At 63.9% G+C, this 57,671-nt stretch carries 50 protein-coding genes (2 of these 50 cut by a window edge); 28 read left to right on the top strand and 22 right to left on the bottom strand.

Going from position 1 to position 57,671, the window contains the following annotated elements; all coding sequences use genetic code 11:
• Both ligA and recN read right to left on the bottom strand, forming a co-directional pair.
• Positions 1-806: the 5' end (the start) of an NAD-dependent DNA ligase LigA gene (gene ligA, locus D618_RS0114700; RefSeq protein WP_017672296.1), read on the bottom strand. The gene continues 1,318 nt to the left of window position 1, outside the view; 806 of the gene's 2,124 nt are visible here — the first part of the coding sequence; its start codon is at positions 804-806; the stop codon falls past the left edge of the window.
• On the bottom strand, positions 806-2,467 hold the full coding sequence (gene recN / locus D618_RS0114695) for a DNA repair protein RecN (protein ID WP_017672295.1): 1,662 nt from the start codon (positions 2,465-2,467) through the stop codon (positions 806-808). Before recN ends, ligA begins: the two co-directional genes overlap by 1 nt.
• A 216-nt stretch (positions 2,468-2,683) precedes the next feature.
• Between recN and D618_RS0114690 the strand changes: the two genes are divergently transcribed.
• Positions 2,684-3,697, top strand: a complete 1,014-nt coding sequence (locus D618_RS0114690; protein ID WP_017672294.1) for a VacJ family lipoprotein — start codon at positions 2,684-2,686, stop codon at positions 3,695-3,697.
• Between the two features lie 254 nt (positions 3,698-3,951).
• Here the strand turns inward: D618_RS0114690 and D618_RS0114685 are convergent, their stop codons facing one another.
• Positions 3,952-5,475: a fumarate hydratase gene (locus D618_RS0114685; RefSeq protein ID WP_017672293.1), complete on the bottom strand. Its 1,524-nt coding sequence runs from the start codon at positions 5,473-5,475 to the stop codon at positions 3,952-3,954.
• A gap of 710 nt (positions 5,476-6,185) precedes the next feature.
• Here D618_RS0114685 and D618_RS0114680 point away from each other — a divergent pair.
• The 3 genes from D618_RS0114680 to fdhD all read left to right on the top strand — a co-directional run bounded on the left by D618_RS0114680 (position 6,186) and on the right by fdhD (position 10,221).
• Positions 6,186-8,045 (top strand): ribonucleoside-diphosphate reductase subunit alpha, encoded by a 1,860-nt coding sequence (locus D618_RS0114680; RefSeq protein WP_238550696.1) that lies wholly within the window; start codon positions 6,186-6,188, stop codon positions 8,043-8,045.
• Between the two features lie 155 nt (positions 8,046-8,200).
• A complete protein-coding gene (locus D618_RS0114675) occupies positions 8,201-9,253 on the top strand; it encodes a ribonucleotide-diphosphate reductase subunit beta (protein WP_017672291.1) in 1,053 nt (350 codons plus the stop codon).
• A 179-nt stretch (positions 9,254-9,432) separates the two neighbouring features.
• Positions 9,433-10,221 carry a formate dehydrogenase accessory sulfurtransferase FdhD gene (gene fdhD / locus D618_RS0114670; protein ID WP_017672290.1) on the top strand — a complete coding sequence of 263 codons (789 nt, stop codon included), beginning with the start codon at positions 9,433-9,435 and terminating at the stop codon, positions 10,219-10,221.
• A gap of 11 nt (positions 10,222-10,232) precedes the next feature.
• Here the strand turns inward: fdhD and D618_RS0114665 are convergent, their stop codons facing one another.
• The gene (locus D618_RS0114665; protein ID WP_017672289.1) at positions 10,233-10,745 is read right to left on the bottom strand and encodes an Lrp/AsnC family transcriptional regulator; all 513 of its coding nucleotides are present in this window, start codon (positions 10,743-10,745) and stop codon (positions 10,233-10,235) included.
• 331 nt (positions 10,746-11,076) lie between these two features.
• Between D618_RS0114665 and D618_RS0114660 the strand changes: the two genes are divergently transcribed.
• Both D618_RS0114660 and D618_RS0114655 read left to right on the top strand, forming a co-directional pair.
• Positions 11,077-13,926, top strand: coding sequence for a TonB-dependent receptor (locus D618_RS0114660; protein WP_017672288.1), 2,850 nt, complete (start codon positions 11,077-11,079; stop codon positions 13,924-13,926).
• Between the two features lie 104 nt (positions 13,927-14,030).
• On the top strand, positions 14,031-15,611 hold the full coding sequence (locus tag D618_RS0114655) for an amidohydrolase (RefSeq protein ID WP_026091714.1): 1,581 nt from the start codon (positions 14,031-14,033) through the stop codon (positions 15,609-15,611).
• Positions 15,612-15,770: 159 nt separating this feature from the next.
• Here D618_RS0114655 and D618_RS0114650 read toward each other — a convergent pair whose 3' ends face one another.
• Together D618_RS0114650 and D618_RS0114645 are read right to left on the bottom strand one after the other, a co-directional pair.
• On the bottom strand, positions 15,771-16,172 hold the full coding sequence (locus tag D618_RS0114650) for a metalloregulator ArsR/SmtB family transcription factor (RefSeq protein ID WP_017672286.1): 402 nt from the start codon (positions 16,170-16,172) through the stop codon (positions 15,771-15,773).
• Positions 16,169-16,807 (bottom strand): peroxiredoxin, encoded by a 639-nt coding sequence (locus tag D618_RS0114645; protein WP_017672285.1) that lies wholly within the window; start codon positions 16,805-16,807, stop codon positions 16,169-16,171. Before D618_RS0114645 ends, D618_RS0114650 begins: the two co-directional genes overlap by 4 nt.
• Before the next feature lie 104 nt (positions 16,808-16,911).
• Between D618_RS0114645 and D618_RS0114640 the strand changes: the two genes are divergently transcribed.
• Genes D618_RS0114640 through sulP form a run of 5 tightly spaced genes read left to right on the top strand, consistent with a single transcriptional unit; the run spans position 16,912 to position 21,749 of the window.
• Entirely contained in the window at positions 16,912-17,829 is a 918-nt protein-coding gene (locus tag D618_RS0114640) for an MBL fold metallo-hydrolase (RefSeq protein ID WP_017672284.1), read from the top strand.
• Between the two features lie 11 nt (positions 17,830-17,840).
• Positions 17,841-18,284, top strand: a complete 444-nt coding sequence (locus D618_RS0114635; RefSeq protein ID WP_017672283.1) for a YeeE/YedE thiosulfate transporter family protein — start codon at positions 17,841-17,843, stop codon at positions 18,282-18,284.
• Positions 18,281-18,691, top strand: a complete 411-nt coding sequence (locus tag D618_RS0114630; protein WP_026091712.1) for a DUF6691 family protein — start codon at positions 18,281-18,283, stop codon at positions 18,689-18,691. The genes D618_RS0114635 and D618_RS0114630 overlap by 4 nt, the downstream gene beginning before the upstream one ends.
• A 34-nt stretch (positions 18,692-18,725) precedes the next feature.
• Complete coding sequence (locus D618_RS0114625) at positions 18,726-19,976, top strand: FAD/NAD(P)-binding oxidoreductase (protein WP_017672281.1); 1,251 nt, start codon at positions 18,726-18,728, stop codon at positions 19,974-19,976.
• A gap of 3 nt (positions 19,977-19,979) precedes the next feature.
• Positions 19,980-21,749, top strand: coding sequence for a sulfate permease (gene sulP, locus D618_RS0114620; RefSeq protein ID WP_017672280.1), 1,770 nt, complete (start codon positions 19,980-19,982; stop codon positions 21,747-21,749).
• Between the two features lie 46 nt (positions 21,750-21,795).
• On the opposite strand, the gene D618_RS0114615 is transcribed toward sulP, so the two are convergent.
• The 4 genes from D618_RS0114615 to paoA form a co-directional block, all read right to left on the bottom strand.
• A complete protein-coding gene (locus D618_RS0114615; RefSeq protein ID WP_017672279.1) occupies positions 21,796-22,566 on the bottom strand; it encodes a sulfite exporter TauE/SafE family protein in 771 nt (256 codons plus the stop codon).
• A 335-nt stretch (positions 22,567-22,901) separates the two neighbouring features.
• Entirely contained in the window at positions 22,902-25,100 is a 2,199-nt protein-coding gene (paoC, locus tag D618_RS0114610; RefSeq protein ID WP_017672278.1) for an aldehyde oxidoreductase molybdenum-binding subunit PaoC, read from the bottom strand.
• A gap of 5 nt (positions 25,101-25,105) precedes the next feature.
• Positions 25,106-26,056: a xanthine dehydrogenase family protein subunit M gene (locus tag D618_RS0114605; RefSeq protein ID WP_017672277.1), complete on the bottom strand. Its 951-nt coding sequence runs from the start codon at positions 26,054-26,056 to the stop codon at positions 25,106-25,108.
• Entirely contained in the window at positions 26,053-26,685 is a 633-nt protein-coding gene (gene paoA / locus D618_RS0114600) for an aldehyde dehydrogenase iron-sulfur subunit PaoA (protein WP_017672276.1), read from the bottom strand. The genes D618_RS0114605 and paoA overlap by 4 nt, the downstream gene beginning before the upstream one ends.
• 311 nt (positions 26,686-26,996) lie before the next feature.
• Here paoA and D618_RS0114595 point away from each other — a divergent pair, with 311 nt between their 5' ends.
• The gene (locus tag D618_RS0114595) at positions 26,997-29,438 is read left to right on the top strand and encodes a glycoside hydrolase family 3 protein (protein ID WP_017672275.1); all 2,442 of its coding nucleotides are present in this window, start codon (positions 26,997-26,999) and stop codon (positions 29,436-29,438) included.
• Positions 29,439-29,480: 42 nt separating this feature from the next.
• Positions 29,481-30,758, top strand: coding sequence for a sugar MFS transporter (locus D618_RS0114590; RefSeq protein ID WP_017672274.1), 1,278 nt, complete (start codon positions 29,481-29,483; stop codon positions 30,756-30,758).
• Here the strand turns inward: D618_RS0114590 and D618_RS0114585 are convergent.
• The 4 genes from D618_RS0114585 to D618_RS0114570 form a co-directional block, all read right to left on the bottom strand.
• Positions 30,737-31,984, bottom strand: a complete 1,248-nt coding sequence (locus D618_RS0114585; protein WP_017672273.1) for an MFS transporter — start codon at positions 31,982-31,984, stop codon at positions 30,737-30,739. The two genes, D618_RS0114590 and D618_RS0114585, sit on opposite strands and share 22 nt — an antisense overlap.
• The gene (locus D618_RS0114580) at positions 31,971-33,032 is read right to left on the bottom strand and encodes a LacI family DNA-binding transcriptional regulator (protein WP_026091710.1); all 1,062 of its coding nucleotides are present in this window, start codon (positions 33,030-33,032) and stop codon (positions 31,971-31,973) included. Before D618_RS0114580 ends, D618_RS0114585 begins: the two co-directional genes overlap by 14 nt.
• A 6-nt stretch (positions 33,033-33,038) precedes the next feature.
• Positions 33,039-34,010 carry a glycoside hydrolase family 16 protein gene (locus tag D618_RS0114575; RefSeq protein WP_017672271.1) on the bottom strand — a complete coding sequence of 324 codons (972 nt, stop codon included), beginning with the start codon at positions 34,008-34,010 and terminating at the stop codon, positions 33,039-33,041.
• A gap of 129 nt (positions 34,011-34,139) precedes the next feature.
• Positions 34,140-37,262 (bottom strand): TonB-dependent receptor, encoded by a 3,123-nt coding sequence (locus D618_RS0114570; RefSeq protein ID WP_017672270.1) that lies wholly within the window; start codon positions 37,260-37,262, stop codon positions 34,140-34,142.
• Between the two features lie 231 nt (positions 37,263-37,493).
• Between D618_RS0114570 and D618_RS0114565 the strand changes: the two genes are divergently transcribed.
• Positions 37,494-38,999, top strand: coding sequence for a tryptophan halogenase family protein (locus D618_RS0114565; RefSeq protein WP_026091708.1), 1,506 nt, complete (start codon positions 37,494-37,496; stop codon positions 38,997-38,999).
• On the opposite strand, the gene D618_RS0114560 is transcribed toward D618_RS0114565, so the two are convergent.
• Together D618_RS0114560 and D618_RS20085 are read right to left on the bottom strand one after the other, a co-directional pair.
• On the bottom strand, positions 38,996-41,356 hold the full coding sequence (locus D618_RS0114560; protein ID WP_017672268.1) for a transketolase: 2,361 nt from the start codon (positions 41,354-41,356) through the stop codon (positions 38,996-38,998). The genes D618_RS0114565 and D618_RS0114560 overlap by 4 nt on opposite strands.
• A gap of 38 nt (positions 41,357-41,394) precedes the next feature.
• Entirely contained in the window at positions 41,395-41,589 is a 195-nt protein-coding gene (locus tag D618_RS20085) for a hypothetical protein (protein ID WP_017672267.1), read from the bottom strand.
• On the opposite strand from D618_RS20085, the gene purB reads away from it, so the two are divergent.
• The 9 genes from purB (at position 41,588) to D618_RS0114510 (ending at position 49,273) form a co-directional block, all read left to right on the top strand.
• On the top strand, positions 41,588-42,898 hold the full coding sequence (purB, locus tag D618_RS0114550) for an adenylosuccinate lyase (protein WP_026091707.1): 1,311 nt from the start codon (positions 41,588-41,590) through the stop codon (positions 42,896-42,898). The two genes, D618_RS20085 and purB, sit on opposite strands and share 2 nt — an antisense overlap.
• Before the next feature lie 103 nt (positions 42,899-43,001).
• Complete coding sequence (locus D618_RS19140; protein WP_017672265.1) at positions 43,002-43,334, top strand: LapA family protein; 333 nt, start codon at positions 43,002-43,004, stop codon at positions 43,332-43,334.
• Between the two features lie 29 nt (positions 43,335-43,363).
• Positions 43,364-44,038: an orotidine-5'-phosphate decarboxylase gene (gene pyrF, locus D618_RS0114540; RefSeq protein WP_017672264.1), complete on the top strand. Its 675-nt coding sequence runs from the start codon at positions 43,364-43,366 to the stop codon at positions 44,036-44,038.
• Between the two features lie 13 nt (positions 44,039-44,051).
• The gene (locus D618_RS0114535) at positions 44,052-44,705 is read left to right on the top strand and encodes a phosphoribosylanthranilate isomerase (protein WP_017672263.1); all 654 of its coding nucleotides are present in this window, start codon (positions 44,052-44,054) and stop codon (positions 44,703-44,705) included.
• On the top strand, positions 44,680-45,921 hold the full coding sequence (gene trpB / locus D618_RS0114530; protein WP_017672262.1) for a tryptophan synthase subunit beta: 1,242 nt from the start codon (positions 44,680-44,682) through the stop codon (positions 45,919-45,921). The genes D618_RS0114535 and trpB overlap by 26 nt, the downstream gene beginning before the upstream one ends.
• Positions 45,918-46,145, top strand: coding sequence for a hypothetical protein (locus D618_RS0114525; protein ID WP_017672261.1), 228 nt, complete (start codon positions 45,918-45,920; stop codon positions 46,143-46,145). The genes trpB and D618_RS0114525 overlap by 4 nt, the downstream gene beginning before the upstream one ends.
• Positions 46,142-46,945: a tryptophan synthase subunit alpha gene (trpA, locus tag D618_RS0114520; RefSeq protein ID WP_017672260.1), complete on the top strand. Its 804-nt coding sequence runs from the start codon at positions 46,142-46,144 to the stop codon at positions 46,943-46,945. Before D618_RS0114525 ends, trpA begins: the two co-directional genes overlap by 4 nt.
• Positions 46,946-46,958: 13 nt before the next feature.
• On the top strand, positions 46,959-47,816 hold the full coding sequence (accD, locus tag D618_RS0114515) for an acetyl-CoA carboxylase, carboxyltransferase subunit beta (RefSeq protein ID WP_017672259.1): 858 nt from the start codon (positions 46,959-46,961) through the stop codon (positions 47,814-47,816).
• Between the two features lie 128 nt (positions 47,817-47,944).
• Entirely contained in the window at positions 47,945-49,273 is a 1,329-nt protein-coding gene (locus tag D618_RS0114510; protein WP_017672258.1) for a folylpolyglutamate synthase/dihydrofolate synthase family protein, read from the top strand.
• A gap of 141 nt (positions 49,274-49,414) precedes the next feature.
• Here the strand turns inward: D618_RS0114510 and D618_RS0114505 are convergent, their stop codons facing one another.
• The 3 genes from D618_RS0114505 to D618_RS0114495 form a co-directional block, all read right to left on the bottom strand.
• Positions 49,415-50,755 carry an MFS transporter gene (locus D618_RS0114505; RefSeq protein ID WP_017672257.1) on the bottom strand — a complete coding sequence of 447 codons (1,341 nt, stop codon included), beginning with the start codon at positions 50,753-50,755 and terminating at the stop codon, positions 49,415-49,417.
• A gap of 98 nt (positions 50,756-50,853) precedes the next feature.
• Positions 50,854-51,504 carry a DUF1223 domain-containing protein gene (locus tag D618_RS18580; RefSeq protein ID WP_255342567.1) on the bottom strand — a complete coding sequence of 217 codons (651 nt, stop codon included), beginning with the start codon at positions 51,502-51,504 and terminating at the stop codon, positions 50,854-50,856.
• A 217-nt stretch (positions 51,505-51,721) separates the two neighbouring features.
• Positions 51,722-52,150 carry a response regulator gene (locus tag D618_RS0114495; protein ID WP_017672255.1) on the bottom strand — a complete coding sequence of 143 codons (429 nt, stop codon included), beginning with the start codon at positions 52,148-52,150 and terminating at the stop codon, positions 51,722-51,724.
• Between the two features lie 99 nt (positions 52,151-52,249).
• On the opposite strand from D618_RS0114495, the gene D618_RS0114490 reads away from it, so the two are divergent.
• The 4 genes from D618_RS0114490 to D618_RS0114475 are packed head-to-tail and all read left to right on the top strand — an operon-like array spanning position 52,250 to position 54,090.
• Entirely contained in the window at positions 52,250-53,065 is an 816-nt protein-coding gene (locus D618_RS0114490) for a pseudouridine synthase (protein WP_017672254.1), read from the top strand.
• Positions 53,066-53,083: 18 nt separating this feature from the next.
• Complete coding sequence (gene rsmD / locus D618_RS0114485; protein ID WP_026091706.1) at positions 53,084-53,641, top strand: 16S rRNA (guanine(966)-N(2))-methyltransferase RsmD; 558 nt, start codon at positions 53,084-53,086, stop codon at positions 53,639-53,641.
• A gap of 4 nt (positions 53,642-53,645) precedes the next feature.
• Positions 53,646-53,837, top strand: a complete 192-nt coding sequence (locus D618_RS0114480; protein WP_017672252.1) for a hypothetical protein — start codon at positions 53,646-53,648, stop codon at positions 53,835-53,837.
• Positions 53,809-54,090, top strand: coding sequence for a type II toxin-antitoxin system mRNA interferase toxin, RelE/StbE family (locus tag D618_RS0114475; RefSeq protein WP_040370831.1), 282 nt, complete (start codon positions 53,809-53,811; stop codon positions 54,088-54,090). Before D618_RS0114480 ends, D618_RS0114475 begins: the two co-directional genes overlap by 29 nt.
• Position 54,091: 1 nt before the next feature.
• Here the strand turns inward: D618_RS0114475 and D618_RS0114470 are convergent, their stop codons facing one another.
• From D618_RS0114470 to D618_RS0114460, 3 genes are all read right to left on the bottom strand, one after another.
• Positions 54,092-55,354, bottom strand: coding sequence for an MFS transporter (locus D618_RS0114470; RefSeq protein WP_017672250.1), 1,263 nt, complete (start codon positions 55,352-55,354; stop codon positions 54,092-54,094).
• 173 nt (positions 55,355-55,527) lie between these two features.
• Positions 55,528-56,229, bottom strand: coding sequence for a response regulator transcription factor (locus D618_RS0114465; RefSeq protein ID WP_017672249.1), 702 nt, complete (start codon positions 56,227-56,229; stop codon positions 55,528-55,530).
• Positions 56,230-56,505: 276 nt separating this feature from the next.
• Positions 56,506-57,402 (bottom strand): LysR family transcriptional regulator, encoded by an 897-nt coding sequence (locus D618_RS0114460; RefSeq protein ID WP_017672248.1) that lies wholly within the window; start codon positions 57,400-57,402, stop codon positions 56,506-56,508.
• 111 nt (positions 57,403-57,513) lie between these two features.
• Here D618_RS0114460 and D618_RS0114455 point away from each other — a divergent pair, with 111 nt between their 5' ends.
• Positions 57,514-57,671, top strand: the 5' portion of a protein-coding gene (locus D618_RS0114455) for a pirin family protein (protein ID WP_017672247.1). Its footprint extends 553 nt past the window's final position; 158 of the gene's 711 nt are visible here — the first part of the coding sequence; it begins with the start codon at positions 57,514-57,516; the stop codon falls past the right edge of the window.

Below are 57,671 nucleotides of genomic sequence, written 5' to 3'. Positions count from 1 at the left end.
TGTTGCGTTTCGCCCGGAACCTCGCTCGCGACGCCCCAGCCGTGCGCGAGGAAGCGCAAGGGCCGCGCGGCGGTGACCTTGGCATCCTTCTGGCGCAGCGACCCGGCGGCGGCATTGCGCGGATTGGCGAACAGCTTTTCGCCACGCTCGGCCTGCGCAGCGTTGAGTGCGGTAAAGTCGGCCTTCGACATGTAGACCTCGCCGCGGATTTCGAAGACCTTCGGCATGCCGATCCCCTGCGACGGCAGGGGTCCATCTCCTGCGGTTGGAGATGGGCCCCTGCCGTCGCAGGGGACCAAGGCCTCCGGTATATCCGCAATCATCCGCACATTGGCGGTGACATCCTCGCCCACCTCGCCATCGCCGCGCGTCGCCGCGCGCACCAGCACACCCTCTTCATAGCGCAGCGAAAGCGACAGCCCGTCGATCTTGTCCTCGGCGGTCAGCGCGAGCACCTCGCCCTCGGGCAGCGCCAGATACCGCCGCACCCTCCCGACGAATTCCGCAATGTCCTCGTCCGAAAAACCGTTGTCGAGGCTCATCATCCGTTGCTCGTGCCGGACCTTCGTCAGCGGCGAGGCCTCGACGCCAGCCCCCACCATCCGGCTGGGGCTGTCGGCGCGGATCAGGTGCGGGAAGGCCGCCTCGAGCTCATTGTTCCGCCGCACCAAGGCATCATAATCCGCATCGGAAATCTCCGGCGAATCCTCGGCATGATAGCGCCGGTTATGATGCGCGATCTTCTTCGCGAGCCGCTGCAGCTCGATCGCGGCTTCGGCTTCGGTGAGCATCGTGACGTCTTTCATTATACCCGCTCCAGCAACCGATCGGCCTGTGCGCGGGCCTCGGGCGTGATTTCCGCGCCCGAGAGCATGCGGGCGATTTCTTCCTTGCGGTCGGCGTCATCGAGCAGGCGGACGCCGGTGCGCGCGACGGTGCCGTCGCTGGTCTTGGCGATCAGCAGATGGTGCGCGCCGCGTGCTGCCACCTGGGGGGAGTGGGTGACGACCAGCAATTGCGTGGTGCGCGCCAGCCGCGCCAGCCGCTCGCCGATGGCAGAGGCGACCGCACCGCCGACGCCCCGGTCGATCTCGTCGAAGATCATCGTCTCCGCACCGCCCTGTTCAGCCAGCGCGACCTTCAAGGCGAGGATGAAGCGCGAGAGTTCGCCACCCGAGGCGATCTTCATCAACGGCGCGAAATCGCTGCCGGGATTGGTCGAGATGAGGAATTCGACATGGTCCATGCCCGATGCGCCCCAGCGCGACTCATCGAGCGGGTCGACCAAAGTGCGGAAGCGCGCGGCATCGAGCTTGAGCGGGATCAGTTCGCTCTGCACTGCGCTATCCAGCGCCTTGCCTGCCGTCGCGCGCGCCGCGCTCAGTGCCTCAGCAGCGGAAACGTACGCGGCTTTTGCAGCGTGGCGGGCCTTGTCGAGCGCGGTCAGGTTCGCCCCGCCCGATTCAAGCGCGGCCCAGTCCGCCTGCATTTGCGCGAGCAGATCGGGCAGCGCGTCGCCCGCCACGTTATGCTTGCGGGCGAGCGCGCGCAGATCGAACAGGCGGCGTTCCATCTCGTCGAGCCGCACCGAATCATAGGTCAGCGCCTCGGCCGCCGCGCGGAGCTTGGCCTCGGCATCGTCGGCCTCGATCACCGAGCGGTCGAGCGCCTCCAGCGCCTCGTTGAGCAAAGGATGCTCCTCGGCGATCCGGTCGAGCTTGCGCGCCGCGCCGCGTAGCTGGGCGAGCGCGCTCTTCGATCCTTCGAAGGTCGCGAACAGATCGGCAAGGTCGCCCGACAGCCGCTCGCCTTTCTGCATCGCGGCGCGTTCACCCGCGAGTTCGGCCTCTTCGCCCGGCTGCGGCATGAAGGCGGCAAGTTCGGCGAGATTGTGCTCGAGCAGATCCCGGTCGCGCAACGCGGTGTCGATCGCGGCATTGGCATCGGCAAAAGCGCGCTCAGCCGCCTGCCAGCTGCGCCATGCCGCCGCCACGCCTGCGACATCGCAACGGGCAAAGGCATCGAGCAGATCGCGGTGGCCCTTGGGGTTGATCAGCCCGCGATCGTCGTGCTGGCCGTGGATTTCCACCAGCTGCACGCCCAGATCGCGCAGCAGCCCGGCCGATACCGGCTGGTCGTTGACGAACGCGCGGCTGCCGCCATCGGCGCGCACCTGCCGCCGGATCAGCAGCGGTTCGCCCGGCTCCTGCGCAATGTCGTTATCGCTGAGGATTGCGGCGACGCGCTCATGGCCGGTGATATCGAACCCGGCGATCACCAGCGCGCGTTCCGCCCCCTGGCGCACCAATCCGCTATCAGCACGCGCGCCCATCGCCAGGCCCAGCGCATCGAGCAGGATCGACTTGCCCGCGCCCGTCTCGCCAGTCAGCACGCCCAGCCCGGCATGGAAATCCAGGTCGAGCGCCTCGATCAGCACGAGATCACGAATGGCGAGCGACAGCAGCATGGGCACCGCTTTAGAACATACAGGGGACATGTGGGAACAGGCTTTTTGGCCTTTGCGCCACCTTGTTCGCGAAGCGCCGCCATACGATTTCACGCGCTTGTCATTGACTTGTCATGAAGGTGCAAATAGCGCCATGGTGGTGGGGCCAGACATGCGTAAGGATAACGACGCACCGATGATCGGTTTCCCCTCCTCATTCCCATCAAAGGCGGCATCATGAGCCTGACAGCGCTGCCGCTGGCGCTCTTTCTGTCTGCGATGCAGGTCGGCGCAGACACTGCACCGATCGGGCAGCCCGCGACCGAGCAGTCGGCTCCGACCAGCGCGGTCGAAGCGCCTGCAGCGTCTCCGTTGCCGCCATGCCCTGCCGGCGAGCCGTTGCCATCGATCCCCCTGGGCACTGCGCCCGTCGCTTCCTCGGACGTCGCCACGCCTTTGGCGCAGGATGGCGCCATTGTGGTCACCGCGCGCCCCGATTCCGAGCCGGGTGATCCGATGCTGCAGCTTAACGCAGAATCGTTCGAGATGGTGCAGGATGTCGACGAGGCGCTCGTCGGGCCGGTGGCGATGGCGTACAAGGATGCTGTTCCCAAGCCGATCCGCCATGGTCTGCGCAATTTCCTGCGCAACCTGACCGAACCGATTGTCGCGCTGAACTTCCTGCTGCAATTGAAGCCCGGCAAGGCGGCTGAAACGGTGGGGCGCTTTGCGATCAACACCACCATCGGCATCGGCGGGTTGTTCGATATCGCCCGGCGGGATCCGTTCAAGCTGCCCTACAGGCGCAACGGCTTTGCCAACACGCTTGGCTATTACGGCGTGAAGCCGGGCGCTTACCTGTTCCTGCCGCTGGTCGGCCCGACCACGGTACGCGATCTGGTGGGCGGCACGGTCGATGGGCTGCTGCTGCCGACAGTGGCGGGCGCACCGTTCAACGATCCGTATTTCACGCTGCCTGCTGCGACATTGAGCGCGCTGCAGGGCCGCATCCAGATCGACGAGCAGTTGAACGCACTGCGGACCTACAGCAACGACCCCTATGTCGACGCGCGCGACTTCTATCTGAAGCGGCGTCAGGCGGAAATCGATGCCCTGCGCGGCCGCGCGCCCTATCTCGATAGCGAACTGCCGTTCGTCATTCCGGGTAGCGGTGGTGCAGTCGTTGTGCCGGTGACGCCGATCGTGCCGCTGACGCCGGGCGTGAATTGCGCGCCGCTGGCCGGGTTCTGAAGGCCGGGCTGCGGCGGGCATTCACAACGCCCGCTCAGCCTGAGCCTGGCGAAGGCCCCGCACCAAAACCATATCCGTCACCCTGAACGTGTTTCAGGGCCCATTTCTCCCCACGCAGCTTCGGCTCATCGGGCACAATGGGTCCTGAAACGAGTTCAGGATGACGATGGAGTTTATGGCCAACGTCTTCGCGAGGCCTTCGACAGGCTCAGGCTGAGCGGGGGTGGGCGCAAATCGGCTTACCCCCTCTGCGTTCACGCCCCCTGCAACAGCCCTTCCTTGGCAATCCGTTCCTTCCAAACCAAAGGTGCGAGCTGGTGGACGTTGTTGCCTTCGCTGTCGACCGCGACGGTCACCGGGAAGTCGCTGACCTCGAACTCGTAGATCGCTTCCATCCCCAGATCGTGGAAGCCCACGACCTCCGAGCCCTTGATTGCGCGGGCGACCAGATACGCCGCACCGCCGACCGCCATCAGGTACGCGCTCTTGTGGTCGCGGATCGCTTCGACCGCTGCAGGTCCGCGTTCGGCCTTGCCGACCATTGCGAGCAGGCCTTGCTCCAGCATCATCCGGGTGAACTTGTCCATCCGCGTTGCGGTGGTGGGGCCGGCGGGGCCGACGATTTCCTCGCCCACCGGATCGACCGGGCCGACATAATAGATCACGCGGCCACGGAACTCGACCGGGAGCTGCTCGCCCTTGGCCAGCATGTCCTGGATGCGCTTGTGCGCAGCATCACGCCCGGTCAGCATCTTGCCATTCAAGAGCAGCCGGTCGCCCTGCTTCCAGCTCTGCACCACCTCTGGCGTGAGATTATCGAGATCGACGCGGATCGCGGCCTTGTCGGGCGTCCAGTTGACGTCGGGCCATTCGGCAAGCTTGGGCGCTTCGAGATAGGCCGGGCCCGAGCCATCGAGGCTGAAATGCGCGTGGCGCGTGGCGGCGCAATTGGGGATCATCGCCACCGGCTTGCCCGCAGCATGGCAGGGCGCATCCATGATCTTGACGTCGAGGATGGTCGACAGGCCGCCCAGCCCCTGCGCGCCGATGCCCAAGGCGTTGACCTTGTCGAAGATCTCGATCCGCATCGCCTCGAGGTCGCTCCTGGCCCCGCGCGCCTTCAGCGGGCCCATGTCGATCGGGTCCATCAGCGCCTTCTTGGCGAGCAGCACCGCATGTTCCGCCGTGCCGCCGATGCCGATGCCGAGCATGCCCGGCGGGCACCAGCCTGCACCCATCTGGGGGATCATCTCGAGCACCCAGTCGACGATGTTGTCGGACGGGTTCATCATCTTGAACTTGGACTTGTTCTCGCTGCCGCCGCCCTTGGCCGCGACATCGACATGGACATGATGGCCGGGCACCATCTCGACGTGCAGCACGCACGGGGTGTTGTCCTTGGTGTTGCGGCGGGTGAAGGCGGGGTCGGCCAGCACCGACGCGCGCAGCTTGTTCTCGGGGTGAAGATACGCGCGGCGCACGCCTTCATCGACGATCTCCTGCAGCGACTTGGCCGTGTCGTCTATCCGGCAATCCATGCCCCATTTGACGAACACGTTGACGATGCCGGTGTCCTGGCAGATCGGGCGGTGGCCTTCCGCGCACATCCGGCTGTTGGTGAGAATCTGCGCGATCGCGTCCTTGGCGGCGGGCGACTGCTCGGCCTCATAGGCCTCGCCCAGCGCGCGGATGTAATCCATCGGGTGATAATAGCTGATGAACTGCAGCGCGTCGGCAACGCTCTCGATCAGATCGGCGGCTTTGATGGTCACGGTCATGGCATTTCCCCCCGGGTACGCAACGCGTGTGCAGCGCTGGCGGATGAAGTGCGACCGTCTGTATTGCTCTGGCCACGCTATCGCAAGGTGGGGCACAAGGGAATGTGGTTCGGCCTGGCCATGACCACGATGCCGACGCCTGTCCACAGCCCCCAAATTGCCGTGCACAAGTCTGTGGAGAGGAAATTGTGGGCAAGGGCGATTTGCCCTCTTGCGATTTTTCGGGGCGGCTTTTCACCGCGCGTCGCGCCGTGTGAACGGTATACCATGTGCGACGAATGGAATCCCACGCGCGACGAATGGTGATGTAAATTAACCATTTACCCTCTTGCGTCGGAATCAGGATCCGCCACTATAGGTAGTGGGGTACGCGGCTGGGGCATACCAAGAACAGTGGGTACAAGACAGCGCGGGGGCAGACAGTGGCCTTCGCGTCAAGGGTTTTTGACCCTGTTTCGACCTTCTGTTGGGGATAAGTTTTCCCCCGCGAAGCCCGACAAGATGCTATACGGGACGCTTGCGCCCCGACTCGAACAATTGCGGAACAAAACTCCGCACGCAACGATCAATCTGGGGGCGTCATGGATTTCAGAGATACCAAGGGTAGCGCAATCGATATGGGTGAAGCAGATGTACTGGACGCAGCCGAAAAGGCAGGCACGGGTGTGGCGATGGGCGCCTCCAGCGCCGATGAATTGGCACTGATCGCGATGGCAGCAACTCAGGCCGCCGCCGCCCTGCCCGCCGACGTGCGCGACAGCAAGACCGTCGAGGCGCGCCGCTTTACCATCGTCACCGACAACAGCCGCGATGCGCTGCTCACCGATTTCGGCAAGGAAACGCTGGAGGACCGCTATCTCCTCCCCGGTGAAAACTACCAGGACCTGTTTGCGCGCGTCGCCGATGCCTATGCCGACGATCAGGAACACGCCCAGCGGCTGTACGACTATATCTCGAAGCTGTGGTTCATGCCCGCAACCCCGGTGCTGTCGAACGGCGGCACGGGTCGCGGCCTGCCGATCAGCTGCTATCTCAACAGCGTCGACGACAGCCTCGAAGGCATCGTCAACACCTGGAACGAGAACGTCTGGCTGGCCTCGCGCGGCGGCGGCATCGGCACCTATTGGGGCAATGTGCGCGGCATCGGCGAGCCTGTCGGCCTCAACGGCAAGACCTCGGGAATCATTCCGTTCGTCCGCGTGATGGATTCGCTGACTCTCGCGATTTCTCAAGGGTCGCTGCGGCGTGGCTCGGCGGCCTGCTATCTTGACGTGTCACATCCCGAGATCGAGGAGTTCCTCGAGATCCGCAAGGCCAGCGGCGACTTCAACCGCAAGGCGCTCAACCTGCACCACGGCGTGCTGCTGACCGACGAGTTCATGGAAGCGGTGCGCGACGGCGCGGACTTCGACCTCAAGAGCCCCAAGGATGGCAGCGTCCGCAGCACGGTCAACGCCCGCGCGCTGTTCCAGAAGCTGGTGGAAACGCGCCTCGCCACCGGCGAGCCTTACATCGTGTTCAACGATACCGTGAACCGGATGATGCCCAAGCATCACCGCGAACTGGGCCTCAAGGTTTCGACATCCAACCTGTGCAGTGAAATCACGCTGCCCACGGGACGCGATCACCTGGGCAACGACCGCACCGCCGTGTGCTGCCTGTCGTCGCTCAACATCGAAACCTGGGACCAGTGGCACGACGACAAGCTCTTCATCGAAGACATCATGCGCTTCCTCGACAATGTGCTGCAGGACTATATCGACCGCGCCCCGCCCGAAATGGCGCGTGCCCGCTATAGCGCGATGCGCGAACGCTCGGTCGGCATGGGCGTGATGGGCTTCCACTCGTTCCTGCAGGCGCGTGGCCTGGGCTTTGAATCGGCGCTCGCCAAGTCGTGGAACATGAAGATCTTCAAGCACATCGCGGCCAAGGCCTCCGAAGCCTCGATGATGCTCGCCAAGGAACGCGGCCCCTGCCCCGACGCTGCCGATCAGGGCGTGATGGAGCGCTTCAGCTGCAAGATGGCGATCGCGCCGACCGCGTCGATCAGCATCATCTGCGGCGGCACCTCGGCGTGCATCGAGCCGATCCCGGCGAACATCTATACCCACAAGACGCTCTCGGGCAGCTTCGTGGTCAAGAACCCCTATCTGGAAAAGCTGCTGCGCGAAAAGTCGAAGGATTCGACCAATGTGTGGAACACGATTCTCGAGAAGGGCGGCTCCGTCCAGCATCTCGACTTCCTGAGCCAGGACGAGAAGGACACCTTCAAGACCAGCTTCGAGATCGATCAGCGCTGGCTGCTCGAACTGGCAGCCGATCGCACGCCGTACATCGATCAGGCGCAGTCGCTGAACCTGTTCATCCCGGCGGACGTCGACAAATGGGATCTGCTGATGCTGCACTTCCGCGCATGGGAGCTGGGTATCAAGTCGCTCTATTACCTGCGGTCGAAGAGCGTGCAGCGCGCAGGCTTTGCTGGCGGCGTCGAGGCCGACAACACCATCGAAGCGCCCAAGTTCGAACTGGGCGAGACGACGGATTACGACGAATGCCTGGCTTGCCAGTAACGCAGCTTCCGCCCCGTTTCCCGGACATGATCCAGGGCTCGGGGCGGTCAGGCACCGCATCCGTCAGCGATGCCGCCCGTATCTTCGTCGAACAGAATTGAACCCATCAAAATCCATCCCTCTTCCATTTTGAGAGGGATTCACGGAGCAACCTTATGTCCCTTCTCGAAGCCCGCAATCAGTACAAGCCCTTCGAATATCCCTGGGCCTATGATTTCTGGAAGCGCCAGCAGCAGATCCACTGGATGCCCGAGGAAGTGCCTCTGGGCGAGGATTGCCGCGACTGGGCGCAGAAGCTGACCGAGCATGAGCGCACCTTGCTCACGCAGATCTTCCGCTTCTTCACCCAGGCCGATGTCGAGGTGCAGAACTGCTATCACGACAAGTACGGCCGCGTGTTCAAGCCGACCGAGGTCAAGATGATGCTGACCGCGTTTTCGAACATGGAAACCGTGCACATCGCCGCCTACAGCCACCTGCTCGACACCATCGGCATGCCCGAAAGCGAGTACGGCATGTTCCTCGAATATGAGGAAATGAAGGCCAAGCACGATTATCTGGCCGAGTTTGGCGTCGACAATGACGAGGATATCGCCCGCACGCTCGCGATGTTCGGCGGCTTCACCGAAGGCCTGCAGCTGTTCGCATCGTTCGCGATGCTGATGAACTTCCCGCGCTTCAACAAGATGAAGGGCATGGGGCAGATCGTCAGCTGGTCGGTGCGCGACGAAAGCCTGCACTGCGAAGGCATCACCAAGCTGTTCCACGCGTTCTGCGCCGAACGCGGCTGCCTGACCAAGGCCGTCAAGGAAGACATCATCGACTGCTGCCAGAAGACGGTGCGGCTGGAAGATGCGTTCATCGATCTGGCATTCCAGGACGGCCCCGTCCACGGCATGACCGCCAAGGAGATCAAGCGCTATATCCGCTACATCGCCGACTGGCGTCTGGGCCAGCTGGGCTTCGCCCCGGTCTATATGATCGAGGACCACCCGCTGCCTTGGCTCGCGCCGCTGCTCAACGGTGTCGAACACGCCAACTTCTTCGAAACCCGCGCCACCGAATATTCCAAGGGTGCGACGCGCGGCAACTGGAACGACGTGTGGAGCGCGTTCGACAAGCGCCAGAAGAAGGGCGCGGCGAACGAAGCTGCCATCATCGATGACGGCGAAGACATGTTCAAGCAGGCGGGAATCGCTGCGGAGTAACCACAGACGGCAGCTCGGGACGCGTTGAAACCATGGATCGCAAAGGCGCCGACGGCGTTGTGTCCATCAACCGTCCCGAGTATCGCCCACCCACTCTGAAAACATCACGAGGCCGATCGTCCGCAATTTCTTGCTCGATATCGATCAGACAGCCGCGCTAGCCCAGGCTGAATTTGCGCGTGGCTGATGGCGCACGCCCCTTTGCCCTGCGCGAGCATTTTTCCGATGGGTCGCCATCCCGCGATATCAAGCGCGCGCTCGTCGAGGAAGCGCCGGTAGCCATCGAGATCAATGGCCTTGGCTATGCCGTGATGATGGCCACCCCGACCGATCTGGAAGACTATGCGCTGGGCTTCTGCCTGTCCGAACAGCTCGTTACCACAGCAGGCGAGATGGCATCGGTCCAAGCTGCGCCGGTCGAGGCCAGGGGATGGGTGCTGCGCATCCAGTTGAACGTGGCCAACGCTGCACCGCTGATCGAGCGGGTGCGATTGCGACTGGCAGAGGGCAGCTGCGGGCTGTGCGGCATCGAGAGCCTGGAACAGGTGATGCGCCCGCTCGCTCCGGTCCGCTCCACTTTGGACGTCAAGCCCGAGGCGATATTCCGGGCGGTGGGAACCCTGGGCGACCGGCAGGTGCTGGGCAAAGTGACGCGCGCCGCGCATGCAGCCGCCTTGTGCCAAGCGGATGGCACCATCGTCCTGGTGCGCGAGGATGTCGGGCGGCACAACGCGCTGGACAAGCTGCTGGGCGCTGCCGCTCGCGAAAGAATTCCCATCGCAGATCATTTCATCCTGCTGACCGCACGCTGCAGCTTCGAGCTGGTCCAAAAGGCGGTGATCGCAGGCGTGCCGTTGCTGGCAACCATTTCTGCTGCATCGACGCTGGCGGTCGAGCAGGCTGCGGCACATGGCTTGCGGCTGGTCAGCCTCGCCCGCCATGACAGCTTTCTCGGCATCGCGACCTGACGCCGGCGGCTTCAGCTGCGAGTCGACACCTGCCTCTTGCCGCGTTCAAAGATGATGGGGACGGTCGTTCGCCGCGCCACTTCTCGCAACACGAAACTACTGCGGATCTTGGCTACATTGGGCAGGTTGGAGAGTTCTTTACGATAGATTTCATCATACTCATCCAGCGAACTGACGTGGATCATTATTATGAAATCGGTGTCTCCTGATATAAAACCGCAGTATGATATGGACGGGCACCTGATAACCTCTTGCTCAAACTCATCCAATATGTGCTCCGCTTGAGACCTTAACTCAACCATGACAATCACGACACCAGAAAAACCGAGTGCCTGCAGCGACAGATTGGCGTTATAGCCGGATATTATTCCAGCTTCTTCCATGATCCTGCGTCGCCGGGCGACCGCCGTGCTGGAAAGATTGATCGATTCCCCCAGCGCGACATCCGATATGCGACCATCTGCCGACAGCGCCTCAAGGATTCGAAAATCGATTCTATCCAGCTCCGGAATGGTGGATTTCATCACGTTTCTCGATATTTGATGAGAATATTCACGCAAACCCCCCAAAATTTCGGCAATTTTCGCAGATTATTCTGCGCATTTTCTGTTAGCCTGCAAGGGCAAAGGGGTTCAATCCCCTGCCATATTGGCAAGAACCTGCACCTCCGCTGCATCCGGAGGGTAATATTGTTACATGACGATGGCCTACACGCAATGATTTAGGCGATATAAAAATATACAGGGCAAATAAAATAACAAACTAGGGGAAGATGACGAAAGGCCCAAATAACCATATAATGGGGGTTTATCCATGGGGTCTTTTACAACATTCAATTCGCGACGTTTACTTGTCGTGAGAACGCTGCTGCTTGGCGCGGCCGCTTTGCCGATCGTATCGGTCTCGACTGCAGCGATGGCGCAGACGACCAGCGAACAGGCGACCGAACAGGACGCAGACAGCAGCGCCACGAAGGTGATCACCGTCACCGGATCGCGCATCGCCCGCGATGGCTATGATGCCCCCACCCCCGTCAACGTCGTCACCGAGGCCGAACTCGACGCCGAACCCCAGGCGAACATCGGTGATTATGTTAGCACGCTGCCCGCCGTGCAGGGCAGCCAGTCATCCTCCACCAACTCGGGCTCGCTGTCGAACGGACAGGCCGGGATTGCGACGATCAACCTGCGCAATCTGGGCGCCAATCGTACGCTGATCCTGATCGACGGCCAGCGCTCGGTCGCCTCGGCAACCGTCGGCTTTGTCGATGTGCAAACAGTGCCACAGGGCCTGATCAAGGGCGTCGAGGTCGTGACCGGCGGTGCTTCCTCCGCTTATGGTTCGGACGCAGTGGCCGGCGTGGTCAACTTCATCCTCGACAAGGACTTTACCGGTCTCAAGGCCGAATATGAACATGGCGTCACCACCTATGGCGATGTACCCAACCACCTGCTGCGTCTGACAGGTGGCACGCAATTTGCCGGTGGCCGTGGCAAGCTGTTGCTCGCAGGCGATTATTTCACGCAGAAGGGCGTGGATACCTATGACCGCAAATGGCAGGACAGCGGCTTTTTCCAGATCGACAATCCCGCCTATGTCGTGGGCAACGGCCAACCCGAGCGCCTGATCGCCAGCGGCATCGGCACCTATCAGTTCACGCCGGGCGGCATCGTCAATTCCGGCCCGTTGCGCGGCACCTATTTCGGGTCGATCAACCCCACCACCGGCCAGGCCAGCCTCAACCAGTTCACCTACGGGCCCAACCGCGGCCAGTGGATGCAGGGCGGCGATTACCTGATCAGCCGCGAAGGCCATTTCAGTTCGAACTCGCTGGCCCCCGATGAAAAGCGCATCAACGCCTTCGGTCGAGCCAGTTTTGAGATTTCGCCTGCGTTCGAAGTGTACGCGCAGGGTTCCTATTCGCGTTACGAGGGCCAGAGCTTCTACCAAAAGACGCCTTCGACCGGCGTAACCATCATGCGCGACAATGCCTATCTGCCGGATGCCTTCCGTGCGTTGATGGTTGCCAACAACCTCACGAGTGTATCGATCGGGACCGGCAACTTCGGCATCCCGGCACAAGGCAGCGACAACACGCGCGATGTCTATCGTTATGTCGTCGGTGCAAACGGCGATTTCGATACTGGCGGCATTGCTTGGAATTATGATGCCTATTACCAGCTTGGCATTGCCAAGACCCATGAGGTATTGACCAATACCTGGCTCAACTCACGACTGGCGCTCGCACAGGATGCAGTATTTAATGGAAGCGGCCAGATCGTTTGCCGGTCTACGCTGACCAATCCATCCAATGGCTGCGTTCCGATCAACCGCATCGGGCTGGCTACGCCCAGCGCTGCTGCGCTCAACTACATTTTCAATGACGGTGTTCAGCCATCGCGGCGACAGCGACTGCAGCAAGATGTGGCAGCGATCACGTTCCAGACAACCAGCCTGTTCGAAAACTGGGCAGGTCCGGTCAGCCTGGCATTCGGTGCGGAATATCGCCGCGAGGAAGTCAGCGGTTCTCTAGACCCTGACGTACCCAACAATCAGGGGTTCCTTTATGGAAACTACCGCGTCACCACCGGCGATTTCGACGTCAAGGAAGCGTTCATCGAGACGGTTTTTCCGGTCTATGACGGTGTTGATCTGAACGGTGCCGTCCGCGTCACCGACTATTCGACATCGGGCACAGTGGTCACCTGGAAGCTGGGCGGCACGTTCCAGGTCATCGATGATCTCAAGTTCCGTGTCACCCGCTCACGGGACATCCGTGCCCCGAACCTGAACGATCTTTTTGCTCCCGGTACTGCGCGTACCAATACCGTGAACGTTGCGCTCCCAGGTGGCGGCCAGCGGGCTGACCAGTTTCTGGAGCAAACGACTGGCAACCTGAGCCTGAACCCTGAAGTTGCGCGCACCTGGGGTGTGGGTGCAGTGTTCACGCCGACCTTCCTGCCTGGCTTTGCCGCGTCCATTGACTATTTCGATATTTCGCTCTCCGATGCTATCGCCAATATCACAGCCCAGACCACTGCGAACCTGTGCTTCGAGCAAAACGTTCAGGAACAATGTGCGCAGATTGCGTTCGCCAGCCCGAACGACATTAGCACGATCACACTGGTGCCGTTCAACTTCGCATCAATCAAAACCCGCGGAATCGATTTCGAGGCGAGCTATCGCAGGCCGGTGGGTCCCGGCAATCTGACGCTGCGGGCGGTTGTGTCGCACTATATCGACAACATCACCGACAATGGCATCAACGCACCGGTTGATCTGGCCGGTCAGAACGGTGGTGGCGGCGATGCGACGCCATCGTGGAACTACCGCCTGTCAGCCAATTACGATGCCGAAAGCTGGTCTCTGAACGTCGTTGGCCGGGGCTTCTCCGGTGGGGTGTACAGCAACAACTTCATCGAATGCCAGACCACCTGCCCGCTTTCGACCCCCGACTTCCGCACAATCAACGAGAACGACATCGCTGGGCAATGGTATCTGGACATGTCACTGACCAAACGCTTCGAAATCGCGACCAAAAAGGCCGAAGTGTTCCTGTACGTCCGCAACGTGCTGAACACCGATCCGGTTCTGGTCGGCAACGGCCCCACCGGTAACAACACGCCTGCATATCCCCAGACCAACCGCAACCTTTACGATGTGCTGGGCCGCGTTTTCCGCTTGGGCGTCCGCCTGACAATCTGATCGCAGACACGGTGGGGCAAGGTTTCACGCATGTTCCGTGCCCCATCGTGACCAGGGCCTGCACCGCCACATTCAAACCGACTGACATCAGGAACCGCATGATGATGAAACGCTCGATAAAACTGCTCACCGCACTGCTGATGGCCTCCACGCCATTGGCCGCGCACGCCAAGGCCTCCCCCGCGCTGAAGAAGGAAGCGATTGCCGAAGTCGACGAGCAGGCCAAGCTCGTCCAGGAAATGGTCGATTCCGTCTACAGCTTTCAGGAACCGGGCTTTCAGGAGTTCCAGACCGCCGAATATCTGACCGGCATTCTCGCCAAGAACGGTTTCACCATCACCATGGGCGTTGCGGGCATTCCCACGGCATGGACCGCAACCTGGAGCAATGGCGAGGGGCCAACGGTCGCCTTGGGGTCGGATGTCGATGGCCTGCTGGGTCTCTCGCAGGTCCCCGGCGTACCGCAGATCAAGCCGCTCATCGAGGGCGCACCGGGCCATGGCGAAGGGCATAACTCGGGCATGCCGCTGATCGTGGCCGCCGCAATCGCCGCCAAGGAGGTGATGACCAAGAACGGCATCAAGGGCAAGCTGATGCTGTGGCCGGGGATCGCCGAAGAGCTGCTGGCGACCAAGGCCTATTATGTCCGCGCCGGCCTGTTCAAGGATGTCGATGTCTCCATCTTCACCCATGTCGCCTCCACCTTCGGGACCAGCTATGGCGATTCCGGCAACAACGGGATGGTATCGGTCGAATACACGTTCAAGGGCATCACCAGCCATGCCGCAGGCTCGCCCTGGTCGGGACGCAGCGCGCTCGACGGGGTGGAACTGATGAACATCGCCTGGAACATGCGGCGCGAGCATCTGCCGCTGACCCAGCGGTCGCATTATGTGATCACCAATGGCGGCGGACAGCCCAACATCGTGCCCGGCGAGGCGACGGTGTGGTATTATTTCCGCGAGCAGACCTTCGATACCGTCCGCAAGCTTTACGAGACGGGAAGCGAGATTGCCGAAGCCTCTGCCAAGGCGACGGGAACGACCGTCACCCGCCGCGTGCTGGGCTATGCCGCGCCCAATTATGGCAACAAGCCGCTGGCAGAGGCCGCGCAGGCCAATATCGAGCTGGTCGGCATGCCCAAATGGTCGCCCGAGGACCAGGCCTTTACCAAGGCGGTGCAGGAGGGGCTGAAGTTCAAGGTCCAGCCGCTCAAGACCACGGTCGAGCCGCTTTCCACACCTGAAAATCGCAAACCCTCGATGGGTGGCGGGTCGGATGACATTGGCGATATCATGTGGACGGTTCCGACCATCACCATCCGCTTCCCATCGAACATTCCCAGCATGATCGGCCACAATGTCACATCGGCGATCGCGATGGCGACCCCGGTGGCGCACAAGGGCGCGGTCGCCGGGGCCAAGGCAGTGGCGCTGACGGTGCTGGATGTGATGACCACGCCCAAGCTGGTGAGCGATGCCAAGACCTATTTCGACACCGTGCAGAACAAGGACCAGAAATACGATCCGGTGTTGACCCCCGAGGACCAGCCCGCCATCCATCTCAACAAGGATCTGATGGAGCGCATCCGGCCCGAGCTGAAGAAATATTATTACGATCCCAGCAAATACAGCTCGTATCTCGAACAGCTGGGCGTCCAGTATCCGCAACTCACGCCGCAATAGGCCTGCGCCTGACCACGGCATGTCATCGCAGACATGGCGTGCCGTGGTCACCCGGGCGAAGCGGATGGCAACCAAAGGCCCTGCCCGCACCGTTACCCACTTTCAGGCAGGCAGCCGCCGCGCGGATCGGGGACGATTTCCGACCGGATCGACGATCGTCTAGCCGATCCTCGCAAACCCGGCAGCGCCCAGCGGAATCCGCGCCGGCGGCTCTGCGGCGGGAGATGCCAGCAGCGCGTTGTGCAACGCTGTTGCGGGATCATCCTGTCCGCCCATCATGGCCTCCATCGTGCGGACGCACAGGCCGACCGATTCATCCGCCAGACTATAATAGACCTGCTTGGCGGCACGGCGGGTGCGGACAAGCTCGGTCCGGCGCAGCTCGGCAAGTTGCTGGCTGAGCGCGGGCTGGCCGATCGCGGTGGCGGCATCGATCTGCCCAACCGTCTTTTCCCCGTCCAGCAGGTATGACAGGATCATCAGCCGCTGCGGCTGGGCATAGGCGCGCAGCTTTTCGGTCATCGCATCGGCCAGCGCCCGGCTCTGGAAGACCGCCGTCATGGCGCAGCCATGGTGCGGCAAAACCAGTCGGCGGCGGAGTCGGGCATCGCGTCCGGGTCTGGCGCGTGCAGCAGGTCATCGCCCGGTTGCCAGCCTTCGGGCGTCATCACCGCGCCGTCGTCGGCCCGCTGCAACGCGGCCAGCAGGCGCAGCATCTCTGCCACCGACCGCCCCACATTGTGCGGATAGACCGTGATCGCGCGAACCACGCCCAACGGATCGATGAAATAGGTGCACCGCATCGCCGCACTGCTGTCAGCGGTATCGTCGATCATGCCATAGGCCCGTCCGATCGCCATCGAAGGGTCCTCCACCACTGGAAAACTGATCGAGACCCCGAAGGTCTGCTCGATCGCGCGCAGCCAGGCGTGGTGCGCATACAGGCTGTCGACCGACAGCCCCAGCAACGCGCAGCCCATTTGCCGGAACTGATCGGACGCGCGCTCCATCCCGATGAACTCGGTCGTGCACACCGGGGTAAAATCGGCCGGGTGCGAGAAGAACACCAGCCACTGCCCGCGATAGTCGCGCAGCGCCTTTTCGCCCTGCGTCGTGCGCGCGCTGAAGTCCGGCGCAAGATCGCCGATTCGGATGGGACGGAAGGCTGGCGGAGGACTGGAATCGAATGACGTCATGCGTTCGCCTTCTCACAAGTGCGGTAGCCAGATCAATTGCCTTGACGCGCAAGACATACTTACTTACATAGTTTGTGTAAATATGAATTTGAAGAGGATACCCCATGTCCGACTCCACGCTCGCCACCGCCACAGCCCAGATTGCCGCCGCCCAGGCCGGCGTGCCGGTGATCAAGGCCTTTTTCGACAAGGACACCAACACGGTGTCCTATGTCGTCCACGATCCCGAGTCCCTGCGCGGGGCGATCATAGACAGCGTGCTGGACTATGACCCCGCATCGGGTCGCACCTCCTTCTCCTCGGCAGACGCGATCATCGCTTATGTCGGGGAGAAGGAGCTTGGCATCGACTGGCTGCTCGAAACGCACGCGCATGCCGATCACCTCTCGGCAGCGCCGTATCTGCAGCAGAAGCTGGGCGGAAAGATTGCCATCGGCGCATCGATCACATTGGTGCAGAATGTATTCGGCAAGCTGTTCAACGCCGGGACCGAGTTCGAGCGCGACGGCAGCGATTTCGATGCGCTGTTCCACGATGGCGATCATTTCAGGATCGGCAATCTCGACGTGACCGTGCTCCACGTGCCCGGTCATACGCCTGCCGACATCGCCTATGTCATCGGCGATGCTGTGTTCCTGGGTGACACCATGTTCATGCCCGATTACGGCACCGCGCGCTGCGACTTCCCCGGTGGCGATGCGCGCACCCTGTTTCGCTCGCTGCGGCGCATTCTGGAGCTTCCCGCCGATACCCGGCTGTTCATGTGCCATGACTATCTGCCCGAGGGCCGCGACCATTTCGTATGGGAGACGACCGTGGCGCAGCAGCGCGCGCACAATGTTCATGCGCATGACGGCATCACCGAGGACGAGTTCGTCGCAATGCGTGAAAAGCGCGATGCGGGGCTCGACATGCCGCGGCTGATCCTGCCTTCGGTGCAGGTCAACATGCGCGCCGGGCACCTGCCGGAGCCCGAAGAGAACGGCGTGCGCTACCTCAAGATCCCGCTCAACGCGCTGTGACGGGAACAGGCATGATGCTTCCGGGCTTTCCCGATGCGATGCCGCTGCAAGGGCTGGCGGGCGGGCTGATGATCGGCCTGTCTGCTGCCATCATGCTGCTGGCGCTGGGCCGGATCGCCGGCGTGAGCGGACTGGCCGCACGCGCCACCGGGCTTTCGTCCACCGGAGCGCCGCGCAGCGTGGCTGTCGCCTTCATCCTCGGGCTGCCCTTGGGCGCGCTGGTCATCAGCACGATCACAGGCGGCGTGCAGACGACTTTCCCGGTCAGCCCCTGGCCGTTGCTGATCGGCGGCCTGCTGGTCGGCTTCGGCACGCGGCTGGGCTCGGGATGCACCAGCGGGCACGGCGTGTGCGGCATGTCGCGCCTGTCACCGCGCTCGCTGTTCGCCACGGCCATGTTCATGGCCGCGGGGTTCGTGACCGTAGGCTTGCTGCGCGCGGGAGGATGGCTGTGAAAAAGACTGCAATTGCGCTTTTCGCCGGGCTGCTGTTCGGCGCAGGCCTCGCCATCTCGGGCATGGCCGATCCGCAGCGGGTGCAGGCGTTCCTCGATCTGTTCGGAGCCTGGGACCCGACGCTCGCCTTTGTGATGGGCGGCGCGATGATCCCGATGGCGATCGCATGGGCGGTCCAGCGGCGGATGGCGGCACCGGTTGCGGTCAGCCGCTTCGACCTGCCGGGCACCAAGACAATCGACCGCAAGCTGGCGATCGGTGCGGTGATCTTTGGCGCGGGATGGGGAATCGGCGGGCTGTGCCCCGGTCCCGCCATCGCCGACCTCGCCATCGCCCCTGCGCCTGCAGCGATGTTCATCGCCGCAATGCTGGCGGGCATGGCAGGGCACGCCATCACCAACCGCTGACATTAGCAACCACCGCTCGGAACGGGAGATCCTGATGCATACCACGCCATCATCCGCCAAGACCTTCGACGTCGTGATCGTCGGCGGCGGCAGCGCGGGAATCGCGACTGCCGCCAGCCTGCTCAAGCGCAACGCCCGGCTCGATATCGCCATCATAGAGCCGAGCGACGTGCATTATTACCAGCCTGGCTGGACAATGGTGGGCGGCGGCATATTCGATGCGCCGTTCACCCGCCGCTCGCAGGCATCGGTGATGCCGGACGAAGTAACGTGGATCCGCGCGTCGGCCAGCGGCTTCGCGCCCGAGGACAACCGCGTCATCCTGCACGATGGCAGCGATGTGCACTATCGCGTTCTGGTCGCCTGCCCCGGCATCAAGCTCGACTGGGATGCGATCCCCGGATTGCGCGATGCGCTGGGCCATTATGGGGTGACCTCCAACTACGGCTATGACCTTGCGCCCTATACGCGCAAGCTGGTCGATGGCATCCGCAGCGGCCGCGCTCTGTTCACTCAGCCGCCGATGCCGATCAAGTGCGCGGGCGCGCCGCAAAAGGCGATGTACCTGTCGTGCACCCGCTGGGAAAAATCGGGCGTGCTGCCGCAAATGGATGTCCAGTTTCACACTGCAGGCGCAGTGCTGTTCGGCGTGCAGGCCTATGTGCCCGCGCTGATGGACTATGTGGAGCGCTACAATGCGCACCTGAATTTCGAATCGAAGCTGGTCGCGGTCGATGGCCCCCAGGGCTTTGCGACCTTCGAGCAGAAGCACGGCGATACCATCACCCGCGTCGAAGAGCATTTCGACATGATCCATGTCGTGCCGCCGCAGACCGCGCCCGACTTCGTCCACTCCAGCCCGCTGGCTGCAGCATCGGGGTTCATCGATGTCGATGAGGCGACACTGCGACACACCCGTTTCGACAATGTCTTCGCGCTGGGCGATGCCTGCAGCGCCTCCAACGCCAAGACCATGGCAGCGGCGCGCAAGCAGGCACCGGTGGTCGCGGTCAACGTGCTCGCAGCCCTGGAAGGCAAGCCGCCGGTTGCCGATTATGACGGCTATGGCAGCTGCCCGCTCACCGTGGAATCGGGCAAGATCGTACTCGCCGAGTTCGGCTATGGCGGCAAGCTGCTGCCCAGCTTCCCCAAATGGCTGATCGATGGCACAAGGCCCTCACGGCTGTCATGGCTGCTCAAGGACACGATCCTGCCGCCGGTCTACTGGCACGGGATGCTCAAGGGGCGCGAATGGATGGTCAAACCGCATATGATCGGCGCCTGACGGATGCAGCTCGCCCGCTATCTGCCAGTGCTGGAATGGGGTCGGGGCTATAACCGCACGATCCTGACCAACGATCTGGTCGCAGCCGCGATCGTCACGATCATGCTGATCCCGCAGAGCCTCGCCTATGCGATGCTCGCAGGGCTGCCGCCCGAGATTGGCCTGTATGCCTCGATTCTCCCGATCGTCGCCTATGCGCTGTTCGGCACCAGCCGCGCGCTGGCGGTGGGACCGGTCGCGGTGATCTCGCTGATGACACTGACCGCAGCCAGCAGCATTGCGCCGCCGGGCAGCGCGCAGTTCATCGCGGCAGCGCTGATACTCGCCTTTCTGTCGGGCGCGATGCTGATCGCGATGGGGGTGCTGCGGCTGGGGTTCCTGGCCAACCTGCTGTCGCATCCGGTCGTGTCGGGGTTCATCACAGCCTCGGGGCTGATCATCGCCACCAGCCAGCTCAAGTCGATCCTGGGCGTCTCTGCCAGCGGTGAGGCGATGCCCGAGCTGGTCGCGACACTCGTCGCCAGCCTTGCGGACACCAACCTGCCCACGCTGATCATCGGGGTTACCTCCACCGCGTTTCTCTTCTGGGTGCGCAAGGGGTTGAAGCCACTGCTCGTCAAACTGGGGCTGAAGGCGCGGACTGCCGATCTCACCGCCAAGGCCGGGCCGATCGCTGCGGTTGCAGTCTCGACGCTCGCGGTGGTGCTGCTCGATCTCGAAGCGCAGGGCGTCAAGGTGGTGGGGCAGATCCCGCAGAGCCTGCCGCCGTTCACCGTGCCCATGTTCGATGCCGAACTGTGGCAGCGGCTTGCCATCCCCGCCTTGCTGCTCAGCGTCATCGGCTTTGTCGAAAGCGTGTCCGTCGCCCAGACGCTGGCCGCCAAGAAGCGCCAGCGGATCAACCCCGATCAGGAGCTGATCGGGCTGGGCGCGGCCAATGTCGCAGCGGCATTCACCGGCGGCTATCCGGTCACCGGCGGCTTTGCGCGATCGGTGGTCAATTTCGATGCAGGCGCGGAGACGCCGGCAGCCGGCGCGTTCACCGCGATCGGCATTGCGGTCGCCGCGCTGTTTCTCACCCCGTTCCTCGCCTCACTCCCCATTGCCACTCTGGCCGCGACGATCATCGTTGCGGTGCTCAGCCTGGTCGATTTCAAAACGCCGCAGCACATCTGGCGCTATTCCAAGCCCGATTTCGCCGCGATGGCCGCCACCGTGCTGGTGACTTTGCTGGCCGGGGTCGAGCCCGGCGTGATCGCCGGCGTCGGCCTGTCGCTCGCGTTGTTCCTGTGGCGCGCCTCGCGTCCGCATGCCGCGATCGTCGGGCGGGTGCCCGAGACCGAGCACTTTCGCAACGTCAAGCGGCACGCGGTCCTCACCGATCCGCGCATCCTGACGATCCGCATCGACGAGAGTCTCACCTATCTCAACGCCCGCTGGCTCGAGGAGTTCGTGCTCGAGCAGGTCGCCGAGCATCCGCGCCTGAGGCACCTCATCCTGATGTGTTCGGCGGTCAATGCCATCGATGCCTCTGCGCTGGAAAGCATCGAGGCGGTCAACCACCGCCTTGCCGATGGCGGCGTGCAATTGCACCTGTCCGAGGTCAAGGGACCGGTGATGGACGCGCTCGAACGCTCGCACCTGCTGGCTGACCTGACCGGAAAGGTCTGGAGATCGCAGAACGACGCGTTCTCGCAGATCATCGAGGCGATGATGCGGTTGGACGAGCCGGATTGCGCACCGGATCTGTATGGGCCGCGAGGCGTGATCTAGACCGCTGCCCCAACCCGTCCCGCTGGTGCGTGCCGCCGGATAGGGGTTATGCCAGCGCCTTGTAGATGCTGAAAAGGCTGGTCGCCGTGAGCACCGCGCCGACCATCAACAGCAGGATGCGCGGGCGGACGTTCTTGGCCAGGATGGCGCCAAAGGGCGCGGCGAGCACGCCGCCGATCAGCAGGCCGATGGTCGCCTTGGTGAAGGCCTCGAACCCCAAAGTGAGGATGAACGTCAGCGAGATCGAAACGGTCAGGAAGAACTCGGACGCGCTGACCGTACCTATGGTCTTGCGCGGCTCGCTGCCCTGGATCAGCAGGTTCGATGTGACCACCGGCCCCCAGCCGCCACCACCAGCCGCATCGAGAAAGCCGCCCGCCAGCCCCAAAGGAGCCACCACGCGCGCATCTTCGAACTTGTGCGGCGGAAAGCGCCAGGCGCGGTAGAGCAGCATCGCGCCAATCACCGCGAGATACGCCATCACCAGCGGCCGTGCGACGCCTGCATTGATGTTCGACAGCACATAGGCCCCCATCACCCCGCCGATCACACCGGGCACCACCAGCTTGCCAAACAGCTTCCAGTCGATGTTGCGATGCCAAGCGTGGCTGAGCCCCGAAGCTCCTGTCGTGAACACCTCGGCCAGATGAACCCCTGCCGAGGCTTGCGCCGGAGGCACGCCGAGCACCGAGACAAGCAGCGTGCTGGAGATGACGCCGAACGCCATCCCCAGCGCGCCATCGACCATCTGCGCGGCAAAGCCGGCCAGCACGAAGGGCCAGATATCGGCGGGGTTCAGGATACTCAGGTCCAGCATGTCTGGTCCGTCCTTACCTGGGAATGGGACGTCACCCTGGAACCGTCACGAGGTCATCGCTGCACGCAGGCTTGGAAGGCGGCATGAGACGAACTCCTGTGAAATCTGGTGCGAACCTTGAGCGTGCAACATCGCCCGCAAATGCAGGGCTAATCTCAACCTATTTAGTTGCCAAGATAGTTTTTCTTTGGGGCGTACCCGCCGCCGCTAAACCGCGATCAGGGATAATGCGCAAACGGCCCATACCGACCATCCCCGCACGCTTGCCTGGCAGGGTTGATCGGCATGGGATAACAGGATGTTTCACAGGCCCGGATCGATCAGGGCCAGTTGAATCAGGCGATGACGGGCAACCGCTCGAAATATTTGTCGAGCGTGATCGGATATTCGCGCACTCTGACGCCGGTCGCGTTGAAGATCGCGTTGGCGATGGCCGCGCCGGGGCCGCAGATGCCCAGCTCGCCCACGCCCTTGGCCTTCATCGGCGAGATGACCGAGTCGAGCGTGTCGAGGAACAGCACATCCTGTTGGGTGATGTCGGCATGCACCGGCACCTCGTATCCGGCCAGATCGTGGTTCACGAACAGGCCGAACCTCTTGTCCACCACCAGCTCTTCCATCAGCGCCGCGCCTGCTGCCATCACCATCGCGCCGATGACCTGGCTGCGCGCCGAAAGCGGATTGAGGATGCGTCCGGCATCGCAAACGGCGAGCATCCGGCGGATGCGCGCCTCGCCGGTATAGGCATTGACCGCAACCTCCGCGAAATGCGCGGCATACGTGCCGACATCATATTCCCGCTTGAACTTGCCGAAGGTGATCTCGCCATCAGCGGACATCGTACCAGCCTCGGCCAGATCGATCACCCGGTCGCCCGCGCGGATCTGGCTATCGGCAAACACGGCCTCGTCGCCATTGAAGCCCAGTTTCTCGCCGATCGCCCGGCGCAAGTTGACGCATGCGGCATAGACGCCTGCGGTAGAGCTGGCCGCGCCCCATTGCCCGCCCGATCCGGACGACGCCGGGAAGCGCGAATCGCCCAGAGTCACCTGGACCCGGTCGAGCGGAACCCCCATCGTCTCGGCGGCGGTCTGCGCGATGATGGTGTAGCTGCCGGTGCCGATATCGGTCATGTCGGTTTCGACGATGACCTTGCCGCTGCCATCCAGCCGGATGCGCGCGCCCGATTTCATCGTCGGCGCGCCGCGATAGCCTGCCGCGACCCCCATGCCGACCAGCCACTGGCCATCGCGCACGGTGCCGGGTTCGGCCTTGCGCTGGGACCAGCCGAAGCGGTCTGCGCCTTCGCGCAGGCAGCGCACCAGGTTGCGGTCGGAGAACTGCTTTTCAGGCGTTGCGGGCACGGTCTTGGGCTCGTTGCGGATGCGCAGTTCGATCGGGTCGAGGCCCAGCTTCTCGGCCAGTTCGTCCATCGCCACTTCGAGCGCCAGATGCCCGGGGGCTTCGCCCGGCGCGCGCATCGCATTGCCTTCGGGCAGGTCGAGCGTGGCGATATAGTTGGAGGTCAGCCGGTTGGCACCGGCGTAGAGAATGGGCGTCTGGTAGGTTCCGTTCTCTCCGTCTTCGCCGTTGAGATTGCCCGACCAGTTTTCGTGCGCGATCGCGGTGATCTTGCCTTCCTTGTCCGCTCCGATGCGGATGCGCTGGATGGTGGCGTGGCGGTGAGTGGTGTTGTTGGCGATCAAGGGCCGTTGCAGCGCGATCTTGACCGGCCGCTTGGCTGCCCTGGCCGCCAGCGCAGCCACGAGCACATCGGCGCGGATGAACAGCTTCCCGCCAAATCCACCGCCGATATAGGGCGAATCGAGCCGGATGTTCTCAGGATCGATGCCCAGCGCCTCGCCCATGCTTTTCTTGCCCCAGGCGACCATCTGGTTCGATGTCCAGAGCGTCAGCCTGTCACCCTCCCATGCGGCGATGGTCGCGTGCGGCTCCATCATCGCATGACTCTCGTCGGGCGTGGTATAGGTCGCGTCCAGCTTGACCGGGGCTGCGGCGAACGCGCCGTCGAAATCGCCCAGCCTGGCCTGGTCGGGCTTGTCGCCACGCCCCCTGGCAAGCGGCGCATCCGGGGCAAGCGCGGGAAAATCGAAGCGCCCCTTTTCGCGGTCATACTGCGTGCGGATCAGCGACGCAGCGGCGCGGGCCTGTTCGAACGTTTCCGCCACCACGCAGGCGATGGCCTGATGGTAATGCGTGACCTCGCTGCCGCCGAACAGCCGCGCGTTGTTCATCGAGCTCTTGCCCGGAACATCGGTATCGGGCGACGTCACGACGGTGATCACCCCGGGGGCTGCGAGCGCCTGGGATACATCCATCGCGGTGATGCGCCCCTTGGCGATCGCCGCGCCCAGGATATAGCCATAGGCTTGGTTGGCGACGACATCGTGCCGCTCATAGGCATAGGGCGCGGTGCCGGTGGTCTTGAGCGGACCATCGATACGCGGGGTCGACTTGCCGACGACCTTGGCGGTGTCGAACAGATTGGTGTCCGCCGGAGCATTGAATTCCATGTCGATCAGCTCCTGGTTTGCGCGACAACCGATGCCAGCGCGCGCTGGGCCAACGGTATCTTGAACGCGTTTTCTTCCGTGGGACGAGCGCCGGCAAAGATCGTTTCCATCGCCGCTGCCCTGTCCTCATGCAGTCCGGCTTCTGCCGCCTCGACCCGCCACGGCTTGGGGGCCATGCCGCCGAAGGCGGCCCGCATCTTGCCATCGGGCTGGATCACTGCGGCGACCGACACCAAAGCAAAGGCATAGGACGCGCGGTCCCGTACCTTCTTGTAGAAATGCTGCCCGCCGATTGGACGCGGTAGGTCGACATGGGTGATCAGTTCGCCGCGCTCCAGAACATTGTCGATCTGCGGTGTGTCGCCGGGAAGTCGATGAAAATCGGCCATCGGGATCGTCCGCGTCGCGCCGTCGGGTTTGACCGTTCCGATCGTGGCATCGAGCACGCGCAGCGCGATCGCCATGTCACCGGGATAGGTCGCGATGCACGAATCCGACGTGCCGATCACGGCCAGCTGGCGCGAAAAGCCCTGGATCGCGGCACAGCCGGAACCGGGCTGGCGCTTGTTGCACGCCATGTTGGTGTCATAGAAATACGAGCAGCGCGTGCGCTGCAGCAGATTGCCCGCCGTCGTCGCCTTGTTGCGCAGCTGTCCGGAGGCTCCTGCGACGATGGCGCGGGACAACACGCCGTAATCGCGGCGGACGCGCTTGTCCGATGCCAGCGCGGTGTTGCTCACCAGTGCGCCGATGCGCAGTCCGCCTTCGGCCGTGTCCTCGATCGTGTCGAGCCCGATGTCCTGCACATCGACCAGATGCGTCGGGGTTTCGATTTCCAGCTTCATCAGATCGAGCAGGTTGGTGCCGCCCGCCAGAAACTTTGCACCCGGAATCTTGGCAACGCTCGCGGCGGCTTCTGCCGGGGTCCTGGCGCGCTCGTAGGTGAAGCTCTTCATGCCTTGGCTCCTGCCGTCTCGAGAATGGCCTCGGCGATATTGGAATAGGCCCCGCAGCGGCAGATGTTGCCGCTCATCCGCTCGCGCAGTTCGTCCGCATTGACGCTGGGGCGGGCGGTAATGTCGTCCTGCACATGGCTGGGAACGCCTGCCCTGATCTCATCCAGCACCGCGACAGCCGAACAGATCTGCCCCGGCGTGCAATAGCCGCACTGATAACCGTCATGCTTGATGAAGGCCGCCTGCATCGGATGGAGCTTTTCGGGCGTGCCCAGACCCTCGATGGTCTTCACCTTGTCGCCCTGATGCTGGACCGCAAGGGAAAGGCACGAATTGATCCGCTGGCCGTTGACGATCACGGTGCACGCGCCGCACTGGCCATGGTCGCAACCCTTTTTGGTGCCCGTGAGTTTCAGATGCTCGCGCAGTGCATCGAGAAGCGTCGTGCGGGTGTCGAGTGTCAGTTCGACCGGCTTGCCATTGACCTCGAACTTCACCGGTATGGCAGCGGGTGCCTTGGCCGGAACACGTTCCTGGCCCGTGGCCGGCAGCGATGCCAGCGCCACGGCCGACGTGCCGCCCACAATTACACCGCGCCGCGACACAGCGAGTTCACCCTTGCCATTCATGCCTGTCTTTCCCCTTCGGCCGAGCATCTGGCTCGCCTGAACGTGTGTAACGCACAAAGCGCCAATTGGATGCTACCGCCTGAACACGCAGGCGAATACCTGCCATTTGCCTGATCCCTGCCATATACTCGATTGATGGAGGGTCATTCATACAGCGTTCGCCTCTTGCACCGGCCCTTCACATCGAGCCAGCACAGCAGCCAGCACCGGCTCGCTCGGCGCGATGCGCTGCAATCCGGCTTGATTTGCAGCCGGGACCCTGCCATCACCCTTCGTGAGAACGTTCACAAATATAAGCGGATGAGGGTGGAATGCGGAGCAAGACTTCGATTGCGGTGCTGGGATGCGTTTTGGCGGCAGGTCTGGCAAGTGGCCCCGTGCTATCGCAGCAGACGTCCACGACCCCCGGCGAAGCGACTGCGAACCCGGCCAACTGGCCCAAGGCAGCGAGCCCCAACGAAATCACCAGCGCGAGCACCGAGGCCGAGATTGACCGGCTGATTGCCAGGATGACGCTCGCCCAGAAAGTCGGCCAGCTCATCCAGGGAGATATCTCCTCGATCACGCCGGGAGACCTCGTCCGCTATCCGCTGGGGTCGATTCTGGCGGGCGGCAATTCCGGTCCTTACGGCGATGAGCGGGCAAGCGCAGATAGATGGGCTCAGCTGGTCCAGTCGTTTCGTGACGCCTCGCGCAAGGCGGGCGCAAACATCCCCATCCTGTTCGGCGTCGATGCGGTGCACGGCCATTCGAACGTGCCGGGAGCTACCATCTTTCCGCACAATATCGGTCTGGGCGCGGCACGCGACGCAGACCTGATCGAGCGGATCGGGCAGGTGACAGCGACGGAAATCGCCGGAACCGGAATCGAATGGACCTTCGCGCCGACGCTGGCCGTGCCGCAGGACCCGCGCTGGGGGCGCACCTATGAAGGCTATACCGCAGACCCGGCGCTGGTGGCCGAATATGCGCATGCGATGACGATCGGGCTGCAGGGCCGCCTGGTGGCGGACCAGCCCGTCGGTGCGCAGCGCGTGGCGGCAACTGCCAAGCACTTCCTGGCCGATGGCGGAACCACCGACGGTCGCGACCAGGGCGATGCCGCGATCAGCGAGGCCGAACTGGTGGCCAAGCACGCCCAGGGCTATCCCCCCGCCATCGATGCCGGGGCACTGACCGTGATGGCCAGCTTCTCCAGCTGGAACGGGGTAAAGCACCATGGCAACACATCGCTGCTGACCGATGTGCTCAAGCAACGCATGGGCTTCGAGGGGCTGGTTGTCGGTGACTGGAATGGCCATGGCCAGATCCCCGGATGCACCCCTGCCAGCTGCCCTGCGGCGATCAATGCCGGCCTCGACCTGTTCATGGCACCCGACAGCTGGAAGGCGCTGTTCGCCTCGACCCTGGCCGCCGCCAAGGATGGCACCATTCCGATGGCGCGGATCGATGACGCGGTGCGTCGCATCCTGCGGGTCAAGTTCAAGCTGGGCCTGATGGGCAATGCCCCCATCACCCGGGGCGATACGCGGCTGGTCGGCGCGCCTGCTCACCTTGAGGTAGCGCGCGAGGCGGTCGCCAAATCTCTGGTGCTGCTGAAGAACAACGATGCCGTTCTGCCCATCAAGCCCAAGAGCACGGTTCTGATCGCAGGCAGCGGCGCGGACAGCATGGCCATGCAGGCTGGTGGCTGGACGATCAGCTGGCAGGGCACGGATACGCGCGCAGAAGATTTCCCCAATGGCCAGACCATTGGCAAGGCGATTGCAGAGGCGGTTCGCGAAAGCGGCGGCCAGGCAACGCTAGGGGCGGATGCGGCTGCGGCCAACCAGCCTGATGTGGCCATCGTCGTGCTAGGTGAAAAGCCCTATGCAGAATTCGAAGGCGATGTGCCCCACCTTGCCTTTCAGCCATCTGCGGCTGATGTGGCGCTGCTCGCCAGACTGAAGGCTGCAGGCACCCGTACTGTCATCGTGTTTCTGTCGGGGCGGCCGATGTTCACTGGCACGCTGATCAATCAGGCCGATGCCTTTGTCGCCGCATGGCTGCCCGGAACCCAGGGTCGCGGTGTCGCCGATGTGCTGGTAGCGGGGGCAGACGGAAAGCCCGCTCGCGATTTTACCGGTCGCCTGCCGTTTGCATGGCCGCAGGATGCGCGCTGGCCTGCTGAGCAGCCGCTGTTCCCGATCGGGCACGGCCTGACCTATGCAAGCCCCGCCCCGCTGCCACCCGTCAACGAAGACCCCCGGGTGGATCTGGACACCAGCAGCCAGGCCACAAGCTATATCGTTCGCGGCAAGATTCCTGCCCCCTGGCACCTCGATATTGGCGGCGCGATCACCTCGCGCGCGGTCGATGTCGCTGCGCAGGAAGACGCCCGGCAGTTCAGCTGGGGTGCGGACGCAGCCTTCGCGGTCAACGGCCCCGCCGTCGATCTCAGCCGATCATTGAATGCCGGATCGACATTGCTGATCGAATGGCGGATCGATCAGCGCGCCTCGGGACCGGTCAGTGTTGCGATGGGCGAAGGCACGATCGATATGTCGAGCCTGGTCGCGAGGCAACAGACTGGAAAGCTGGTTGAGACGCGCATTCCATTGCGTTGCTTTCAAACTGCAGGCACGAAGATGGGGTCGGTCGGATCGCCGCTTCGTATCCAGGCACCCAAGGGGCTTGTCGCAACGCTGCGGACTGTCCGCATTGATCCAGCGGCCAGCAATACCGGCTGCCCCGGGACAAGCCGCGCAAATTAAACTAGGCGCATTCGACTGAACACTGCGCATGGAGAGAGATTGATGGCCCTGCAACCTGGCGCACCCGCCGCAGCCGCTGATGGCGGTTCGCATATCGATGCACCCCAGCTCCAGGTCTTCGTGATGGGGCTGTTCTTCATCTTTGGCGGCATCACCAGCCTGAACGATGTCATCATCCCCAAGCTGAAAGAGCTGTTCACGCTGAACTACACCCAGGCGATGCTGGTGCAGTTCTGCTTCTTTGCCGCCTATGCCGTGATCGGCATACCCGGCGCGCGGCTGATCAAGCGGATCGGCTATATGCGCGGCGCCGTTACGGGCTTGCTGACGATGATGGCAGGGTGCCTGCTGTTCATCCCGGCCAGCCAGACCGCCACGTACGCGCTGTTCCTGCTGGCGCTGTTCGTGCTCGCGAGCGGCGTGGTGATCGTGCAGGTCGTCGCCAACCCGCTGATCTCGATGCTGGGCAAGCCCGAGACCGCACACAGCCGCCTGACCTTTGCGCAAGGCTTCAACTCGCTGGGCACCACCGTGTTTCCCATCGTCGGCTCGATCCTGATCCTGGGCAGCCTGGCATCGGTCAGCGCCAGCGAGCTTTCCGGCGCGCAGCTGAGCGCCTATCGCACCGCCGAAAGCCAGGTCATCGTCAATGGCTATATCGGCATCGCGGTCGCGCTGGCGATCGTTGCGGCGGTCGTCTGGCTGTTCCGCAACGCGCTGAAGGGCGAACGGCACGAGCAGAGCAGCGGCCTGGCCGGCCTCGATCTGCTCCAGCGGCCCCGCTTCGGCTATGGCGCATTGTGCATATTCCTTTATGTCGGCGCAGAAGTCGCCATCGGTTCGCTGATCGTGAATTATCTGATGCAGGGCCATGTGCTGGCGCTGCCCGAGCAGGACGCGGGCAAGCTGATCGGCGTCTATTGGGGCGGCGCGATGGTCGGGCGCTTCATCGGTTCTGCGGTTCTGCGCGTCCTCAGCCCCGGCAAGGTGCTCGCTGCGGTATCCGTCGCTGCGATCGCGCTCATCGCGCTGTCATCGCAGTCCACAGGCGCGCTGGCGGGCTACAGCCTGCTCGCAGTGGGGCTGGCGAATGCGATCATGTTCCCGACGATCTTCAGCCTCGCCTGCGAAAAGCTGGGTCCGCGCGCGGCCGATGGATCGGGCATCATCAACGTCGCGATCGTGGGCGGCGCGATCATTCCGTTGCTGACCGGCGTGATTGCCGACATGTCCGGCAGCCTGACGGTAGCGCTGACCCTGCCGGTGCTGTGCTATGCGATCATCGCGGGCTTTGGCCTTTACGCGCGGCGCCCGGCCTGAACTGCACCGGTGCGATCCTGATACCGGATCAACCCGGCAATCAACAGCGCGGCAGACCCGGCCAGCACGGCCAGCACGGCAAACAGCGCGTCGAAGCCGTAGACGGGAACCAGCGCCAGGGTCAGCCACGGCATCACCAGCGATGGGACCGTATTGGTCAGGTTGAACAGCCCCAGATCTCTTCCGCGCCGATGTGGCGCCGGAAGAAAGCGCAGCGTCTGGCCGCTGTGCAGCGACAGGAAGACGCTGCTGGCGAGGCCGAAAACCGCATAGCCGGCAATCGCCATCGTCAGGCTGGTCGCCGTCGCCATGATCGCCAGCCCGCTCATGGTCACCGCAGCACACGCCGCGATGGGCAGCAATGGGCGGCCCGCGCGGTCTGACCAGCGCCCCAGCAACAGCGCCACGATCACCGCGCTGCACAGAACCAGGGTGAGAATGGTGGCGGTCCTGTGTTCGGCAAATCCGGGCGCGATGCTGCGGAACCACAAGAGCAGAAAGGCAAACAGCGATGCTTCTGCAATCTGGACCAGCAGCCTTGCCAACCACAGCACCAGCACCGTGCGCGATGCCTGGGGACGGGTCAGCGGATCGCCGGCGCCTGCCTGCTGACGCGGGTTGAGGCGCGGCATGGGAACGGGTCGTGCAAACAGCAGCGCTGGCGTGACTAGAACAATCACGAGAAACGCCACCACGAGATGGCGGCTGTCGTCCGGCACCCAGGGTGTGAACGTCACCACTGCCCCCGTTAACGCGCCCGTGGCCGGGGCAAAGGCCAGCAATCCGCCCAGCAGGCCTTTTTGTGCATCAGGCACATTGTCCCCAGCCCAGGCTGCCAGCGGCGCCAGCATGGCATTGAGGCAGACCTGCCACAGCACGATCAGGCCGATCAGCGCTACGGGGCTGGTCGCCATCGGCATCGCCGCCAGCAATGCCGATGATGCGAGCATGCCGCCTGCGATCAGCGGGCGTCGCCTTCGGATGACGTCGCTGACCCAGCCGAACGCGATATAGGCAAGGCTGGCGGTCACCGCCCCTGCGAACGCGATATAGGCGAGCAGGCGCAAGGCCGCTCCGCTGCTGGCGGTCATCAGCATCGCCTGCACCGGCAGGATGACCGTGAGGAAAGGGTAATAGGCAACCGCGCCCCCGGCGAAGGCAGCCGCGTACAGGATGAGAAAGCGCGCGTTCTGCCGCTCGCCTTCGCCCGTATCAGGCCGTGCCATGGTCGCCCGGCGGCGCGGTGCTGGCGCGCTGCACCAGTTCGCTTGCCAGCTCGATCGGCTGGTCCGGCGGCGGCCCGTCGCGATGGTGGATCAGCAGGTCCACCGCCTTGGCGAACGCTGCGGCGATCGGCTGGTCGATCGCGGTCAGCTGGGGCCGGGCAAACCGCACCAATGGCGAATTGTCGAAGCTGACCAGCGACAGGTCGTCCGGCACGGCCAGCCCCTGCGCCGCTGCGGTGTCCAGGGCGGCAAGCGCCATCTGGTCGCTGCTGGCGATGATCGCGGTTGGCCGGTCGGGCTGCTGGAGCAGCTGCTGGGTTGCAACAGCGCCGCTGGCATAGCCGAAATCGCCGCGCACCATCAGGCCATCGGTGGCAAGACCCGCGGCCGTCATCGCCTCTGCCCAGCCATCGATGCGCCATTGCGAGAGGCTGTACTCCTCGGACCCCGCGATCAAACCGATCCGCTGATGGCCCAGCGCGATCAGGTGCTGCGTCGCCAGCCGGGCGGAATGCTCATCGCCCATCGTGATCGCGATGCCCGGCCCGCAGGCCTTCGATCCGATCCGCGCGAAGGGTATGCCGCGCGCGACCAGCAGCCCGGTGATCTGGGGATTTTCCGAATGCGGCGGGGTCAGGATGATGCCGTCGGGCTGCAGCGCCGCGATGGCAGCGCCCAGCTCTCGCTCGACATGGTCGCTATGCGTGTCGATCAGCTCGAAGATCATCCGATAGCCGTGCTCGGCGGATTTCAGCATGCCGCCCAGCAGCATCTGGTCGACCCAGTCGCTGCCCTGCCGCGCCTGCCAGTCGGAGATCGTGCGCTCGCGGTCGTTGATTGCCAGAATCAGATAGGAACGCGAGCCGCTCATCCGCTGCGCCGCGATCGAGGGCACATAGCCCAGCTTGTCGATCGATGCCTGCACCCGCTCCTTCATCGCGGGGCGGACGTTCGGCTCGTTGTTGATGACGCGACTGACTGTCTGCAGCGACACGCCTGCATCGGCGGCGACGTGCTTGATGGTAACGGACCGGACGCCTTTCGCCATCTGCAATCAGTTCTCTTCCGTTCGTTTCATGCAGGCCAGCCCAGTCGCCCGGTCATCCTTGCACTGGTAAACACGCACCCAGTCGATTTCAAACCCGGCAGGGACGACATTGGTGGCAACGCCCTTGTCGTTATTGTCCTCGGCCATCCGGCCTCCAATGGCAAGGTTGGCCATCAGGTAGAAGGGTTGATCGAACGGCGCAACCGCATTTCCCCGCGCCTTTTCCGACGTGGTGAACCATTTGTCGGGGGTGACCTCCCAGTACATCCGGCCATCGAGGTAGAAGCGCATCAGGCCCTGGGCCCATTCGAGCGTCCACACGTGGAAATCATCGGATGGCAATGCGTCATCGGGCAACGCTACACGCTGCATGATATGCGTGTTGCGCGGCGGGCTGTCGCCGAAATGCAGCGCGCTCGACGTGCGGTTTTCGCCAACATCGCCAGTGCAGTCCTTGCAGGTCGCGCCGAGATTGGCGGCTTCCAGAATATCAATCTCGCCCGACAGCGGCCAGCCGCCATAGGCATCGTCGGCGGGCATCATCCACACCGCAGGCCAGGTCCCCTGCCCTCTGGGCACCTTGGCGCGAAACTCGACCCGGCCATAACGCCACGCGGCCAGCCCGCGCGTGCGGACCTTGCCGGAAGTGTAGGGCTGTGTGGTCTGCGGATTGGGGGTCGAGGCGATCTCGGGCGGGCGATCAGGACCGGTGAAGCGCTCCTTCTTCGCCAGCAGGTGCAGCTTGCCGTCTTCCACCCGGATGTTCTCGGCCCGGTAGGTATAGCATTGCTGCTCGGCGTTGCCGCCACCCCAGCAGGACAGTTCGGGCTTCCATTTGGCAGGATCCAGCGCGGTGCCGTCAAACTCATCCGACCAGACCAGGTCCCAGCCACCTTGCGCGGGCGAGGCGGCCAACGGCGCCTGGGCGGGGGTTGTCGCGGCCAGCACGGCCAGCGGAAGATGGAACAGCGATGTCATGCCGGTCTCCTGAACGCCGGGACGCGGGCAGGCCCGCAAAAGTGGCGAGCCTGGCACCACGGCCAGGCTCGCCCTTGCGCAGGGCCTGGGGAAAGCCCTGCGCAGCGGTTTAGCGCACTGCGCCTCGCCCTAGAAGTTGAACCGCGCCAGGAACGTGTAGCGACGGTCATTGCGAAACGCCGAGCGGGTGGCGCGCGTGCCGTCGAAATCGATCACCTGGCTGGTGCGGGTCACTTCATCGAGCAGATTGACCCCCTGAACGCCCAGCTTGAGATTCTCGTTCACCGTGATGAAGATCGATCCATCCAGCTGGCCGGTCGCCTCGCCGTAGATCGGCGAGAAGGGGAAGATGACGTCGCGCGGAGTCTGCAGGAAGTCCGAGCGCCAGTTATAGGCAACACGTGCAGACAGGAACGACTTTTCGTAGAACAAGGTCGCATTGACCGTGTGCTTGGAAACCCCGGCCAGCGGCAGGTTATCCGTGAACGGGCTCTGTTCGGCACCCAGCGTGCTGTTGTTGAAGTCGCCCGCATCGACATAGGTATAGGTGACCTGCGAACCGAAGCCGCTCAGGAAGCCCGGCAGGAAGTCATAGGTCTGCTGGTACGCCAGTTCGACGCCCTTGAGCGTGCCGCCATCGTTGTTGGCCGGCCCGTTGACCAGAACATCGGTGGAAACACCTCTGCCGCTGGTGAAGTTGCGGGTGACAGCGCCAGTGTTGACGATGCCCTTGATGTCCTTGACGAAGCCCGCCAGCGTGATCGACCCGACCCGGTTGAAATACCACTCGAACGAGAGGTCATAGCTCCAAGCCTCGGTCGGCCGCAGCAAGCGGTTGCCGGTGAAGATCTGGAACAGGGGCCCATTGTCGAGCGTTCCGCCCTGCCGCAGGTTGGTGGTGTTGTCGAAGATCGCACCGCCGGTCGCAAAGGACGACAGATCCGGGCGGAAGATGCCCTTCGATGCCGCCGCGCGGATCAGCATGCCGTTGCCGAAATCCAGCTTGGCATTGAAGCTGGGCAGCCAGTTTTCATATTCGATGTTCGAGCTGTCGTCGATGACCTCGCCGGTGAACACCGATGCAAACTGCGCCTGACGCTGCGGCGAGAGGAAGCAATAGCCCGGCGCGACCTGACCGGGCTGTACGTTGCCGCACGCTGCCTGGATTTCGCCGACGCTGACGACGCCATCGCCGTTGCCACCGGTGCCTCCATCGAAGAAATCGACGGCAGGGAAGTTGATCTGCCCCGCGCTTTGAACGGTGGTCCTGACATAGCGCAGGCCGACATTACCGGCCAGGACGATGTTGCTGCCCAGGTCCGCGCCAAAATCGGCCCGTGCATAAGCGGCAAAGGTGCTTTCATCGACGTCCGATATTTCACCCGGGGTCCACGGACCGCCCGGGACGACGCCGCTGCGTTCGTTGATCGGGATCCAGGCGTTGGGGGTCAGCGTGAAGTCGGTGATCGCGCGGGCCTGCGGGCGGATGGCACCGCTCAGATAATCGGCAACAAGGTTGTCGCCACCGAAGAAGAAGGCAGAACCATCACCAAAGGGTACCGGCGCGTTGCCGCGCTGGAAGCTGTTGCCAAACGGATTGCGCAGCCCCGAGGAGTTGGGGAAGTCGCGGACATAGGCGCCACCGGCTCCGAAAATCTGCGGATCGGCGCCGTTCCAGTTGCCGCCGCGCCCGGTCCATGGCGCACCCAGATTGCCCCAGTTGGAGAAATTGGCGTTGCGCGTCACGCGGTTGCGATCGCCCCAGCGCGCGCCGAAATGGGCCTTGCGGAAGAAGCCGTCGTCGCTGACATCATATTCGGCATCGAACCGCATCGAGGTCAGCTCACCCTGGTTGCGGACCTGATTGTCGATCAGGAACCAGTAGAAGGTGTTGGCCGGATTGGTGAAATAGCTGGCGGGCGAATTGGCGGTGCCGGGCTGCAGGAACTGCACCTGCGGCGTCTTGCCCGAAGCATCGAACGCGACATCGGTATAGGTCTGCATCGTGCCGATGAAGCCGTTTTCCGTCCTGTCCGAATTGATCTTCTGCAGCTCGACGTTGAAACGCAGACGGTCGGAAGGCTGCAGCTTGATCTTGAGCGAGAAATCCTCGGTCATCGCGGTGTCTTCGCGCTGGAAACGCAGCAATTCGGTGGGGAGCCCAAGACCGCCGTTGAACGGCTGCGCCTGCGTCAGGCGGCCCGAGACGAACCGGTTCCCCTGGATCACCGGCGTGGTACCGGCTGCGACCACCGGGAACAGGGCATCATCGTTGACCAGTGCCAGCACGGCAAATTCGTCGAGCGTCGCATCGGTTTCGGCGCGCAGATATTCAAGCGTCACCTGCGCGCGGCCATCGTTGCTTTCCCACTGGCCAACGGCCGAATAGGCGTTGCGGTCGCGGGTCAGATCGGTGGTGCGCACGCCCGCGCCCTTGGGCACGATCAGCGCATTGGCAGGCGGGAATGTCGATGCATCGACCGGATCGCCGCTGAAGCCGCCCGAGCCAACAGGGCGTACGCGCAAGCAAGGCGCATCGAGCGAAGCAGCCCGATAGCACGGATCGGTGATCTGCGATGCGTCGGTGCGGGTCACCAGCTCGGATTGCGCATAGGCCAGCTGCAGGCCAAACGTGCCGATGCCGGTGTCGAACGTGTTCGATGCGAGCACGGAGAAGCCCGGCGACCATTCCTTGGCCAGGTCGCCGTAATTGCCCTCGAGCGTGCCTGCGAGGTTGAACCCGCGCTTGTCGAGCGGCTTGCGGGTGACGAGATTGACGGTGCCGGAGATGCCGCCGTCGATCATGTCGGCCGTGGCGTTCTTGAACACTTCGACGCGGCCCAGCAGTTCGGGCGAGACGTCGTTGAACGACAGTTCGCGGCCACCGTTGGCGGAGAAGATGTCGCGCCCGTTCAGCTCGGAGCGAACGAACGGCAGGCCGCGGATGATGATGCCAGAGCCTTCGACCGAGAAGCGATCAGGGTCGTTGCGCTGTTCAAAGCGCGAGACGTTGATGCCGGGAATGCGCTGGAGCGCTTCTGCTACCGAACGGTCGGGCAAGGCGCCGATATCTTCGGCGGTGATGACATCGACAACGGTGTCCGCGTCGCGCTTGATGGTCTGCGCGTTGGCGAGCGAGCGCCGGAAGCCGGTGACGATGATCTCGTCGCCAGCAGCTTCAGCCGGAGCTGTCGCCTCCTGCGTGTCCTGGCTTTCCTGCGCGAGCGCAGGATGCGCAGCGAACAGCGCCAATCCGGATACCGATGTAAGAGCGACAAGACGCGACGAACGCGATGCGGCGCAAATGGGCCTGCGTGCCAAAACCAACCTCCCCTGAAAATCCTGACGCGACAGATATGGTTTCTGCCGTCAGCAAGGACCTCTATCGAAAATTGAGAGCGTTCACAAGAGCGAAGATGAACGTTCACATTGGGCTCGTCCATGCTATATCATCGGCAAAACAAGGCTGATGCAGGGGCGGATATGGCTATTGAGAGGATCGTGATCGTCGGCGGAGGTACGGCCGGGTGGATGGCAGCGGCGGCCTTGTCCCGCCTGCGTGCGGGCCGGCCGGTCGATATCACGCTGATCGAATCGGAAGAGATTGGAACCGTGGGCGTTGGCGAGGCGACGATTCCGCCGTTCGTCGACTTCAACCGGCTGCTCGAAATCGACGAGCGCGAGATGATGGCCTGCGTGCAGGGCAGCTTCAAGCTGGGTATCCAGTTCGTCAACTGGGGCAGGCTCGGAGACAGCTACATCCACCCGTTCGGCAACTACGGCTATGAGATCGACGGCATCTCGTTCCACCATGTCTGGCACAAGTACAAGATGGCGGGAGACAACCGCCCGATCCAGGTGTTCAACATGGAAACCATGGCGGCACACTTTGGCCGCTTTGCCCGCACCGAGGATTATCAGCGCGAAGACCTGCCGCCGGTCAACTATGCCTATCACATCGACGCCGGACGCTATGCGCGTTTCTTGCGCCAATATGCCGAACGGCGCGGCGTGGTGCGTCGCGAAGGCAAGGTGGCCGATGTCGCACTCCATGGCGAGACCGGCCATGTCGCTTCGGTCACGATGGACGATGGCGCGGTGCTGCCGGGCGATCTGTTCATCGATTGCTCGGGCTTTCGCGGCCTGCTGATCGAGCAGGCGCTCAAGACCGGGTACGAGGACTGGTCGAATTACCTGCCCTGCGACCGCGCCGTAGCATTGCCCTGCCTGCGCGAGGATGGCAGCGGCCCGTTGCCCTATACGCGCGCCACGGCGCACAGCGCGGGCTGGCAGTGGCAGGTGCCGCTGCAGCATCGCAACGGCAACGGCCATGTCTATTGCAGCAGCTTCATGGAAAGCGACGAAGCGCTCGACATTCTGGTGCGCAATATCGCCGGCAAGCCCGCTGCCGAGCCCAATTTCCTGCGCTTCGTCACCGGGCGGCGCAAGAAGTTCTGGAACAAGAATGTCGTGGCCTTGGGGCTTTCGGCGGGCTTCATGGAGCCGCTCGAATCCACCTCGATCCACCTGATCAACACCGGCATCACCAAGCTTATTTCTTTGCTGTCGCTCGATGGTATCACCCAAGTGCAGGAAGATGCGTTCAACCGGCTGACCGGCAAGGAATATGCGCGCATCCGCGACTTCCTGATCCTCCACTACAAATCCACCACCCGCAACGACAGCGACTTCTGGAACCACTGCCGGACGATGGCGGTGCCCGACAGCCTGACCGAAAAGATCGACCTGTTCCGCCACAACGGCCAGATCTTCCGCGAAGACGACGAGCTGTTTACCGAGACCAGCTGGGCCGCCGTCATGATGGGCCAGGGCATCGCCATGGGCGGGCACAACGTGATGGCAGACGGGCTGCGCGAACCCTCCACGCGGCGCGAGTTCGATGCCATCGAACAGTCGATCCAGTATGTCGTGCGCAACATGCCGATGCACGGCGATTATCTGCGGCAATATTGCCCGGCTGCAGCCTAGACCGGATCGACGAACAGCTCGGCCATCGCATCGATGATCGCCTCGCTGTCGAGCCGGTAGGCGCGATAGAGATCGGGCAGGTCACCGGTCTGGCCGAAGCGGTCGGTGCCGAGCGGGCTGACCCGGTGGCCACGCACGCCGCCCAGCCATGACAAGGCGGCTGGCGATCCGTCGAGCACGGTGACCAGCCCGGCATCGGGCGCCAACTGGCCGAGCAGCCGTGCGACATGGCTGTCCGCCCGTGCTCCGCCGGTCCAGCGTGCCGACGCTTGCGCCGACCAGTCGCGGTGCAGCCGGTCGGGCGACGTTACCGCGAGCAGGCCAAGCCCCGGAATGTCGTCCTTGAGCGCCTCCCATGCCGCGATGGCTTCGGGCGCGACCGCGCCGCAATAGGCGATCGCGGCCTGCGCACCAGCGCCGGGTTCGCGCAGCCAATAGGCCCCTGCGATCGCATCGCCTTCCCAACCGTGATCGGCGCGCGTCACCTGCTCGATCACCCTGGTCGTCAGCCGCAGATAGACAGAACTTCCGCCGTCCGCCTGCATGTGCGCGAATGCCCAACCCATCATCAGCGCGACCTCGTCGGCAAACGCCGGCTCGAAGCTTTCCAGCCCCGGCTGGCCCATGCCGATCAGCGGTGTGTTGATCGATTGGTGCGCGCCGCCCTCACCCGCCAAAGTGATGCCCGAAGGCGTGCCGACGAGCAGGAAGCGCGAATCCTGATAGCAACCGTAATTGAGCGCATCGAGCCCACGCGCGATAAACGGATCATAGACCGTGCCCACCGGCATCAGCCGCGTGCCGAAATGCTGGGCGGACAGGCCAAGCGCCGCGAGCGCGAGGAAGAAGTTGTTCTCGGCAATGCCCAGCTCGATATGTTGGCCTGCGTTATGCGCCGACCATTTCTGCGCGCTGGGAATCTTCACGCGCTGGAACACATCGGCCAGCTCCTGCCGCCGGAACAGCCCGCGCTGGTTGACGAACGCGCCCAGGTTGGTGGTCTGCGTGACATCGGGTGCGGTGGTGACCAGCCGGTCGCCCAGCAGCGTGTCCGACTTCGCCAGATCGTGGAGTACCTTGCCGAACGCCGCCTGAGTCGATTGCTCGGCGCCTTCGGGCACCGGGAGCCGATCGGGCAGCGGGATCGCAGGCGCGGCGAACTCGGCCTGCTTGCGCGCGATCGGGCTGGCATTGACAAACGCCTGCAAGGTGGCTGCCAGATTGTCGCCCAAGCCTGCCCATTTGCCCCACTCGTCGCCGGCCGAGATGCCCAGCGCGTCGCGCAGGCTCTCGATCTGCGTGCCGTTCATCATGCCCGAATGATTGTCCTTGTGCCCCGCCAGCGGCAGGCCATAGCCCTTGACGGTATAGGCGATCAGCAAGGTGGGCCGGTCGTCGTCCATCCGGTCGAACGCCTCGAGCAAGGTCTCGATGCAGTGCCCGCCCAGATTGGTCATCAGCCGGGCGAGTTCGGAATCGTCGTGCGCGCCGAGCAGATCGGCAACCCCGCGCTTCTTGCCGATGTCGGCTGTCAGCCGCTCGCGCCACGCAGCACCACCCAGATAGGTGAGCGCGGCAAAATCGGCATTGGGGCAGGTCTCGATCCAGTCTTCCAGCGCCTTGCCGCCGGGCCTGGTGAACGCCTCGCGTTGCAGTTTGCCGTGCTTCAAGGTCACGACGCGCCAGCCGCAGGTTTCGAAAATGTCGTCGAAGCGGCGGAACATCCGGTCGGCGGTGGTCGCATCGAGCGACTGGCGGTTATAGTCGACGATCCACCAGCAGTTGCGCAGATCGTGCTTGTAGCCTTCGATCAGGCATTCGTAGATATTGCCCTCGTCGAGCTCGGCATCGCCCATCAGCGCAATCATCCGCCCGGATTGCTCTTCGCGCAGCTGGCCATGCGCGATCAGATAATCCTGCACCAAGGACGAAAACGCGGTGATCGCGACTCCGAGGCCCACAGAGCCGGTCGAGAAGTCCACCGGAATGCTGTCCTTGGTGCGCGATGGGTAGCTCTGCACCCCGCCCAGCCCACGAAACCGCTCCATCTTCTCGCGGGTCTGCTCGTCGAGCAGATAGTGGATCGCGTGCAGCACCGGCCCGGCATGCGGCTTCACCGCCACCTTGTCCTGCGGGCGCAGGCCGTGAAAATACAGCGCGGCCATGATCGCGGTCATCGACGCGCAGCTCGCCTGATGCCCGCCGACCTTCAGCCCGTCGCGCTTGTCGCGCAGGTTGTTGGCGTTGTGGATCATCCACGACGACAGCCAGCGCAGCCTTTGCTCGATCTCGGTCAGCAGCCGGACGGTCTCGGCACGGTCTTCTGGGGCTTGGGTAGCAGCAACCTGGGTGATCATGGACGGCGGGCCTCTGGCGGCAGGATGGACGCTGGGAATCAGCCCGAGCGATAGTTTCTGGCGCAACCATGCCCGAAATACGAGTGCTTCATCCAGCCCTTTTCTCCTTGCCTGGCCTGATTGCAGCCCCCGCGCCGGTTGAACGCGCGCGCGCTTGCTGCTAGCTGCGCGGCGGAATCACCGGGGCGGCTCAAGGCGCCCTCCACCGCCTCTTGCTGCAAGGACATGTCCATGGTCCCCCGTTACGCCCGCCCCGCCATGACCGCCATCTGGGAACCGGAGGCGAAGTTCCGCATCTGGTTCGAGATCGAGGCGCACGCCACCGACGCGCTGGCCGAGCTCGGCGTAGTGCCCAAGTCCGCCGCCAAGGCCCTGTGGGCGTGGTGGGCGACGAACCCGGCCATCGACGTGCCTGCGATCGACGCGATCGAGGCGGTGACCAAGCACGATGTCATCGCGTTCCTCACCTGGGTAGCCGAACAGGTGGGCGACGAGGCGCGCTTCATGCACCAGGGCATGACCAGCTCCGACGTGCTCGACACCTGCCTGGCTGTGCAGCTCGCGCGGGCATCCGACCTGTTGCTCGAAGACCTCGACGCGCTGCTGGCGGCGATCGAGCGCCGCGCGATGGAGCACAAGTACACGCCTACCATCGGCCGCAGCCATGGCATCCACGGCGAGCCGACCACCTTCGGCCTCAAGCTGGCGCAGGCCTATGCCGAGTTCGACCGCTGCCGCGCACGCCTCAAGGCCGCGCGCGCCGAGATCGCCACCTGCGCCATCTCCGGCGCGATCGGCACCTTCGCCAATATCGATCCGCGCGTCGAAGCGCATGTCGCCAAGAAGCTGGGCCTTGCGCTCGAGCCCGTCTCCACCCAGGTCATCCCGCGCGACCGGCACGCGATGTATTTCGCCACGCTCGGCGTGATCGCCTCGTCGGTCGAGCGGCTGGCGACCGAAGTGCGCCATCTGCAGCGCACCGAGGTGCTGGAAGCCGAGGAGTATTTCTCGCCCGGCCAGAAGGGCTCGTCGGCGATGCCGCACAAGCGCAATCCGGTGCTGACCGAGAACCTTACCGGTCTTGCCCGCGTCGTCCGCGCCGCTGCGATCCCTGCGATGGAAAACGTCGCTTTGTGGCACGAGCGCGACATCTCGCACAGCTCGGTCGAGCGCTTCTTCGGCCCCGATGCCACGATCACGCTCGATTTCGCGCTCGCCCGGCTCACCGGCGTGATCGACAAGCTGCTGGTCTATCCTGAGCGGATGCAGAAGAACCTCGACAAGATGGGCGGGCTTGTCCACTCGCAGCGTGTGCTCCTGGCGCTGACCCAGGCAGGCGTGAGCCGCGAGGACGCCTATCGCCTCGTTCAGCGCAATGCCATGCAGGTGTGGGAATCGGATGGCGCGCTGTCGCTGCTCGAACTGCTCAAGGCCGATGCCGAAGTGACCGCCGCGCTCTCGCCCCAAGAGATCGAGGAGAAGTTCAACCTCGACTATCATTTCAAGCATGTCGACACGATTTTCGCCCGGGTCTTCGGCTGATCGCACGCCGGGCGGCCGTCAGGCTGGCCAAGCCGGGCTTATGCTCCTATGCTGTCCCATTGACCGCCGGGACGCGGACAGGATTTGAGGAGACACAGCGGTCATGCAGTTTCTGAAGACACTGGTGATCATCATGCTCGCCGTGGTGTTCATCGTGTTTGCCTATAACAACTGGCAGGCGGTCACGGTGGACCTGTGGGGCGGGCTGCAGCTGGTGACGAAGCTACCGGTGCTCTTGTTCCTCACGTTTGCGGGAGGCTTCCTGCCCTTGTGGGCGTATCACCGCACCGCCAACTGGCGTCTCAAGCGCCGCATCGCGACGCTGGAGTCCAACCAGGCACGCACCACAACGGCGGCTGTCGCACCTGCTCCCATGCAGGCCGAGGCAGCCGCAGACAGACCAGCCGAACCCGAAAGCGTGTTGCGCTCGGTCTGAAGAGTTTCAACAGGGGTCACGCAAGCATCATGTCCAATCCCATCTATCTCGCGGTCGATGTTCCCGATCTCGCGCGCGCCGCCGCACTGGTGCAGCAGGTGCACAGCCATATCGGCGGCGTGAAGCTGGGGCTGGAGTTCTTCTGCGCGCACGGTCACCACGGCGTGCATGAGATCGCCAAGATCGGCCTGCCGATCTTCCTCGACTTGAAGCTGCACGATATCCCCAACACCGTCGCCGCCGCGATGCAGGCGATCCATGTGCTGGAACCGGCCATCGTTACCGTCCACGCTGCCGGTGGCCGCGCGATGATGGAAGATGCCAAGGCTGCGGCCGGCACACACACCAAGGTGGTCGCGGTGACGATGCTGACAAGCCTCGACGATGACGACATGGCGCAGATCGGCATGGCAGGTTCATCGCACGACAACGTGCTGCGGCTCGCCGACCTGGCGCACAGCGCCGGGCTCGACGGCATCGTATGCTCGGGCCAGGAGGTCGGCGCGGTGCGTCACCAGTGGCGCGACGGCTTTTTCGTGGTCCCCGGCGTGCGTCCTGCAAGTTCAGTGCTGGGCGACCAGAAACGCGCCGTCACCCCGCGCCAGGCGCGCGATGCCGGTGCATCGGTGCTGGTCATCGGCCGCCCGATCGCGCGCGCCGCAGAACCCGACAACGCCGCCCGCGAAATCATGGCGACGTTGTAATCGCAGCGTTGCCATGACCACCCTCATCAAGATCTGCGGGCTTTCCACCGAAGCCGCCATCGACGCCGCCGCCAAGGCGGGTGCGAGCCATATTGGCCTCGTGCATTTCGAAAAGAGCCCGCGCCATGTGACGCTGGAGCAGGCGGCGGACCTGCGGCGGCGGACGCCGGCGCACGTCAAGGTCGTGCTGCTGCTGGTCAATGCCTCGCCCGAGCTGACGCAAAAGGCGCAGCGCACCGTTCGGCCCGATATCATCCAGTTCCACGGCTCGGAAAAGCCCGAATGGCTGGCCATCGTGAAGAAGCACATGCCCGTCGAGGTCTGGAAGGCCCTGGGTCTGCGCAGCGCCGAGACCCTGATCAACGCGCGCCGGTTCGACGGCATTGCCGACCGGCTGCTGTTCGATGCGCCCGCGCAGGCTTTGCCCGGCGGCAACGGCACCGTCGTCGACTGGTCGCTGCTGACTGGTCACCAGCATATCCTGCCGTGGGGGCTGGCAGGCGGGCTCGATCCCGACAATGTCGGCGAGGCGCTGGCTGCGACGCACGCGCCTCTGGTCGATGTCTCCTCGGGCGTCGAAAGCGCGCCCGGGCTCAAAGATATGGACAAGATGGCGCGCTTTTGCCAAGCGGTTGCCAATCATGACCAACGCAGCACCCCAGCCTAACAGCTATCGCAATCAACCCGACGCACAGGGCCATTTCGGCCAGTTCGGCGGGCGCTATGTTGCAGAAACCCTGATGCCTTTGGTGCTCGATCTCGAGAAACACTATCGTGCGGCTCAGGCGGACCCTGCATTCCAGGCGCAGTTCGACGATCTGCTCGAGCATTATGTCGGACGCCCCAGCCCGCTCTATTATGCCGAACGGCTGACCGAGGAACTGCGCAAGGACGCACCTGCGGGCAAGGGCGCGCAAATCTGGTTCAAGCGCGATGAACTCAACCACACCGGCGCGCACAAGATCAACAACTGCATCGGCCAGATCCTGCTCGCGATGCGGATGGGCAAGACGCGGATCATCGCCGAGACCGGCGCGGGCCAGCATGGCGTTGCCACGGCGACCGTCTGCGCACGGTTCGGCCTGCCCTGCGTGATCTATATGGGCGCGACCGACGTCGCGCGGCAGCAGCCCAATGTGTTCCGCATGAAGCTGCTCGGCGCGGAGGTCATCCCGGTGACCTCGGGCGCAGCCACGCTCAAGGACGCGATGAACGAGGGGCTGCGCGACTGGGTCGCCAACGTCCACGACACCTTCTACATCATCGGCACCGCCGCCGGCCCGCACCCGTATCCCGAACTGGTCCGCGATTTCCAGAGCGTGATCGGCAAGGAAGCGCGCGCGCAGATGCTGAGCCGTATCAACCGCCTGCCCGACCTGCTGGTCGCGGCGATCGGCGGCGGATCGAACGCGCTGGGCCTGTTCCACCCGTTCCTAGACGATGACGTGAAGATGCTTGGCGTCGAAGCCGCAGGCTATGGCCTCGACGGCAACGAGCATGCCGCGAGCCTCCTGGGCGGCTTCCCCGGCATCTTGCACGGCAACAAGACCTATCTGCTGCAGGACGAGGACGGCCAGATCACCGAGGGCCATTCGATCAGCGCGGGTCTGGATTATCCCGGCATCGGCCCCGAACACGCCTGGCTCAAGGACATGGGCCGCGTCGAGTACACCGCGATCACCGATGACGAAGCATTGGATGGCTTCCAGCTGCTCTGCCGCACCGAGGGCATCATCCCTGCGCTCGAGCCCGCGCATGCCATTGCGGCGGTGGCCAAGATCGCCCGGGACATGGACCGCGACCAGATCATCCTCGCCAACCTGTGCGGCCGCGGCGACAAGGACATCTTCACCGTGGCCGAGAAGCTGGGAGTGGAGATGTGAAGCTGGTTTTCGAAACCCTAGGTATTGCCGTTTTCTTTTTCGTGGCGATGCTCCTCATCGGCATCGTCGCATACCATATCGGCGATAGCGGCAAGCTGAGCTTTACCGTCAACGGCATTGGCGGAGACTCGTTTGGGCGGATCGTCCAGAATGCCTTGATGGCAGGGGTCCTTGTTTCGCTGTGGCGTGCAATTCTCAAACGTCGCGGATACATCCAAGCATGACCCGCCTCGCTAACGCCTTCCCCGCTGACCGCGCGGCGCTCGTGTGCTTCGTCACCGCAGGCGATCCTGACGCTGCGTCCACCCCTGCCATTCTCGACGCGCTCGTTGAGGGCGGCGCGGATGTGATCGAGCTGGGCATGCCGTTCACCGATCCGATGGCCGATGGCCCCGCGATCCAGGCGGCGAACCTGCGTTCGCTGGCTGCGGGCACCAAGACCGCCGACATACTCCAGATCGCCACCGGTTTCCGTAGCCGTCACCCCGATGTGCCGCTGGTGCTGATGGGCTATGCCAATCCGATGACGCGGCGCGGGCCCGAATGGTTTGCCGATGCCGCAGCAGCCGCTGGCGTCGATGGCGTGATCTGCGTCGATATTCCGGTGGAAGAAGACGCATCGCTCGGCCCGGCTCTTCGCGCCAAGGGCATCGCGCCGATCCGGCTCGCCACGCCCACCACCGACGCCGCACGGCTGCCCGCCGTACTCGATGGCGCCGGTGGATTTTTGTATTATGTCTCGGTCGCCGGGATCACCGGCAAGCAGCAGGCGGTGCAGGCGAGCATCGAAGAGGCGGTCGCGCGGCTCAAGGCCTCGACCGACCTGCCGATCGCGGTCGGCTTCGGCGTGCGCACCCCCGAGCAGGCCGCCGCCATCGCACGCGTCGCCGATGGTGTTGTCGTCGGCAGCGCGATCGTCGATATCGTCGCCCAGCACGGTGCCAACTCGTCGGGCCCGGTGCGCGATTACATCCGCAGCCTCAGCAGCGCGATCGCCACCGCCCGCCAGACCACGAACGCCTGATAGGAGCATTTGAATGAGCTGGTTCAGCCGCGTCCGCAACTCGATTCCCTTGATCGCCAAGCGCGATTCCACCCCCGACAACCTGTGGCACAAGTGCAAGGCCTGCGGCGAGATGGTGTTCGCCAAGGAGTTCGAGGACAATCTGTCAGTCTGTCCCAAATGCAACCATCATGACCGCATCGGCGCGCAAGCGCGCTTTGGCATGCTGTTCGACGACAAGATCTGGGAAGAGCTGCCCTCGCCGGTTGTCCGCGAAGACCCGCTGAAGTTCAAGGACAGCAAGCGCTATGTCGACCGGCTGAAGGCCGCGCGTGCCGCCAATGTCGGCAATGATGCGCTGACAAACGCGCTGGGCCGCATCGAGGGCCACAAGGCTGTCGTCGGCGTCCAGGATTTTGCCTTCATGGGCGGATCGATGGGCATGGCCGTGGGCGCTGCCTTCATCGCCGGGACCGAGCGCGCGATTGCCGAGAAATGTCCTTATGTGATCTTCACCGCCGCCGGTGGCGCGCGGATGCAGGAGGGCATCCTGTCGCTGATGCAGATGCCGCGCAGCACCGTGGCGATCAGCCGCCTGCACGCGGCGGGCTTGCCGTACATTGTCGTGATGACCGACCCCACCACCGGCGGCGTCACCGCCAGCTACGCGATGCTGGGTGATGTGCAACTGGCCGAACCCAACGCATTGATCGGTTTTGCCGGGCAGCGGGTGATCGAACAGACAATCCGCGAGAAGCTTCCCGAAGGCTTCCAGCGCTCCGAATATCTGCTCGAGCATGGGATGCTGGACATGGTCGTCGAGCGCAAGGACCTGCGCGCACGGCTGGGCAGCGTGATCGATTATCTGATGGCGGCCAAGGCGGCAGCGTGATGACAAAGCCCCTCCCCTTCAGGGGAGGGGTTGGGGTGGGGACTGTCCAGCACAGGAATCACTGCCCCACCCCCGTCCCAGTTTTGGAGTCACGTGCCTCCAAAGCTCCTGAAGGGGAGGGGTGATCTATGGCCGACCACGCCATCTCCAACCACCCCGGCGTCCAGACCCAGCTTGACCGGCTCACCGCGCTGTCGCCGGGCCGTGATGTGCTGGGGCTCGAGCGGATCACCGAACTGCTCGCCCGGCTGGGCGATCCGCACCACCGCCTGCCGCCGGTGTTCCATGTCGCGGGCACCAACGGCAAGGGGTCGACCTGCGCGTTCCTGCGCGCCGCGATCGAAGCCTCCGGCCAGACCTGTCATGTTTACACCAGCCCGCATCTGGTGCGCTTCAACGAACGGATCCGCATCGCCGGGCGGCTGATCGATGACGAATTGCTGGCCGATTATCTCGCGCGGGTGCTCGATATCGCTGAAGGTATCAACGCGAGTTTCTTCGAGGTTACCACCGCCGCCGCGTTCCTCGCCTTTGCCGAAACGCCTGCCGATGCATGCGTGATCGAGGTGGGGCTGGGCGGCAGGCTTGATGCGACCAACGTCATCCCAGCGCCAGCGGTGTGCGGCATCGCGGCGCTGGGGATCGACCACGAAGGCTTTCTGCTCGCACCTGAAGAGGGCACGCCCGACGCGCCGCTGGAGCGGATCGCGTTCGAGAAGGCAGGCATCGCCAAGCCGGACGTGCCGCTGGTGATCCAGAAATACGCGACCGGCATGATGGGCGCAGTCGCTGCACAGGCGATGCGCGCAGGCGCGTACGTCAAGGCGCGCGGCCACGACTGGGATGTGGCGCTCTATCAGGGGCGGCTGCATTATCGCGATGTCGACGGCAAGCTCAGCCTGCCGGTCCCGCGCCTGCCGGGCGAGCACCAGGCCGACAATGCCGGGCTCGCCATCGCGATGATCCGCCACCAGAGCGCAATCGCCATTCCCGACAGCGCGCTGTCCGCCGCGATGGGCTGGGCCGACTGGCCGGCGCGGATGCAGCGCCTGGGCGATGGACCGCTGACCGCACTGCTGGGCACCGGCGAGCCGGTGTGGCTCGACGGCGGGCACAATCCCGACGCCGGTGCGGCGCTCGCGCGCCATGTCGCCAGGATGGGCGGCAAGGTGCACCTGGTCATCGGCATGCTGTCGAACAAGCAGCCCGGCGCGCTGCTCGGCCCGCTCGAACCGCACCTCGCCAGCGTCACCGCGCTGCCGGTTCCGGGGCATGAGTGGCACGATGCCGATGCGTTTCAGGCGTGCCTGACCTCGGGCCTGGAGGTCGAGGCGACGGCGGACGTGCGCGCGGCGGTAGCTGGGCTGGCGGATCGCGAGCCGATGCCTGTGCTGATCGCGGGCTCGCTGTATCTGGCGGGCGAAGTGCTCAAGGCGAACGGGCAGGAGCCGGATTAATCCCCTTCATTCCGGCGCTAGTAAAAACCGCAAACCTCCCCGCGTTCCCGAGCGAAGTCGAGGGACGTTCTCGCAAACGATAGCGCATGCGTCCCTCGACTTCGCTCGGGAACGCGGGAATGTTTGCGCATTAACCCCAGACTACTCCCCGCTCTCCTCAGTCCCCGCCGTGCCCAGCGAGCGATCGACCAGCCCGCTGGCCATCATCCACCAGAACAACAGCACGCCGGGCAGTGCCGCGAGCGTGGTGACCAGGTAGAAATTGGCATAACCCAGCTGCTCGATCATCCCGCCCGCCAATGTTCCGGTGAGGAACCGCCCGGTGATGCTGGCAGCCGCTGACAGCAATGCGAACTGCGTGGCGGTGAATTCCAGATTGCACAGGGCCGAGAGATACGCGACCACGCACACCCCGCCGATGCCGCTGGCGAAATTCTCGAAGCCCATCGCACCCGCCATCGCCCAGGTGCTGTGACCGACCGATGCAAGCCCAGCAAAGGCAAGGTTGGACACCGCCATCAGGATCAGGCTGATCAGCACCGATCGCTTCATGCCCAGCCGGGCATAGAGGATACCGCCGACGAAGATGCCCGCGAGCAGTGCCCAGAAGCCCAGGCCGACGTCGTAGATCGCCAGCTCGTCATTGGTGAAACCCAGATCCTCGAACAGCAGGCGCAGCGTCAGGTTGGCGAGCGTATCGCCGATCTTGTGGACCAGCACGAACAGCAGCACGACCAAGGCGCCTGAACGCTTGAAGAACTCGGCCAATGGGCTGACATAGGCTATCGCGGCGGCGATCGGACCCTTCAGCGGCTTGGGCTCCTGCCGGCGCGCCGGTTCGCCCATCACCAATCCGGTGACGACCGCGAAAAGGCCGAAGAACGACACCGCGATATAGGCGGTGGTCCAGTCGGCGCGCGCAGCCACGATCAGCGCCACCGACCCTGCCAACGCTGCGCCGATGCGCCAGCCGTATTGGCTCATTCCCGATCCCACGCCCAGCTGGTGCGGTTCGAGCAGTTCGATGCGATAGGCGTCGATGACGATATCGAAGGTCGCGCCGGCCACCCCGACCAAGATCGCCGCGATCGCGACGCTGGCGATATCCGCTTCGGGATCGGCAAGCCCCAGGTTCATGATCGCGACCATCACCAGCACCGCGCACAGGATCAGCCACGAGACGCGCTGGCCGATGCGACCGAGCAGGGGCAGCTTCACCGCATCGATGATCGGTGCCCAGAGCCATTTGAAATTATAGGCCAGGAAGGTCAGGGCAAAGGCGGTCACGGTCGATTTCTCGATGCCCGATTGCGCCAGCCGCGTCGAAAGCGTCGCGGCGATCATCGCGAACGGGAAGCCCGACGACATGCCGAGAAACAGAGCGGCAAGCGGTGCGGCCTCGGTATAGGGCCTCAGGCCCACCGGCAGCGACGCGCGCCAACCCGTGACCTCAGGCGATGCCCCGGCAGCGTGTTCGGTCATGCAGCAATCTTCCCTTCGGTGTCCCAGCCCCACAGTCTTGGCCGGGAAACTAGCGGCATCGGCGATTTACGCCAGAGGGATTGTGCGCACCGCCCGCTTCAGATCACCGCCGACCCGATCACCGCCCCGCCCTGGCCCTGCCGCACGATCAACGCGTACCGATCCGCGCCGGGCGTCGCGAGTTGCTGCGCGCGCAGCGCCATCGTCTGCGACCCGCCAAACCAGCGACCCAAAGGCGTCTCGTCGATCACGACATTGGTATAGCTGACCTTGCGGCCGCCATTCTCGCCGCGCCCGATGCTCACCGTCTCGCGCGACGACAGCGCAACGAGGATCACCTCGGCCCCTGCCCCGGCCTTGCCGCCGAGAATCACGCTGCGTCCGCCATCGGTGGCGCGCACGATCCGCACCGTCACGCCGCTGCGTTCGCGCACTGCGCCAGCGTCGGCGATCAGCTTGCGGGCCCTGGCCTCCTGCGACCCCACGCCCTGGGTGCGGCCGTCGACGACCAGCTGCGGGGTATAGATGTTCGCGCCGGCAAAGGCCGTGTCGCCATATTGACGCTGCAAACGGGTGTTTGCTTCGCGCCCCAGCCTGTCCTTCCAGCCCAGCCGGTCCCAGTAGGTCACCGGGCGGCTGATCACGAGGATGGCAGGGTCGCGCCAGCCGCGCCGCCACCGCATCGGCGGGTGGGCATGACGAGCAGCCCTGGCTGGTGAACAGCTCTGCCACGACCGGCCCGGATGCAGCGGCCTTGATCACGGGCGGTGCAGCAACAGCACGTGCAGCCGGCGGATTCGCGCTAGCAGGTGCGTCCGACACCCCCTGCACGAGAGCAAGGACGGCCAATCCTGCGATCACCACACCGCCAATCCATAGTTTCGACATCGATCGTCTCTCCCGCGCGGACATCCGCTTGCTCGCGAGATGTTCGGCGATGCGAAACCAAAGGTTACGGGCGAGCTTTCATGCCTCTGAATAGAGGTTCAGCGGCTTGGGCATGTTGCGGGGAGTCTTGCCGCGGATCATCTGATCGACCGCGTGGATCGCCTTGACCAGCTCTGCTGCACTGTACGGCTTGATCAGGCAACCGACCGCAAATTGCTTCGCATGCCCCGGGCAGGCGCCGGTGGCGAACAGCACGGGAATATCCAGCTCGCTGGCGACGCGCGCCACCTCGACCCCGCTGCCGCCGCGCGAGAGGTTCACATCGGCCAGCACCAGATGGATCGGCTCGCGCTGGAGCACCGCAATTGCCTCTGCCTCGGTATCGACCGTCGCGACCACCCGATAGCCCGCATCGACCACCCGCAGCTCGTTGTCGAATGCCACCAAAGGCTCGTCCTCGACGATCAGGATGGTCTCGATCGACCGGGTAAACCGCGAAAACAGCATATGCGGCCTTTCTGTCAGGGCTGCGAGGGACGAAAGGTAAATACGCGGTGGTGATTTCTTGCGTTCCCGCCCGGCACCTTCCTCGTTATAGCAGCCGCTATGCCCCCCCGGAAACCAATATTCGATCCGCTTGCTGAAAGCGAAACGCCGCCCGAACCTGTGGTGCGCAAGACAACGTCTGCCCTGGGCGAAGGCCAGCGCATCGCCAAGCTGCTCGCCCGCGCCGGTATCGCCAGCAGGCGCGAGATCGAGCGGATGATCGAAGGCGGCCGCGTTGCGCGCGATGGCGTTGTCATCACCACGCCTGCCACGGTGCTGACCAGCCTGCACGGCATCACCGTCGACGGCAAACCGGTGAGCGAGCCTGCGCCCGCCAAATTGTGGCGCTTCCACAAGCCCGCCGGGCTGCTGACGGCGGCGCGCGACTTTACCGGTCGCTCGACGATCTATGATCACCTCGCCCGCGTCGCGCCCGATGCGCCACGCATGATGCCCGTCGGGCGGCTCGACCTCAACACCGAGGGCCTGCTGCTGATGACCAATGACGGCGAGCTCAAGCGCCAGATGGAGCTGCCCGCCACCGGGGTCGAGCGCACCTATCGTGCGCGCGCCTTTGGCGAGGTCAGCCAGACACAGCTTGAAGACCTGATCCACGGCATCACCATCGAAGGCATCCGCTACGGCAAGATCGACGCCAATCTGGAACGCCGCACCGGCCGCAACGGCTGGATCGAGATGACGCTGACCGAGGGCAAGAACCGCGAGGTGCGCCGCGTGCTGGAGCATCTGGGGCTCAAGGTCTCGCGCCTGATCCGTACCCGCTATGGGCCCTTCCTGCTCGACGGGATCGAGCCCGGCGCGATCGAGGAGGTGCGCAGGCACGATGTGATAACCTTCAGGAAGACGCTGAAATGACGGTGGAGACATAAGATGCTGCGGATCATTGCCGGGCAATGGCGCGGCCGCAAGCTCAAGGCACCTGCAGGCGACACCACCCGCCCGACGGCCGACCGCACCCGCGAGACCTTGTTCTCGATGCTCACCAGCCGCCTTGGATCGTTCGAGGAGCTGAGCGTGCTGGATCTGTTTGCAGGATCAGGCGCTTTGGGCATCGAGGCACTGTCGCGCGGTGCCGCCCGCTGCGTGTTCGTCGAGCAGGACCGTCCCGCGATCGACACGCTGCGCGCCAATATACGCTCGCTCGAGGCCGATGCCCGCGCCGAAATCCGCCCGAGCTCAGCGCTGGCGCTGGGCCCTGCGCTCAAGCCGTTCGACGTGGTGCTGATCGACCCGCCTTATGGCACCGGCGCGGGCGCGGTGGCGCTCGACAAATTGAAGCGGCTGGGCTGGTTCGCGCCTTCCACCTGGATCAGCGTGGAAACCGCCAAGAGCGAAAAGCTGGAGGTCGAAGGCTTCGACATCGACGCCGAGCGCGTGGTCGGCAAGGCCCGGCTCACGTTATTGCGGCTGGCGGGCGATGTGATAGACTGACGACATGGTCAAATACTCGCCCATCGAATCCGAATTCGCCTCATCCGAGGAAGAGGCAGCCTATGATGCGTGGTTTCGCGCCAAGGTGGAGCGATCGTTGGCATCGACCGGGCCCTTCATCCCGCATGAAGAGGTCATGAGGCAGATGCGCGAAATCATCAGCAAATATGAAACCCCTGAATCTGATCTGGACTGAGGCGGCGCTCGCCGATCTTCGGGACATATCGGAATACATTGCGTCAAGGAATGTGCACGCCGCAAGAAAGCTGGAAGACGCTATCCTGGCCTGTGCAGACCGCCTGCCCCAACATCCGCTCATGTACAGGACTGGACGGGTCAGCGGAACGCGGGAAGCCATCGTCCACCCTAACTACCTCATCATCTATCGCGTGACCGAAGATGCAGTGATCGTGGTCGCTGTGATGCACGCGCGCCAGCAATATCCCTGATCTAGCCCGCAGCCCGTCCCCGCTGCGCCCACAATCCGGCGAAGCTGATCAATCCTGCCGCGGCCAGATACAGCCCCACCGCATCCGCGCCGCCGCGATCCGCTAGCGCCTGCGCCGCGATCGGGGCGAGCGCGCCGCCGATGATGCCGCCGCCGTTGAACGCCACCGACGCGCCGGTATAGCGCACCCTCGCCGGGAACTGCTGGGGCAGCCATGCGCCCAAGGGGCCGTAGACAAAGCCCATCACCAGCAGCGCGATCGACAGCGCCACCCAGGCCAGCCACAGAGAGCCCGAGCCCAGCAACGGCCCGAACAGCAATCCGACGCCCACCGTGGCGGCGCAGCCGATCATCAATACGCGCCCGCTGCTGGTCGCGTCCGATCGATAACCCGACAACACGATGCCCAAAGCCAGGAACAGGATCGCGCCCAGTTGCACCAGCAGGAAATCGACCCGGTCGTGCCCCAGCGCCGTGGTGGCATAGCCCAGCGCAAACGCGGTCGAGAGGTAGAAGATCGCAAAACACGCCACCACCGCGAACGTGCCCGCCAAAGTCGCGCGCAGGTGATCGCGCAGCAGCTCTGCCACCGGCACCGGCGCTGGCTTGTCGCGCTCCAGCACCTGCGCGAAGTCCGGCGTCTCGCTGATCTTCAGCCGCACCCACAGCCCCAGCCCGACCAGGATGCCGCTCGCCAGAAACGGGATGCGCCAGCCCCAGGCGGTGAACTGCTCGTCCGTCAGACCCAGGCCCAGCAGCAGGAAGAGGCCGTTGGCGGCGATGAAGCCCACCGGTGCCCCCAGTTGCGGTGCCATGCCGAAACGCGCAGCCCAGCCCGGCGGCGCGTTCTCCACCGCCAGCAGCGCCGCTCCGCCCCATTCGCCCCCCAGGCCAAAGCCCTGGCCGAAGCGCAGGATGCACAGCAGCAGCGGCGCGACCCAGCCGACCATCTGGTAGGTTGGCAGAAATGCGATCAGCAAGGTGGAGCCGCCCATCAGCATCAGCGAGGCGACCAAAGTCGACTTGCGCCCGATCCGGTCGCCGAAATGACCAAAGGCCACTGCGCCCACGGGCCGCGCGAAAAAGGCGAGGCCAAAGCTCATATAGCTCAGCATCAGCTGCGCCGATGCGCTTTCCGATGGAAAGAACAGCGGGCCGAACACCAGGGCGGCAGCGGTCGCGTAAATGTAGAAGTCGTAGAATTCCACCGCGGTGCCGACCAGCGAGGCGGTGAGGACGCGCGCGTGGGTGCGATATGGACTCATCGATCAACTCTCCCCCGGGGAGCATGGAGCGATAGCGCGAAGGCCCCTGTTGGCAAGCGAAAGCCGCGCGGACACGCCTCACGCGTGCAACAGCCAAGGGGGCCACGGTTACCCGCAGCCCCCTTGGCCGATTTCAGGGAAGAAGAAGAAGAAGAAAGAAGGTCAGGAAAAAATCAGGCTGCGATCACTTCACCATCGGCCTCGGGATCGCGCAGCACATAGCCGCGGCCCCAGACGGTCTCGATGTAGTTTTCGCCACCACAGGCCAGCGCCAGTTTCTTGCGCAGCTTGCAGATGAAGACGTCGATGATCTTGAGTTCGGGTTCGTCCATGCCGCCATAGAGGTGGTTCAGGAACATTTCCTTGGTCAGCGTGGTGCCCTTGCGCAAGCTGAGCAGCTCGAGCATCGCATATTCCTTGCCGGTCAGGTGAACGCGGGCGCTGTCGACTTCGACGGTCTTGGCATCGAGGTTCACCGCCAGCTTGCCGGTGCGGATCACGCTTTGCGAATGACCCTTCGATCGGCGCACAACGGCGTGAATACGCGCGACCAGTTCCTCGCGGTGGAACGGCTTGGTGACATAATCATCCGCGCCGAAGCCGAAGGAACGCACCTTGCTATCCATCTCGGAGATGCCCGAGAGGATCAGCACCGGTGTTTGCACCTTCGCCACGCGCAGCTTTTTCAGCACGTCATAGCCGTGCATGTCCGGCAGGTTCAGGTCGAGCAGGATGATGTCGTAATCATACAGCTTGCCCAGATCCAGGCCCTCTTCGCCGAGGTCCGTGGTATAGACATTGAAACCTTCGGTGGTGAGCATAAGCTCAATCGCCTTGGCCGTGGTCGGTTCATCTTCGATCAAAAGCACCCGCATGTGCAGCCCCTTTTCGCCCGTGCCATCGGCACCGTTCAGTCATCTAGACCCTAAGAACGGATCGACGAGGAAAACATTAACCATAAAAGTTTTGGGGGCAAAAGGTTAATTTTGGGTAAAGATTGCGGACTCAACGGGGTGCACCGATGCGTGCATACCCCGGAACGCGGAAAAGACTCTGTTTTCCGCCGCTTATCCGCGACGCTTCAGTTCGTCGCTTTTCTGGGGAGTAAATCGAATTGGTTTCAAATTTCGTAACGCCGCAGCGGATTTGAATCATTCTGCCTGCAATCCCTTGCGCAGCCAGGCGATCAGCGCATCCACGCGCGCCGGGCGATGCGGAGAAGGTGGGGTGACAATACTGAGCGTGGAGGGTTCGAAACGCCATTCCGGCAGCAGCCGGACCAGTTCCCCGCTCGCCACGCCCTCTTCACAGAAGAAATCGGGCAGCGCCGCCATGCACTGGCCGTCCAGAACGGCGGGCAGCGCGGCATCGGCATTGTTGACGATCAGCGCAGCTGAGGGCCTTGCCAGCACTCTTGCGCCTTCCGGCCCGGTCACTGGCCATACGCCGGGTTGCGCAGAGTTGGCGTAGTGGACCGCCTTGTGCGCGTCGAGCTCTGACGGGTGGCGCGGTGTGCCGTGCTTCGCACAATAGGCCGACGAGGCGATGATATACAGCTGCACCGTACGCAGGCGGATGGCGCGCAGGCTGCTATCGGGCAGCACCGCGATCCTCAGTGCCAGATCAAATCCCTCGTCCACCAGATCGACCCGCGCATCCGACAGGTGCATGTCGATGAGGATGCCGGGATGCTGCGCCATGAACTGCGCCACCAGCGGGGCGACCGCACGCAAGCCGAAGCTCATCGGCACCGCGATGCGCACCGTACCGCTCAGCAGCACGGCCTCGTCCCGCGCCGCTTCCACTGCGGCCTCGCCATCCATGCGGATGCGGCGGGCGTGGTCGACCAGTGAACGGCCCGCGGCGGACAGCGACAGCCGCCGCGAGGTGCGGTGGAACAGCACCGTGCCCAGTTCCATCTCCAGCCGCGACACCGCCTTCGACACCTTGGCCTTCGACAGGCTGAGCGCCTCGGCGGCCGCAGTAAAGCTGCCGGTGTCGGCGACGGCGGCAAACACCGCCCAAGCCTCGAAATCAGGAAGGCGCATATCAGAAACAATCATTTTCCAAACTGGCTGTTTTGGAAACGATAACACAGTCCTATCTCTGCCTCAAGCCAAGGCATCGGCCAACTGCGATGCCGGCAAGGAGCACATGACATGATCGAGAAGCGCGACTTTTCTTCGCTGGGCCATGCCAACCACGGCTGGCTCAATGCCCGCCACCACTTTTCGTTCGGTGGCTATCATGACCCCGCTCGCATGGGCTGGGGCGCATTGCGGGTGTGGAATGACGACGAGATCGCTCCCAAGAGCGG

Source organism: Blastomonas sp. AAP53, from assembly GCF_000331245.1.
Lineage (GTDB): Bacteria > Pseudomonadota > Alphaproteobacteria > Sphingomonadales > Sphingomonadaceae > Blastomonas.
Note: the sequence above shows the minus strand (reverse complement) of the source record. Positions and strands in the feature narration are given on the sequence as shown.

Bases quoted from the DNA above. Each gene is read 5' to 3' on its own strand.
- D618_RS0114535 (WP_017672263.1), top strand. From the start codon at position 44,052: ATGACCACCCTCATCAAGATCTGCGGGCTTTCCACCGAAGCCGCCATC.
- D618_RS0114490 (WP_017672254.1), top strand. From the start codon at position 52,250: ATGCCCCCCCGGAAACCAATATTCGATCCGCTTGCTGAAAGCGAAACG.
- D618_RS0114495 (WP_017672255.1), bottom strand. From the start codon at position 52,150: ATGCTGTTTTCGCGGTTTACCCGGTCGATCGAGACCATCCTGATCGTC.
- D618_RS0114470 (WP_017672250.1), bottom strand. From the start codon at position 55,354: ATGAGTCCATATCGCACCCACGCGCGCGTCCTCACCGCCTCGCTGGTC.
- D618_RS0114475 (WP_040370831.1), top strand. From the start codon at position 53,809: ATGAAACCCCTGAATCTGATCTGGACTGAGGCGGCGCTCGCCGATCTT.
- D618_RS0114645 (WP_017672285.1), bottom strand. From the start codon at position 16,807: ATGACGTCATTCGATTCCAGTCCTCCGCCAGCCTTCCGTCCCATCCGA.
- D618_RS0114625 (WP_017672281.1), top strand. From the start codon at position 18,726: ATGCATACCACGCCATCATCCGCCAAGACCTTCGACGTCGTGATCGTC.
- D618_RS0114615 (WP_017672279.1), bottom strand. From the start codon at position 22,566: ATGCTGGACCTGAGTATCCTGAACCCCGCCGATATCTGGCCCTTCGTG.
- D618_RS0114690 (WP_017672294.1), top strand. From the start codon at position 2,684: ATGAGCCTGACAGCGCTGCCGCTGGCGCTCTTTCTGTCTGCGATGCAG.
- D618_RS19140 (WP_017672265.1), top strand. From the start codon at position 43,002: ATGCAGTTTCTGAAGACACTGGTGATCATCATGCTCGCCGTGGTGTTC.
- D618_RS0114680 (WP_238550696.1), top strand. From the start codon at position 6,186: ATGGCAGCAACTCAGGCCGCCGCCGCCCTGCCCGCCGACGTGCGCGAC.
- pyrF (WP_017672264.1), top strand. From the start codon at position 43,364: ATGTCCAATCCCATCTATCTCGCGGTCGATGTTCCCGATCTCGCGCGC.
- accD (WP_017672259.1), top strand. From the start codon at position 46,959: ATGAGCTGGTTCAGCCGCGTCCGCAACTCGATTCCCTTGATCGCCAAG.
- sulP (WP_017672280.1), top strand. From the start codon at position 19,980: ATGCAGCTCGCCCGCTATCTGCCAGTGCTGGAATGGGGTCGGGGCTAT.
- D618_RS0114595 (WP_017672275.1), top strand. From the start codon at position 26,997: ATGCGGAGCAAGACTTCGATTGCGGTGCTGGGATGCGTTTTGGCGGCA.
- D618_RS0114575 (WP_017672271.1), bottom strand. From the start codon at position 34,010: ATGACATCGCTGTTCCATCTTCCGCTGGCCGTGCTGGCCGCGACAACC.
- D618_RS0114685 (WP_017672293.1), bottom strand. From the start codon at position 5,475: ATGACCGTGACCATCAAAGCCGCCGATCTGATCGAGAGCGTTGCCGAC.
- D618_RS0114465 (WP_017672249.1), bottom strand. From the start codon at position 56,229: ATGCGGGTGCTTTTGATCGAAGATGAACCGACCACGGCCAAGGCGATT.
- D618_RS0114605 (WP_017672277.1), bottom strand. From the start codon at position 26,056: ATGAAGAGCTTCACCTACGAGCGCGCCAGGACCCCGGCAGAAGCCGCC.
- D618_RS20085 (WP_017672267.1), bottom strand. From the start codon at position 41,589: ATGGACATGTCCTTGCAGCAAGAGGCGGTGGAGGGCGCCTTGAGCCGC.
- D618_RS0114560 (WP_017672268.1), bottom strand. From the start codon at position 41,356: ATGATCACCCAGGTTGCTGCTACCCAAGCCCCAGAAGACCGTGCCGAG.
- paoC (WP_017672278.1), bottom strand. From the start codon at position 25,100: ATGGAATTCAATGCTCCGGCGGACACCAATCTGTTCGACACCGCCAAG.
- paoA (WP_017672276.1), bottom strand. From the start codon at position 26,685: ATGAATGGCAAGGGTGAACTCGCTGTGTCGCGGCGCGGTGTAATTGTG.
- D618_RS0114585 (WP_017672273.1), bottom strand. From the start codon at position 31,984: ATGGCACGGCCTGATACGGGCGAAGGCGAGCGGCAGAACGCGCGCTTT.
- D618_RS0114640 (WP_017672284.1), top strand. From the start codon at position 16,912: ATGTCCGACTCCACGCTCGCCACCGCCACAGCCCAGATTGCCGCCGCC.
- D618_RS0114480 (WP_017672252.1), top strand. From the start codon at position 53,646: ATGGTCAAATACTCGCCCATCGAATCCGAATTCGCCTCATCCGAGGAA.
- recN (WP_017672295.1), bottom strand. From the start codon at position 2,467: ATGCTGCTGTCGCTCGCCATTCGTGATCTCGTGCTGATCGAGGCGCTC.
- D618_RS0114635 (WP_017672283.1), top strand. From the start codon at position 17,841: ATGATGCTTCCGGGCTTTCCCGATGCGATGCCGCTGCAAGGGCTGGCG.
- trpA (WP_017672260.1), top strand. From the start codon at position 46,142: ATGACCCGCCTCGCTAACGCCTTCCCCGCTGACCGCGCGGCGCTCGTG.
- D618_RS0114580 (WP_026091710.1), bottom strand. From the start codon at position 33,032: ATGGCGAAAGGCGTCCGGTCCGTTACCATCAAGCACGTCGCCGCCGAT.
- D618_RS0114665 (WP_017672289.1), bottom strand. From the start codon at position 10,745: ATGAAATCCACCATTCCGGAGCTGGATAGAATCGATTTTCGAATCCTT.
- D618_RS0114650 (WP_017672286.1), bottom strand. From the start codon at position 16,172: ATGACGGCGGTCTTCCAGAGCCGGGCGCTGGCCGATGCGATGACCGAA.
- trpB (WP_017672262.1), top strand. From the start codon at position 44,680: ATGACCAACGCAGCACCCCAGCCTAACAGCTATCGCAATCAACCCGAC.
- D618_RS0114590 (WP_017672274.1), top strand. From the start codon at position 29,481: ATGGCCCTGCAACCTGGCGCACCCGCCGCAGCCGCTGATGGCGGTTCG.
- D618_RS0114460 (WP_017672248.1), bottom strand. From the start codon at position 57,402: ATGCGCCTTCCTGATTTCGAGGCTTGGGCGGTGTTTGCCGCCGTCGCC.
- D618_RS0114655 (WP_026091714.1), top strand. From the start codon at position 14,031: ATGAAACGCTCGATAAAACTGCTCACCGCACTGCTGATGGCCTCCACG.
- D618_RS0114505 (WP_017672257.1), bottom strand. From the start codon at position 50,755: ATGACCGAACACGCTGCCGGGGCATCGCCTGAGGTCACGGGTTGGCGC.
- D618_RS0114510 (WP_017672258.1), top strand. From the start codon at position 47,945: ATGGCCGACCACGCCATCTCCAACCACCCCGGCGTCCAGACCCAGCTT.
- purB (WP_026091707.1), top strand. From the start codon at position 41,588: ATGGTCCCCCGTTACGCCCGCCCCGCCATGACCGCCATCTGGGAACCG.
- D618_RS0114675 (WP_017672291.1), top strand. From the start codon at position 8,201: ATGTCCCTTCTCGAAGCCCGCAATCAGTACAAGCCCTTCGAATATCCC.
- D618_RS0114565 (WP_026091708.1), top strand. From the start codon at position 37,494: ATGGCTATTGAGAGGATCGTGATCGTCGGCGGAGGTACGGCCGGGTGG.